This window comes from Pseudomonas sp. KBS0707 (assembly GCF_005937945.2).
GTDB lineage: Bacteria > Pseudomonadota > Gammaproteobacteria > Pseudomonadales > Pseudomonadaceae > Aquipseudomonas > Aquipseudomonas amygdali.
The window spans coordinates 575,518-633,188 of record NZ_CP041754.1 but is presented as its reverse complement, the minus strand read 5'-3'; the positions used below and the strand labels follow the sequence as shown (position 1 = coordinate 633,188).

The window sequence follows — 57,671 nt, the reverse complement described above, 5'->3', positions numbered from 1 at the left end:
ATCTTCAGCTGACAGCAGCAAAAAAACCGCAATGCCGGAAATCGCGCTTGCCAGTAGTGTCAAGTACCGGCCAATAAGAGCTCGATTTACCCCGCCCAATAGGCTGTATTCATGATCGTGAATCATTAGGCGCAACCTTCATCAGACGCAACTTTGAATAGACTTAATGTCCCGGAAGCCCATTAACCTGCAGAAGATGGGCAGCAGCAAAGCCGCCCAGAGCTTCCGATGAAACTTCAAAACTACTGGGTATGGCATACCGAGGAACACGTCCGGCAACCGTTCGACTGCTGGTAGGTGTTGCGAGCCTGGCGAACAGCGGTCACACAGGTGGTGTGATAGCCAAGATCAAGGCGGTTATGGAGTGCCGGCAAATAGATGCACGTACTGGTATGCACCTCGTGGTCACCATTGGTCTGTGCATTACGGTTCACGAAATACTGAGCCATTTTTACTCACCCCGCTCTTTGTTCGATTGGGCGAGTACCGAGGCCGCTAGGGTCTTGGTGGTGGCGTTGTACTTGTTGCTGTCGAGGACATGACTGGCTTTAGTCTCCATATCGGCACCGGTTTGCTTGCCGGTCGAAGCTTGAGCCATGGCCGACCCTGCCAATTCCTTCTGGATGGCCGAGGAGCTATCACTACGCAGGATTTTGGAGGCCAAGCTGGCCACGTGAGACGAAGTTTGTTTAGGATTTTTCGGCACGATTAGGTGCTCCTGTATCTAGAAAAAATCGAGTAGGCAGGAGCAACCCTTGAGCGGAAAGCCGAGCTGAATGGTTGACATCCAAAGTCGGTTTTTCTCTAATGCGCGTCCCACCAATGTCCGCATTGGCTCAGGGATTGGCGGGTATGTGTGCTCGGCGTCCAAACTTTGCACGCATACCCGCTGTGTTCACTGAGACCTCAGCCTCTCGCCAAAAACACAACATGTAGTGCTGTTGTAAAGATGACCTACAAGATAATGGGGTCAAAATGACATTGCAAGGCAACAAGCCTGTGGATAACTTGTGTGCAAATCAGTGGTTGGATCCATTTCGCCCCTGTATGTATGGCCAGCCCTTCTAAATCGCGGCGTACGACGTTTCGCCCTTGAAATATTTTGAAATACACTCCTTTCGCATGTCCTTGTTCCCTATGGAGCAGCCACCAGTGTGAAAGCTGCCGGTGCCGGCGACTACAACTCCTGCAAGCACCTCTCCTTCCGTCTCTCTAGGAGGGTGTAGACAAAATCATGTAGTGAGTCGGCGCGCGAGTATTCGAGCCTCGGCCAACCAAACCCATGCCTCGCTTACCGCAAAAAGGCGATCATGATGCATGATCAGTCGCCGAGCTCTCTCATTCCAGGCATGAGTTCGCTCCACTACCCATCGCTTGGGCATGACCACAAATCCAGTCTGAACAGGCTCCACGGAAAATAGATCGCCTTGTTCAGAGTGCCATTGCCCTGTTCTTCTGTTATTCGGGCCACGGATCACTTGAACATCGATAGCGTGCAGTTGATGGGTGCGCTGTGCCCATTTTCCTGCGTACGCACTATCAACAAAAAGCGTGCTCAGTGACGGATATTTTTCCTTCGAGTACGCCACCGCATCATCCGCCGCGTCACGATCCTGCACGCTTGCAGCACTGATACTGACAGCCAGCAGCAGGCCCAATGTATCGACAATCAGACTTCGTTTACGCCCCTTCACTTTTTTGCCTGCGTCGTAGCCGCTGTCACCGCCTTGAGGAGAACTGCGGGTCGACTGTGAATCCAGGATCGCTGCTGACGGGCTGTCAGCGCGTTCTTCCCGCTCACGCCATTGAGCTCGCAAGCGATCATGCATTTGCTCGAACTTGCCTTGAGCGCTCCACCGGCGGAACGTTTTGTAGACATTGTCCCAATGAGGAAAATCGCGGGGTAGCATTCGCCATGAGCACCCCGTGCGTACGACATAGCAACAGGCTTCCAGCAACGTGCGCCGAGAGTGAAGCGGTGGCACTCCTCGTCCGCCCTGGCTTTCAAACAGGTCGGCGACCAGTGCCCACTCGGTATCTGTCAAGCAACTCGGATATAGCTGCTCCGGCAGTTGGCGGCGGTGGGTTTCATTGTAGCCATAGGCTTTATTAGGTTCAGGTGACTGAAAACTTCCCTTGGCCCGCTGCTTTACACGCGTAATCCCTGCCATTTTCAACGCTTTTGCAAAGGTGTCGGGATGCGCAGTGATACCGGTTTCGGCGAAGAATACGAGCGCCAATTCGGCCTGGCTGGAATAGGGCTGTGCATGAGCGAGTTTCACCAGCACGGGATAGTGCTCGGCGGCAATCGAGCGAGGACGTCCGGTTTTAGGCATGGCTTGAGGGCTATTCAGACAAGGGAGTGAAAGTTTAATTTATTTTGTCTACACCCTCCTAAGCGCCAGACCGAACCCCATAATCAGCGCCATGAACGCAATCAGTACAATGGGATAAAAAAACAGAGCGCGTGAAAACACGCCACCCAGCATGGGAAATAACGATGCATACACGATCATGCAGCCCGCCCAGAACACAGCAATCGACAATGCTCCGGAGAGGGGTAGCAATATACGCGGGAACCGTAACTTTCGAATGAGATTGCCGTTATTGATGAGCCATTCCCCGCTCTGTGAAACTATTTGCGCCAAAAGCATCCAGTGGACAACACCCGTTACCAGATGAAGTGCAAAACGGTCCTGACTGGTGGGCAGGATATAGGTAAAAACCGTGTAATATGTAAGTGTAACAACCAGCGGATTTCCCAATGACCAAACGAAGCCTAGCGTCGCACCCATGTAACGGATTTTAATTTCCTTGGACACGAGATTGATGATCAGGTCACGCCATTTTATAAAGCTTGTGCTGCGAGATGACGACATACGGTATCCAGCTATTGACAGGTAGATCAGAGAACGATTTTGACAATCAAGATCATAAATGGATAACCTTATGGCCTCCTGCTGCGGGCACATGTTCTCTTCTTTCATAGAGTTACAGCTATAGGACGACGCCTTAGTTACTGTAGGAATATTCCACAAACTACCGGCGGCAGCTAAATGGCCTTTTCGAGGCCTCGCCACGCTCGATCAGAATCGCAAGGCACTTCCATCCGCGCACGTTGATCTATAACGTCAATGGTCATTCGCAATACGACCGGTCCAGCGATCACCCTTGAACAAGCGAGGCTACTCATGACCCAAACCCCTTACACCCCGCCGAAGGTATGGCAGCAGGAAACAAAAGCAGGCGGTACGTTCGCCAGCATCAACCGGCCCGTAGCCGGTCCCACGCATGACAAGGTACTGCCCGTCGGTAAGCACCCACTGCAGCTTTATTCTCTGGCCACACCCAACGGGGTGAAGGTCACGATCATGCTCGAAGAGCTGCTGGCGCTGGGGCATAGCGGCGCGGAATACGATGCCTGGCTGATCCGCATTTCCGAGGGCGATCAGTTCTCCAGCGGCTTTGTCGAGATCAATCCCAACTCCAAGATCCCTGCATTGCTGGACCGAAGCCATGAAACACCTGTTCGGGTATTCGAGTCCGGTTCGATTCTGCTGTACCTGGCTGAGAAGTTTTCCAGTTTCCTGCCCGCCGACCCGGCAGGCCGTACCGAAACGCTGAACTGGCTGTTCTGGCAGATGGGCGCGGCGCCCTACCTGGGTGGCGGGTTCGGGCACTTCTACGCCTACGCGCCGGAGAAACTCGAATACCCCATCAATCGCTTCGCGATGGAGGCCAAGCGCCAACTCGATGTGCTGAACCGTCGACTGGGCGAGCACCGCTACCTGGCTGGCGATACCTACACGATTGCCGATATCGCGGTCTGGCCATGGTATGGCGCGCTGGTAAGGAACAAGGTTTATTCGGCCGCCGAGTTCCTGTCGGTGCACGAATACCCGAACCTGATTCGCTGGACGGAAGAAATCGCCACGCGCCCTGCTGTCATCAAAGGCCAGAAGGTCAACCGCACCTGGGGCGAAGAGGCGGATCAGGTGCCGGAGCGGCATCAGGCATCCGACCTGGATAAATAAGACGCAAGTCAAGGCCTGCGCAAACAGAAACCTGGTGCTACACACTCAAAAGAGATTCTGGGTCGGACAGTCGTGATCTGAACGTAAAGTAGCGTCCTTAGCCACTGCCCAAGGACGCGCCCTATGAACCGGACAACTGCCCATCCAGATCTTCACTTGCAACTCGGCACCGGTTTTCCATGCAGTGGAGTACTTGCAGCATGAGTACTCCCAATGCACCGCATACGCCTGTAAATGATCGCTTTGATGAAGTGCTCGCAATGATTCAGGGCGCTCGACAGCAAGCTGCACAGGCGGTCAACACTCGCCTGATCGAGCTTTACTGGCAGGTAGGCGCTTACATCAGCCGCAAGATTGAAAACGCCGAATGGGGTGACGCGGTGGTCAGCCAGCTTGCCGAGCATCTGGCTGTAACCCAGCCAGGGCTGCGCGGGTTTACGCGTCGAAACCTGTTTCGTATGCGCCAGTTCTTCGAGGTTTACCGCGACGATGAGAAAGTGTCAGCAGTGCTGACACAATTGCCATGGACTCATCACCTGATCATCTTCAGCCAAAGCAAGCGCCCCGAAGAGCGTGAGTTTTATCTGCGCATGGCAATCAGGGAAAACTGGTCCAGCCGAGAGCTGGAGCGCCAGTTCAAGACCGCCTTGTTCGAGCGCAGTATCACCCAGCCAGCCAAGGCCTCGACGATGCTCCAGGAAACCCGACCGGCAGCACTGGATGTGTTCCGTGATGCCTACATGGTGGAGTTTCTCGAGCTGCCATCGGGACACGCCGAAGCTGACCTGCACCGCGGTTTGCTGCAACGCCTGAGGGATTTTCTGATCGAGCTGGGCCGCGACTTCTGTTTTGTCGGCTCCGAGTACGCGTTGCAGGTCGGCGGCCAGGATTTTGCGCTGGATCTGCTGTTTTTCCATCGCGGCCTCAACTGCCTTGTTGCCATCGAACTCAAGGTCGGCCGCTTTGAACCCGAATACCTGGGCAAGCTGGACTTTTATCTTGAAGCGCTGGACCGGAATGTACGCAAACCCCATGAAAACCCGGCCATCGGCGTTTTACTCTGCGCCAGCAAAAACGATGAAGTGGTCGAGTACGCCCTGAACCGCTCGCTTTCACCCGCGCTGATTGCCGAGTACCAGACCCGCTTGCCGGACAGGCAGCTATTGCAGGCGAAGCTGCATGAGTTCTATGCGAGTGCTGTGCTGAGCGATCAGTGATACCTGCCAGACGCACGATGCATTACGCTTGTGCATGCCTGAGCGGCAGTCTGCCTGCTTGCCCTTTCCCTGACTGGAGCCTCCAATGCCGCACGATAAGGACCCTCGCGCCCACACCGCCCTGTCGCAACGCGGCCGTAGCGCCAGCAGCGGGCCAGGACTGGCGGTCAACCCGCCGGTCGTGCGTCTGAGTACGGTGCTGTTCGACAGTCTGGAGAGTTTGCGCGAGGCGGAAATTCGCACCACGGGACCTGAGCGCTCGCTGACTTACGGTGCCAACGGCAACCCGACGGCGTTTGCCTTGCAGGATCTGATTTCCGGGCTTGAGGGCGCACACGGTACTTGCCTGTACCCGACCGGGCTGGCGGCAGTGGCGCAGATGTTTCAATCGTTTCTGCGCCCAGGCGACCATGTGCTGATTACTGAATCGGTGTATGGCCCCGTTCGGCGCCTGGCGAAAACGATGCTGACCGCCTTCGACATCCAGTTCGATTTCTACGCGGCCGACGGTAGTAATGTGGAATCGCTGATCAAGACCAACACACGGATGATCTACGCTGAAGTGCCCGGCTCGCTGACGTTCGACATGTGCGACCTGCCTGCACTGTCACAGGTGTGCAAGGCCAGGGATCTACTGCTGGCTGTGGATAACTCGTGGGGCTCGGGAATTCTGTACAAGCCGCTGGAGCTGGGCGCGGACATTTCCCTGATGGCCCTGACCAAGTACGTGGCCGGGCATTCCGACGTCATGATGGGCAGCGTCAGCACCACCGAAGCGCACTGGAAAACCCTCAAGACCATGAACACCGCCGTGGGCAATACCGTCAGCCCCGACGATGCGTATCTGGTGCTGCGCGGTGCCCGCAGTCTGGCGGCACGCATGGCCATGCATGAACGCCACGCGATGCAAATTGCACAATGGCTGCAGGACCAGCCTCAGGTTGCCCGCGTGTTGTATCCCGCATTGCCGGACGATCCGGGCCATGCCATCTGGAAGCGTGATTTCCATGGCTGCAACGGCTTGCTCAGTTTCGAATTCCATGCCGTTGACCGGCAGGTGCTGGACCGATTTACCGGCGCGTTGAAACTGTTCGGAATTGGTTACTCCTGGGGCGGTTTTGAAAGTCTGATCACTGAAGTCGAGCAATATGGTCCTGACCGCGGCACCGGCCCGATGCTACGGCTGCAGGTTGGCCTGGAAAGCCCGGAAGACCTGATTGCAGACCTACAGAACGGGTTCGCTGCAGGTTAATCCTGATAGTTGCTGCCCTTGCATTGCTCCGTCGCCGTTATTTGCCCAGAAGCCCTCGCTCTGCTAGTGTCGCGCGGTTTAACCTCTACCGGAAATGCCCCCATGGCCCGCAAGAAAGCTGCACTGGATTTCGAACAGTCACTCGCTGACCTGCAAGCGCTGGTAGAGCGGCTGGAGAATGGCGAGTTGTCTCTGGAAGACTCCCTGACCGCCTTCGAGCAAGGTGTACGCCTGACCCGCGACTGCCAAAGCGCCCTTACCCAGGCCGAACAGAAGGTCCAGGTGCTGCTGGAGCGCGATGGCGAACTGAGCGAAGAGCCGTTCGACGATGCGGAACTTCCCGAATGATCGCGAGCTATCAAGCGCAAAGCCAGACTCGCGTCAACGCAGCACTCGAAAAACTGTTTCAGGCACCGAGCCCTGAGCTGAACCGGCTTTACGAAGCCATGCGCTACAGCGTGATGAACGGCGGCAAGCGCGTGCGCCCGCTGCTGGCCTACGCGGCCTGCGAAGCGCTGGGCGGCGTAGCCGAGGATGCCAACGGTGCCTCCTGTGCGGTTGAACTGATTCACGCTTACTCGCTGGTGCACGACGATTTACCGGCGATGGACGATGACGACCTGCGTCGCGGCCAGCCGACCACGCACAAGGCTTTCGATGAGGCCTGCGCGATCCTCGCAGGTGACGGCCTGCAAAGCCTGGCGTTCACTGCACTGCTCGCGCCGCACCTGACCTCACGCGATGCCGAAACGCGTCTGCAGATGGTCAATACCCTCGCAGCCGCTGCCGGCCCGGCAGGTATGGTGGGCGGGCAGGCGATCGATCTGGGCTCTGTGGGGCTGAAGCTTGATCAGGCGGCGCTGGAATACATGCATCGGCACAAGACCGGTGCGTTGATCGAAGCCAGCGTCCGGCTTGGCGCACTGGCCAGTGGTCAAGCCGATCAGCCCCGTCTTGACGCCTTGCAGATTTATGCGCGCGCGGTCGGTCTGGCCTTTCAGGTTCAGGACGACATTCTCGATGTCGAAAGCGATACTGCGACCCTCGGCAAGCGTCAGGGTGCCGATATCGCCCGCGACAAGCCGACCTACCCTGCGTTGCTGGGCCTGGAAGCGGCCAAGCGCTATGCACTGGAACTGCGTGATCAGGCGCTAACAGCGCTGAGCACGTTCGATGCCGCCGCAGAACCGTTGCGCGAGCTGGCACGCTATATCGTCGAACGTCGCCACTGATCACCGTCACCGAAGCCGGAAATCTGCTGAATCAACCACGGTTCGTCAGGTCTCAGTCACTAAGCGTGTCAGTCGGCGGACTATCCGCCGACGCACTTCATGGGCAGCTTGCGATGCATAAGGTAAACTGCCGCCTCTTTTACTTATAACGATTCGCCTGATGCCCACGACGTTCAAAGAGATCCCCCGCGAGCGCCCGGTCACGCCGCTGCTCGACCGAGCCGATACCCCGCACGGCCTGCGCCGTCTGGGCGAAGCCGAGCTGGAAACCCTGGCCGATGAGCTGCGCCTGGAATTGCTGTATTCCGTTGGCCAGACCGGAGGGCATTTTGGTGCCGGTCTTGGGGTCATCGAGCTGACCATCGCGCTGCATTACGTTTTCGACACCCCGGACGATCGCCTTGTGTGGGACGTGGGTCATCAAGCCTATCCGCACAAGATCCTCACCGGCCGTCGCGCGCGCATGTCCACACTGCGCCAGAAGGATGGGGTGGCGGCCTTTCCGCGTCGTAGCGAGAGCGAGTACGACACCTTCGGCGTCGGGCATTCCAGCACCTCGATCAGCGCCGCACTCGGCATGGCGATTGCCTCGCGCCTGCAAGGCAGCGAGCGTAAATCCATTGCCGTGATCGGCGACGGTGCGCTGACTGCCGGCATGGCCTTCGAAGCGTTGAACCACGCGCCGGAAGTGGCAGCCAACATGCTGGTAATTCTCAACGACAACGACATGTCGATCTCGCGCAATGTCGGCGGTCTGTCGAATTACCTGGCCAAGATTCTTTCCAGCCGCACGTATAGCAGCATGCGCGAAGGCAGCAAAAAGGTGCTTTCGCGCCTGCCCGGCGCCTGGGAAATCGCACGTCGCACCGAAGAATATGCCAAAGGCATGCTGGTCCCGGGCACGCTTTTCGAAGAGCTGGGCTGGAACTACATCGGCCCTATCGATGGCCACGACCTGCCGACTCTGATCGCCACTCTGCGCAACATGCGTGATCTGAAAGGCCCGCAGTTTCTGCATGTGGTCACCAAGAAGGGCAAAGGTTTTGCGCCAGCCGAAGTCGACCCGATCGGTTATCACGCCATTACCAAGCTTGAGCCGCTGAATGCGCCTGCCGCCCCGAAAAAAATCAGTGCACCGAAGTATTCCGCAGTGTTCGGCCAGTGGATCTGTGACATGGCCGAGGCTGACTCACGGCTGGTGGGCATCACGCCAGCCATGAAGGAAGGCTCGGACCTGGTGGCATTCAGCGAGCGCTTTCCAGAACGCTACTTCGATGTTGCCATCGCCGAACAACACGCTGTAACACTGGCGGCCGGTATGGCCTGCGAAGGCAGCAAGCCGGTCGTGGCTATCTACTCGACCTTCCTGCAACGCGGCTACGATCAACTGGTGCATGACGTCGCGGTGCAGAACCTCGACGTACTGTTTGCCATCGACCGCGCCGGGCTTGTGGGCGAAGACGGCCCGACCCACGCAGGCAGCTTCGACCTGTCCTACCTGCGCTGCATCCCTGGCATGGTGGTCATGACGCCGAGTGACGAAAACGAACTGCGCAAGCTGCTCAACACCGGTTACCTGCACACCGGCCCCGCGGCAGTGCGTTACCCACGCGGTACCGGTCCGGACGCGTTGATCGAGACAGGCCTTGACCCGGTCGAAATCGGCAAGGGCGTTGTGCGTCGTCAGGGCCAGGGCGTTGCGATTCTCGTGTTTGGCGTGCAACTGGCCGATGCGCTGGTGGTGGCCGAGAAGCTCGACGCGACGGTGATCGATATGCGCTTCGTCAAGCCACTGGACGAAGCCTTGGTGAGCGAAGCGGCCGCCAACCACGAGTTACTGGTCACACTGGAAGAGAACGCAGTGATGGGCGGCGCTGGTGCTGCGGTCAGTGAGTTTCTGGCACGCGCCAATATCCTCAAGTCGGTACTCCACCTGGGCCTGCCGGACACCTACGTCGAGCATGCCAAGCCTGCGCAGATGCTGGCTGAGTGCGGGCTGGACGCCCAAGGGATCGAAGCGGCGATCAATGAGCGGTTGGCGTTGATTGGCTGAGTGGCAGAGGTTCCTCACGCGCCGAGCGTGAGGAATGATCACCACGACCCCGCATGCAGCAATCCTGATAACATGCTGCGCACTTCGACACTGCCGCGATGCCAGCCGATGCCTCATGTGACCCGTTCCGCCCCCACGCCTGAATTGACCTCGGTGTTCGCTGCCTTGCAGCAGCATTTTCTGCAGGTCGTCGTTCCGCTCTGGCAGGGCCCTGGCTGGAACGCACAATTGGCATTGCCTTACGAAGCGCTCGACTCCAACGATCAGCCTCTACCGCCGCAACGCTATCGAGCCATGGCCTGCGCACGTCAGCTGTTTCTGTTTTCCAGCCTTATCGATAACGTCGAAGTGCCGAACGCTCGGGCGCGGGCCGGTGAGCTGTTTCGCTCCCTGCAACAGCACTTCCACGATGCCGAGCATGGCGGCTGGTTCTATAGCATCGATCCACAGGGCAAACCTCTGGATCGCCGCAAGGACCTCTACACTCACGCCTTCATTATTTTCGCCTGCGCACATTACTGGGCGAAGGTGCAGGACCCGCTGGCAGAGTCAGTGCTCAATGCGGCGCTCAGCGTTGTAGCGGAGCGCTTTGCCGACGATGACGGGCTGTACGAAGCGCAACTCGATGAGGACTGGTCGACGCTGGGCAGCGGCCCGCTCCAGAACCCCTTGATGCATCTGGCAGAGGCCTTTCTGGCAACGCTGTCAGTGCGCGCCGACCCTGCAACCCAGTCAGCGCTGGACGCTCTGGTTATCCACATGCAGCGTCGCTTTGTCGACACCGCCACCGGCGTGATGCTGGAGAAACCCTTGGGCGCTGTGGATAACTGGTACGAGCCAGGTCATCAGTTCGAATGGTTCTTCCTGCTGCAATCGTCGCCAGAGCTGCATGGACGTGAGCTGCACGAATCCATGACCCGCGCGTTTGCCTACGCTCAGGCACAGGGTGTCGAGCCACAGAGCGGCGCGGTGACTGCAATGCTGACACTTGATGGCACGGTACGCGACGCCACCCAGCGTATCTGGGCTCAGGCGGAATACCTGCGAGCCATGGCCATGCGGCCAGAGTGCGAGGCGAACCTGGCTGCGCAAATGTCAGCCTTTGCGCAGCGCTTCCTGCATGCCAAAGGCTGGAACGAGTGCGTAGAGCCCGATGGCGCGGTCAGCCGCAGTGACATGCCGTCGACCACGCCTTACCACTTGGCAACCTGTTACATCGGGCTGGCTGACTTTGTCGAGAACCGCTTCGTGAACGCTTTCCCGCCTCCGACGCCTGTAGAAGACTGATCGATCGAACCGCACCACCTGTGCGGCCCGATCAGCAAGCAATCAACCGCGGTTACGATCAATAGCAAAACCGGCCCAGGTCTGGCTGACAGGCATCAGTTCCAGGCTGTTGATATTGACGTGCGCTGGCGTGTTCATGATCCAGAAGATAGTGTCGGCGATGTCCTGCGGCTGAATTGGCTCGGCGCCCGCGTAAGTGGCGTCGTACTTGGCCTGATCACCGCCGAAACGTACCAGCGAAAACTCACTCTCGCACAGCCCGGGTTCCAGGTTGGTGACGCGTACGCCAGTGCCGATCAGATCGTTGCGCAGATTCAGCGAGAACTGCCCGACAAACGCCTTGGTGCCACCGTAGACGTTACCACCCGGATAAGGATAGTTGCCGGCTACCGAGCCCAGGTTGACGATACTTGCCCCGCGACCATGCGCAATCAGACGTGGAAGCAACAGGCGTGTGGTGTAGACCAGACCTTTGACGTTGGTGTCGATCATGGTGTCCCAGTCATCCAGATCGCACTTGGGCGCAGGGTCGATCCCCAGCGCCAGACCGGCGTTGTTGATCAGCCCACGAATGCTGCCGAACTCTTCAGGCAAATCTGCGATGGCGCTCTCCATTGCCTTGCGGTCACGCACATCCAGTACCAGCGTATGCACCTTGGTCTGCTTCGACAGCTCGGCGCTCAACGCGGCAAGACGGTCCTCGCGACGGCCAGTCAATACCAGCGACCAGCCTGCTTCGGCAAAACGGCGGGCACAGGCCTCACCGAAACCGGAAGTAGCGCCCGTGATGAATACAGTGGAAGTCATTTCGTTCTCCTGACCTGGCGCGAAAAACAGCGCACCTGTTAATAAGTTCTGACGAGGGCAGCAGAATGCCCGTCAGCGGCACGTCGATGCAACAACCCAGTGCATTTGTACAAAAAACAACCAACTCAAGCCGAGCCATACGCCACGGGCCTTGCAGGCAGTTTTGCCCACCTTATCCACAGTCAGACACACAATCTCTGGGGGCAAGTCGGTAACGCTGAAAGTCCCGTCGTTCGGGGCTTCCAGCAGATCCGCAGAAGTTTTCACCTTGACTTTGCCCGATACTGCCAGGACGCCACCAGGCGTCAGAAAACCGTGATGGCCTGTAGCCCAGAAGCAGTAACGGCTGGATCACTATTTCCAAGGTTTGTTAACAGACTTACCCACAGGCTGTGTAACTGAAAAAACTGTATGAACGACCAGCTTCAATGCTGTTGACAAACACCCCTGAAAGCCAGTCCAAAACCCTTGATCAAAATTTAATCAATCGCCTGCAAGCCTTATGCATAAAGGGCTTCAGGCACATACTCCCAAGTTATTAACAGCCGGTTCCACAGTAAACCTGAACAAGTCAAAACGGTGACAAAACAACCATTTGCAGCGGTTTTATGTCGCGCTTGGCAGACCCGTCAAAATTGTTTTCCACAGCCCGCCCTTCAGAGAAACGAACTGATACCCTACGTGCGAAGCGCCGTAGAATAAAGGCTCTAGGGAAGGTCTGAAAAAGCCTTTTCTTCAAAAGTCGAAGCCAGTAAATATAGGCGCTCCAGCCCGGTTCCTCTCCAAAAAAATGGGCTTTTTCAGAGGATACCTAGGCTTTCATCAATACACGTTTGAGCAAGGTGGATTGGGTGGCCGCTGATCCGGATGTCGAGACAGCTGAGGTCACAATGTATTTCATTGTAAAACACAATTTTTGTGTAGAATGCTGCACAATATTTTTATCACTTTTCGGCTATTCTCTTGATAGCAAACCTACCGGCCATAGGATTTGATTATGAAAATTCAAAGTCAGCTTGAAGAAATGCAATGGAAGCAGTTGAGGCACGACGAAAATTATCATAAAGAAATTTGGCTTCTTACTGTACAGCAGCGTATAACCCATATGACTCTGCATTTGTCTAAATACAGTGCAAAAATAACAATTTCCGCATTTGAAGACGACACAGATACATTAAGAAAGACAACGATCGATGCACTTATAATTTCTTTTTCATCTGCAAACATCTTTAGCGTACCCCTCTCGAAATTTGCACTTTCAGACGAGAACCGTAATCTGTCAAACATAAATGAATTAAGCGAAAATTTATTTAAGCCTTACAAATCCGCAAATAAAAATATATCTACTCAGCTATCTTTAGAAATACTAAGAAACACAGGTATGCTGTGTAAGTTTGTTGAATCACTGGACCATTTGGAAACCCTCGACTATCGAGGAAAAATCCTAGAGAGTCTTGCGGCTGTTTTCAGGCTATTATTAGCTCTTTGCTACTGCATGGATATAAAAGACATTGAAAATAAGATAAGCGATAGACTTTACACACTAGAAAGCAAAAACATCTTTTTTAACATGCTTGGAAATTACCAAAAGGGATATTAGCACATGTTTTGGAGCGGAAATAAGCTCACATCAGAACTAAAAAACCTGATCGAAACACCAAATGGAATTGTAAATTCTGAAAGCGTGGACTGTGCGGCAATAACACTGACTGTTGGCAACGAAGTTTACATAACACCTAACAGTGATAAAGACTCAAATGTCAAACAAATTCTCACTGACGAGAAGCCGCAATTTATCATCCCGACGGGGCAGTTTGCATTACTCTTAACTGCTGAAACCGTAAAGGTCCCTGATACAGCACTTGCATTTATTTCATTCAAAGCAAAATACAAGTTTAAAGGATTAATTAATGTTTCCGGGTTTCATGTAGACCCAGGCTGGAAAGGAAAACTTACTTTTTCAGTCTATAACGCAGGCCCGACTAGTATTGTGCTAGAGCGAGGAGCACCTTTTGCTCTTATTTGGTATGCCGACTTAGATAACACAGCAACTAGCAGGTATGCAAAAACAAAGTCTAACTCGACCAACCATTTAGATCATGAGAAAGTTTCTGACATGACAGGTGAGCTTTACTCGCCTTTTAAATTAAAAAAAGACATCGACGATCTTAAAAAAGAGCTATCTACCTTAGAAAGCAAAATTGTCACTCGATACTCCGCCATCATATTTGCAGTTTTTAGTACGGTGATAGCTTTTGCGCTCCGAGAAAAGATAATAGCTGCCGGAACAGAAATCGGCAATTTTTTCGGAATATAGAAATGCGCACAACCCCAATCAAAAAACTATCAAAATCAGTAGCTTATGATGATTACTGGAGATTTTCATCCCTACGCCAACAATCCTTCTATGACATGCTTAACGGGTCTAAGACTCAATGCAACCCTATAATAGAAAAATACAAATTCACTAATTGTTACCGTGTATTAGACCGAACAACGCAATATCTTGTTAAAAACATCAGTTCAAGCCAAACAGATAGTCCTGGCGATGTCTTTCTTCGAACTATTCTTTTTAAAAATTTCAATAAAATTGAAACATGGCAAGCAATCGAGGATAGGTTTGGTAAGATCGGCCTCAATAATTTCAACTCGATAGAAATAGCTAAATTTCTATCAGAGCTTCGTGCTGAAAAATCTAAGATTTATTCTGCCGCTTACATAATGCCTTCCGGAAAAAGCCAATGGGGGAGCTCGATAAAACATGAAAATAACCTAAAAATGATCTCTCATATGTTGAAATTGGAACTGCATCACTCCATTTGGGATCACAACCATTTAGGCGATATCTACAATGCATTTTTAAAAATGCCTTCTATTGGAAAATTCTTGGCATTTCAATACTCTGTAGACATTGCATATAGCACCTACTCACAGGCAACAGAGAGCCAGTTCGTAATAGCGGGCCCCGGCGCAGTGAGAGGTATAAAAAAATGCTTCCCAGATGCCGTCGAAAAAGAGTTTACTTATATAATAGAGAAAATGGCGGACCAACAGGAAAGTGAATTTGAAAGATTGGGATTACAATTCCAGCCACTTCAAAATCGTGCGCTCCAGCTTATTGACTGCCAAAATATATTTTGCGAAGTGGACAAATATTTAAGGGTGAAGCGCCCCGAACTCAACATTTCAACGTCACGAATCAAGCAAAACTACACACCTCACAAAGAACGCATACACTATCAACTTCCCGAAAAGTGGAAAGCAGCTATTCCAAGGACGACAATATGAAATTACATTTAGAAAACAAGCTAAGCCTATTTCAAAGAAAATCAATCGCCATTACCTTCATATACTTCCTAATTGCGAACATATTGATTTTTCTTAGACTCCCCAAAAAAGAGCCAATCTGTTTAGACCAATTAACAAAAGGCTTGACTGGCGCAGAGATCATTCAAACCACATGCATACAGAAACTTATTAATTCAATAATACTGGTTGAACAAATAAATTTTTACATCCATGCACTATTCATAACATGCTTTGGATTCTTACTAGCTGCAGGGGGAACTTTTCTGTTTCGATGGATTTATAAAGCTTAGGGACGTATAAAACGCGCTGGCATTATACCGGCGCGTTTACCTTACTCAGTGTCCGCCCAGATAAGCGTTCCTGACCTCTTCATTTACAAGCAATTCCTTGCCTGTGCCAGACAGCCGGATCTCGCCATTAACCATCACGTAGGCGCGATCAGACAGCTTCAGCGCATGGTTGGCGTTCTGCTCGACCAGAAAGATTGTCATGCCAGTCGCTGCCAGTTCCCGCAGGGTCGAGAAGATCTGTTTGACGATGATCGGCGCCAGCCCAAGGCTCGGCTCATCAAGCAACAACAGCCTGGGACGACTCATCAGCGCACGGGCGATGGCGAGCATTTGCTGCTCGCCTCCGGACATGGTCATGGCGCGCTGGTTGCGGCGTTCCTTGAGCCTGGGGAACAGTTCGAACATGCGCTGCATGTCTTCGGCCGAATGCTTGTCGCCAATCGGTATGGTGCCCATCATCAGGTTCTCCTCGACCGACATGTCGGGAAACACCCGCCGCCCTTCCGGCGACTGCGCAATGCCGTTGGAGGCGATGTAATGCGAAGACTTCTGGGTGATGTCGGTGCCCTGATAGATGATCTGCCCGCTGGCGGCGCGCGGCTGACCGAAGATCGACATCAACAGAGTCGACTTGCCTGCACCGTTGGAGCCGATCAGGCTGACTGTTTCGCCCTCGTTTATGTGCAGCGAGACCTTCTTCAAAGCCTGAATCGGCCCGTAAAACACATCGATCTCTTTCAGTTCGAGGATCGGCTTGCTCATACCAGCTCCTCTTCATCAGCGCCCAGGTACGCAGCAATCACTTTCGGATCGTTGCGGATCTGTTCCGGCCCGCCCGCGGCAATCACGTTGCCATGGTCGAGCACCACAATATCGTCGGAAATCCCCATCACCATGCCCATGTCGTGCTCGATCAGCACAATGGTCATGTCGTGTTCATCGCGCAGCAGGCGGATCATGCCGCTGAGCGCCTCGGTTTCCTGCGGGTTGAGACCGGCAGCCGGTTCATCCAGGCAGATCACCTGCGGACGCGTGCACATGGCCCGGGCGATTTCCAGACGACGTTGCTGCCCGTAGGACAGCTCTCCGGCCAGACGATTGGCGCAGTCCACCAGGTCCACGACTTCCAGCCAGTAGAACGCCGTATTGAGCGCATCCTCTTCGGCCTTGCGATAGCCTTTGGTGTTGAGGATCCCGCTGATCAGGCTGCGGTTGACCCACATGTGCTGGGCAACCAGCAGGTTTTCAACGACCGACATTTCCTTGAGCAGGCGAATGTTCTGGAACGTGCGCGCCAGCCCTGCCCTGTTGACCAGATGGGTACCACCAAACATTTTGTAGTACACCCGGCTGAAGAAGCTTTTCGGCGAAACAAAGTCGGTCGCCTTGAACGGCTCGCCCAGCAACCTGATCACGTTGGTGGTCTTGTCGCGGGTGTGCAGCTCGATGCGTCCGCCTGTGGCCTTGTAGAAGCCGGTCAGGCAGTTGAACACGGTGGTCTTGCCTGCGCCGTTGGGGCCGATCAGAGCGAAGATAGAGTTGCGGCGAACTTTGAGGCTGACATCGCTGAGAGCCTTGATGCCGCCGAAGTGCATCATCAGGTGCTCGACGGAAAGAATCACTTCATTACTCATCGCGCACCTCCTTCTGTCACCAGCGCACCCTTGCGCGGTTTCACGCCGGTACGGCTGATGCGGATCAGCCCGCGTGGGCGCCAGATCATCATCAACACCATCAGGATGCCGAACAGCAGCACGCGGTACTCGGAGAAGCTGCGCAACAGTTCAGGCGCAACGGTCAGCACGAACGCAGCGATAACCACCCCTACGGTCGACCCCATACCGCCCAGCACCACAATCGCCAGAATCAGTGCAGACTCGAAGAAGGTGAACGACGTCGGGTTGACGAAGCCCTGATAGCTGGCGAAAAACACCCCGGCCAGTCCCGCCGTCGAAGCACCAATGGTGAACGCCGAGAGCTTGACCAGAACATGATTGAGGCCCATCGAACGGCAGGCGATCTCGTCCTCGCGCAGGGCTTCCCAGGCGCGGCCTATCGGCATGCGAGTCAGACGATGCTTGATGAACAACACGGCCAGCACGACGAGAAACAGCACGGTGTAGATGAACAGGAATTTCAGGTCCGGGTTGTAATCGAAGCCGAAATATTCATGAATCGGAATGCCACCATCCTTGGCACGACGGCCGAACTCCAAGCCAAAAAAGGTCGGTGACGGCACCGGCACACCGTTCGGGCCGCCCGTGAACGACAGCCAGTTATTCAGCACCAGACGGATGATTTCCCCGAACCCCAGCGTCACGATGGCCAGATAATCGCCATGCATGCGTAATACAGGAAAGCCCAGGATACATCCGGCCAGCGCTGCCGCAATTGCCGCCAGCGGCAGCGCCGACCAGAAGCCCAGGCCCAGGTACTGATAGCCAAGCGCCAGACCATAGGCTCCGATGGCATAGAACGCCACGTAGCCCAGGTCGAGCAGGCCGGCCAGGCCGACCACGATATTCAGGCCAAGCCCCAGCAATACGTAGATCAGCCCGAGGATAACCACGGTCAGAATGTACTTGTTGGCGAAGATCGGAAACACGATGGCAATCACGATCAGTAGCGGAATGATCCAGTACAGGCGGGACTTGTGATCAGGCTTGAGCACATGCACCCCGGAGTCGGAGCTTTCGAAGCTCTGGGAAACACGTATGCCTTTGGGCGTTTGCAGAAACAGGCTGATCAGAAAGCGCCCGACCATGACCACGGCCACCAGCCAGGCCACGCGGGTGGGTTGCAGGTTGAAGCTGTAGCCATCGAGCACTATCCCGACGATGGGACCGAACACGATCAGCGCCAGCAGCCCCGCAACCACGGCATCTATCAGGCTTTTCTTGATTTCAACAGGTTTGACGACAGGAGCAGCAACAGGAGCGGACATACTTATACCTTCGCCACGAGTGGGCGACCCAGCAGGCCTTGAGGACGGAAAATCAGGATCAGCACCAACAGGCCGAAACTGAACACGTCTTTGTAATCGGAGTTGATCAGGCCGGAGAACTGCGACTCGGCAACCCCCAGGATCAAGCCGCCCAACATGGCACCCGGCAGCGAGCCGATCCCGCCCAGCACTGCGGCAGTGAACGCCTTGATGCCGATGATGAAGCCGGCATAGAAGTCGAACGTGCCGTAATTCATGGTGATCAGCACACCGGCCAGCGCCGCCATGGCAGCACCGATGATGAACACGTAGGAGATGACCCGATCAGTGTTGATGCCCAGAATCGACGCCATCTTGCGGTCCTGCTGCGTGGCGCGGCACATGCGGCCCAGCTTGGTGTATTTGATGATGTAGGTCAGCACGCCCATGCCGACAAAAGCGGCGATGAGAATGAAGATCTTGGTGTAGGTAATCTGCACAAAGCCGCTGCCAATCTCGAAGCGCCACGCACCTTCAAGCAACGTGGGCACGCCCTGCTGGCGAGCGCCCTGACTGATCTGCGCGTAGTTTTGCAGGATCAGGGAAATACCGATGGCGCTGATCAGCGGTGCCAGCCGGGTCGAGTTGCGCAGCGGCTTGTAGGCCACGCGCTCGATGACAAACCCGTATACCCCCGTCACCACGATGGTGAAGACCAGTGTGCCGAGAATCAGGAATGGAAAGGAGTCCAGTCCGAAGAAAGACAGAACCGCCAGACCGATAGCGGCCAGGTAGGCGGAAATCATATAAACGTCGCCGTGGGCGAAGTTGATCATGCCGATGATGCCATAGACCATCGTATAGCCGATGGCGATGAGGCCATAGACAGACCCGAGGGTGAGTCCGTTGACCATTTGTTGCAGGAAGATCCCATCCATCACGCACGCTCACACTGAAAGGCAGCTCAGCACCCTGCCGATCACACCCTCGTGAGGTGCGACCGACAGGTCCGAAAACAATAAAAGAGATGCAGGCTCGCTCATGGGCGAGCCCATCACCGGGTCAGCGTCTGCCGGGCAGAACTGACACGAGGTCTATCTCACTTCTGTTTTTCGAGTTGCTTGTATTTGCCGGCGGCGTCCCACTGGTAAACAACATAGTCGGAAACTTTCAGGTCGCCTTTGGCATCCCAGGCTTTTTCACCCATGACGGTCTTGACCGGGTGCGCTTTAAGCCACTCTGCGGCTTTGTCGCCCTTGTTGGATTTGGCACCATTGAAACCGGCAGCCAGGGCCTGTATCGAAGCGTACGCGTAGAGGGTATAGCCTTCAGGCTCGTAACCAGACTTGCGGAATTGGTCCACGACTGCTTTGCTGTCCGGCAGTACGCGCGGGTCGGCACCGAAGGTCATGTACACGCCGTCTACGTATTGCGCACCACCGGCAGTGGTGACCAGTTCGTCAGTCACGATGCCGTCATCAGACATGAACTTCACGTCCTTGAGGCCCTGCTCGCGCATCTGGCGAACCAGGGGACCGGCTTCCGGATGCAGGCCACCGAAGTACACAACGTCGGCACCGGTCGAACGGATTTTCGTTACCAGCGCACTGAAATCCTTTTCGCCACGGGTCAGACCTTCCTCAAGTACCGGCTTCACGCCACGCGCTACCAGTTGTTTGGCAGTGGCATCAGCAAGCCCTTTACCGTATGTGTCCTTGTCATTGATGACCGCGACTTTCTTGCCCTTGAGCACATCAACGATGTAATCACCGGCGACCACACCTTGCTGATCGTCACGGCCACACATGCGGAACATTTCCTTCAGGCCACGCTCGGTCACCGTCGGATTGGTCGAACCCGGCGTGATGGCAATTACCCCCGCATCGCTGTAAACCTCTGAAGCAGGAATGGTCGATGACGAGCAGAAGTGGCCGACCACCCCGATCACCTTGTCGTTATCGACCAGACGGTTGGCCACCGCCACGGCCTGTTTCGGCTCACAGGCGTCATCGCCTGAGACCAGCACGATTTTTTCCCCGTTCACACCGCCCGCCGCGTTGATCGCGTCGGCCGCAGCCTGCGCACCTTTCATGTACTGCTGCCCAAATGATGCGTTCGCGCCGGTCATCGGACCCGCAACGCCGATTTTCACGTCCGCCTGTGCAAACGAAGACACGCCCAATGCAGTTGCCACTGCGATTGCCAGAAAACCTTTCCTGTAAAACGTATGCGACATGAGTGGTGCTCCTGAGGATATTTTTTTAATTAGCAGTGCGGTTACATGATTGCCCGGATACGCGTTTGCTTAGAGCAAGGCCCGTGCCATCACTTTTTTCTTATTGAAAATGTCATGCGCTTCCAGCCATTCAGTAACACGACTGCTCAAGTCGCAGGCCGTACAACCGCTTGAGACGCCAAAGGTGCAACCATCCCCATAAAAAGGGCAACCCAAGCCAGATCAAATAGCAACCCGACCCAATACCTTTGGACAACCCACCTGTAACAACACGCGTCACCGAATTGCACACGCCCGGTGCGCGAACGCTACGAGACGCACCATTTGAGGCTAGCGGATTCAGCCGCAACTGTCGGAATCAACGCCTTAATCTGAAACACACGTCACGCAACCGCAGTAATAACCTTCCCGCATGCGACCGACAAACGACCTTTAAGCGAGATATCATTCCGATTATTCATAGTGCCCGTGTCTGCACCCTCGCGCCTCGAACAGAGAAACCATCATGCTGAACAAACGTCATCTGCCCTCGATAGCCGCATTGCAATGCTTTGAGGCGGTGACCCGGCACCTGAGCTTCACCCGCGCGGCTGAAGAACTCAACCTGACCCAGAGCGCCGTCAGCAAACAGGTTGCGCAGCTTGAGGAGCTGGTTCAGCACCCGCTGTTTCAGCGCGTCCGCCGCCGTTTGCAGTTGACGCCAGCCGGGGCGCTGTATCTGGCCGAAGTGCGCAAGATCCTGACCCAGATAGAGATGTCCACTCACTTCCTGCGCTCTTACGGCGGAGAAACCGAGGTATTGCGGGTGTCCACGCCCTCGACGTTCGGTGCCCGGTGGCTGGTGCCACGCCTGAAGGGCTGGCGCTTGCGTCATCCGCATATTCACCTGGACCTGATCAACGAACAGGAGTCCGACGACCTGATCAAGGGACGTTGCGACGTGTCGTTCTACTTCGGTCAGGCCGCCATACCGGGCGCGGAAAGCGTGAAGCTGTTTGGCGAAGAACTGGTAGCGGTGTGTTCACCCGAGAGCCTGCCGGTTGAACCCCTCAGCGACCCGACTCAGTTGAGCGAACTGGTCCTGCTACAGAATGCCTTCCGCCCCGAGGCTTGGCACGAATGGTTCGAAAGCCAGGGGTATCACACCGACCATAGCTATCACGGGCCGCGTTTTGAGACGTTCTATATGTGCATCCGCGCAGCCCAGGTTGGCTGCGGCGTTGCGCTGCTGCCACGCTTTCTGGTCGAGGAGGAACTGGCCGAGGGCAAACTGGTGATTACCTGGGATTACGCATTGCCCAGCACTAACAGTGCGTACTACCTGTCCTATCCGGAACACACTGCCGACGTGCCCAAAATCCGGGTTTTTCTGCAGTGGATGCTGGAACAGTTGGATCAACCGGCCCGTTAAGGGCGACAATGCCCACCCATCCGGCCGTGAGCTTTCCGTGGTGACAGACAGGAAGTCGCGGGTCCGACATTATCCGGCTGCTCTGGAGAGCCCGATTCAATGAGCGAGAGCGCCTTTTCAAATCGTATCGTGCAAAGCCTGCTCGACACCGATTTCTACAAGCTGACCATGATGCAGGCAGTGCTGCACAACTACCCTAACGTGGATGTTGAATGGGAGTTTCGTTGCCGCAACGGGGAGGATCTTCGCCCCTACCTGGACGAGATCAGACACCAGATCGAGTTGCTGTGCGAGCTGTCCCTGAGCCCGGAACACCTGGCTTTTCTGGAGCGCATCACGTTCATAAAACCGGACTTTCTGAGGTTTCTGGGACTGTTCCGCTTTAACACCCGCTATGTGAAAACCAGCATCGAAAACGATGAGCTGTGCATTCGCCTGCACGGCCCCTGGCTGCACGTCATTCTGTTCGAAGTGCCACTGCTGGCGATCGTCAGTGAGGTGCGTAACCGGCACCGCTATCCTGACACCCTGCTCAGTCAGGCGCGGGATCGTCTGTATGACAAGTTCGAATGGCTGACCACTCATGCCACAGCCGATGAACTGGCCGAGCTGAAAGTGGCGGACTTTGGCACGCGCAGGCGTTTTTCCTATCGCGTGCAGGAAGAAATGCTTGGCGTCCTGAAAAACGATTTCCCAGGCCAGTTTGTCGGCACCAGCAACGTTCATCTGGCGCGTCAGCTTGACCTGAAACCACTGGGCACAATGGCTCATGAATGGATCATGGCCCACCAGCAACTGGGACCGCGCCTGATCGACAGCCAGATCGCCGCGCTTGATTGCTGGGTTCGCGAGTACCGTGGTCTGCTGGGTATCGCGCTGACAGACTGCATCACCACTGACGCATTCCTGAATGACTTCGATCTGTACTTCGCCAAACTGTTCGACGGTTTGCGCCATGATTCGGGCGACCCGGTGAAGTGGGCCGAAAAATGCATCTCGCATTACCAGAAGCTCGGTATCGACCCGATGAGCAAGACGCTGGTGTTTTCCGACGGGCTGAACCTGCCCAAGGCACTCGACATCTTCCGGGCGTTGCGCGGACGCATCAATGTCAGCTTCGGGATCGGCACCAACCTGACCGCCGACATACCCGGCATCGCGCCCATGAACATGGTGCTGAAAATGACCGCATGCGCCGGTCAGGCTGTGGCAAAGATTTCCGACGAGCCCGGCAAGACGCAGTGCAAGGACCCGAACTTTGTCGCCTACCTGCGACATGTGTTCAAGGTGCCGGATTTGCCGAGCCCTGAAAAACCAGCTTGAATTGTCCTATTTACGAGGAGTGAATCATGCACGCCGTACAGCGCCAGATTGCTGAACAGCTCAAGGTCCAGCCACCTTTCGCGGACCAGAACGCGCTACAGGCCGAAGTCGCCCGCCGCGTCAGTTTCATCAAGGAATGCCTGCAGAACGCACGGCTCAAGACCCTGGTGCTCGGCATCAGCGGCGGGGTCGACTCACTGACGGCCGGCTTGCTCGCTCAGCGTGCGGTGAAGGAATTGCGCGCGAGCACAGGCGATAACAGCTACCGTTTTATCGCCGTGCGCCTGCCCTATGTCGTACAGGCCGATGAGCACGAGGCCCAGGCTTCGGTCGACTTCATCGAGCCGGACGAGCGCCATACCATCAACATCGGTAGCAGCGTCAAGGCGCTGGCTGCCGAGGTGAAGGCGTTCGATGGGCTGCCGGCCAGCTCGGTGGATTTCGTTCTCGGCAACACCAAGGCGCGCATGCGCATGGTCGCGCAGTACACCGTCGCCGGCGCTTATCAGGGGCTGGTGATCGGTACTGACCACGCGGCCGAAGCGGTGATGGGCTTCTTCACCAAGTTCGGCGACGGCGCATGCGATCTGGCACCGTTGAGCGGTCTGGTGAAAAACCAGGTACGCGCCATCGCCCGGCATTTCGGCGCACCGGAATCACTGGTCGAGAAAGTACCGACGGCGGACCTGGAAGACCTGTCCCCCGGCAAACCGGACGAAGCCTCGCACGGCGTGACCTACGCCGAGATCGACGCTTTCCTGCACGGTGAACCGGTGCGTGAGGAAGCCTTCAAGATCATCTGCGAAACCTACGCCAAGACCCAGCACAAACGCGAGCTGCCGTACGCGCCGTGAGTGGGTGCGTGCGGAACGAGAGAGCAGCAACACCATCGTGCCCATGCTCCGCGTGGGTACGCCTTTCTGGACGCTCTGCGTCCGTTCCTGAATGTGCGGCGCGGCACAGTTCTGTGACGCAGAGCGTCACCCACGGCATTCCCACGCTGGAGCGTGCGGAACGATAATCTCAACTATCGTGCGACGCTCTGCGTCTGGTCTTGCGTTTGCGGCGCGGCGCGGCGCATATCTGCGACGCGGAGCGTCAACCAAGGCATCCCCAAGCTGGAGCGTGCGGAACGATAATCTCAACTATCGTGCGACGCTCTGCGTCGGCATGCCGTTCTGGACGCTCTGCGTCCTCGTTCGGGGGCGTGTCGTTACTTCAGGGTCACAGCGCCTTTCATCATGCTGATGTGCCCGGGGAATGTGCAGAAGAACTGGTATTCCTGTGCCGGGTCCAGCTTCGATACATCAAAGGTCACCGAGTCTTTTTCACCAGCGCCGATGACTTTGGTGTGGGCGATGATACGGCTGTCGTCGGGCTTCAGATAATCCTTGTCGATGCCTACAGCCATGCCGTCGGTAACGATTGCCTGGGTATCGGACTTCTTGCTCAGCACCCAGTTATGGCCCATGACATTCTTCGGCAGGCTGCCGGAGTGCGTCAGGTTGACGGTGAATTCCTTGCAGCTCTTGTCGATCTCAATGGCTTTGGTGTCGTACATCATTTGATCGGTCGAATCGACTGTGGCCGAACACTCGGCAGCCAGCAACTGGCTACTGGCCAACGACAACAGCGAAATCGCTACAAGCTTGCGAATCATTTGAATCTCCAGGGCAGGACTTGATTAACGTGATAACTGACGTAAGAAGAGAGTGCCCGATCAGGGCCGGGGTTCCAAGGACGTGCGTCAAATGGTCCCTCGGGCGCTCGCGACGGAGCGCCCCACTGAATAACGATTCACGGGAGCAGGTAATTAGGCGCTGACCGGCATTACCGTCACCCGGACATCGGGATCATGCGTGCCACCGCCCAGAATCACGCCGCGCAAAGGCGATACGTCGGAGAAATCACGCCCCCAGGCCAGGCTGATGTGCTCCAGCGCAGGTTGCACATTGTTGGTGGGATCGAAGTCAACCCAGCCAGAGGCCGGACAGAACACCGATACCCAGGCATGCGAGGCATCGGCACCGATCAAGCGGGGCTGGCCCGGTGGTGGCTGGGTCAGCAGATAGCCACTTACGTAGCGCGCTGCCAGACCTCGAGAGCGCAGGCACGCCAGCATCAAGTGGGCGAAGTCCTGACACACCCCCCGTCGCCGCTCCAGCACTTCCACCAGGGGCGTGGCGACCTGAGTCGCCTCTTCATCGAAGGTGAATTCCTCGAAAATCTTTTCCATCAGGGCCTGTACGCACAGCAACAACGGGCGGCCCGGCGGGAAACAGACCTGCGAGAATTCGACGAACGAACGCTTCAGGTGAACATAGGGGGATTCGAAGCGATAGCGGCAGGCCTCCAGAATATCAGCAGTCATCGGCTTGGCGCTGTAAGTCAGCGCACTGCGGGTCACTTCCCATTCCGGCGACAGATTGAAGTCCAGAAACGGCTTCTCCATGACCTCGATACGCAACCGCGCATTGACTTGCAACTCGTCGTGCGGACGCTCGAACGCCAGTCGGGTCAGCGGGTTGCCGAACACATCCAGCTCGTCACGGCGCGTGGTAGGCTCCGGGAAAATCTCGAGAGCCTGCTCGGTGCAACGCTGCCACGGGCTGCTGCGCGGCCAGAGATGCGCCAGTTGCTGAGCCAGCGAAACCGGGCTGTCGTACTTGTAATGCGTGTCATGAAAAATCTGGTAGAAGGCGCTCATCAGACAGATACCGTGCGTTGGCTGACGTCATCGACGTGGGCAAAATGGCGCAGCGCTAGGCGGTCGGAGGCCTGCCCACTGCTGTCACCAATGCTCTGCAGCAGATCGGCCAGCCCGTCGAGAACAGCGTCGATGCTGCTCTGACCGAACAGCGGGTTCTCCAGACTGCCAAGGTCAAATGCGGCGAGACGCTGAACCAGCACCGCCAGGCTGCTGTCACGCGGCGCATCAAACTCGTCGTTCAGGCGGCGCAGCGAGCGTTGCACCAGCTTGAGCTGAAACAGCACCGCATGCGGGTTCTGCTCATCAAGCAGCAACAGGTCCAGCACCGGAATCAGGTGCGGCACGGCCATGTACCGCGAACGATAAGTGATGCTGCTGTTGCCCAGTTCCAGCAACCATTCCAGCCCGGCTTTCTCCGAGACTGCCGAGCCGCGCAAAAACGCCGCCAGACTGGTGCTGAGAAACTTCAGGCGCTCGATACGTCGCCCGATCATCAAAAAGCTCCAGCCTTCGTCGCGGGTCATGTCGTCCAGCGCAAAACCGGAAAGCGCTGCCAGAGACATCACCAGACGGTTGAGAAAATCCAGCAGCTCGCCAAAATCCGGCTCTTCGGTTTCCAGGCTTGAGGCTTCGCGCTGCAATTCCACCAGCGCCTGCCAGTTTTCCCGTGAGAGCTTGCCGCGCACTTGTGAAGCGGCCCACTGCAAACGCTGCAAATTGGCGCGCAGGCTGAACGGCCACTCGTCGCCCAGCAGAGCAACCAGCAGGCGATCCTTCAACTCTTCGCCCTCCTCGGCTTCGGGCAGCATGCCCAGGCTCTCGGCCAGAGCGACGGCCACCTGCAACGCGAGGGGATCGTCGTCATCGACATAGCGCGTCAACATGATGCGCAGCAGACGAGCACTGTCGTCGCAACGTTCACAATAACGCCCGAACCAGAACAGGTTCTCCACCACCCGCGACGGCAGGTAAGGGTCACGGCGAATCAGGTCATAGACACCCAGCGTGCGCTGCCCCTTCCAGGGCTCGCCAAGGTGCGAGCGTTCGCCCAGCACCCAGGTGTCCTTGCTCGCACCGCCGCGCTGCATCGACACCACGTCGGCATCGGCTTCGGCGGCCACTCGGGTCAGGCCGCCCGGTAGCACACGATAGCCGTCGAGGCTGGCCACTGCGTAGACACGCATGCCGATGGCGCGCGGCTGCAAACCGGTGCCATCAGCCTGCAGCAACGGCGCATGAGACAACTGCGCCAGCTCCTGAGCAACGTAGGCATAGGGGCGCGACTGCATGCGCAGGGCAAGCGCGTTGCGCTGCTCCTCATTCAAATCGCGACCGAACACCGGGGCGAAGTGCTGCGAAGGAAATGCAGGTTTGATCAACAGATCAGGCAGTTTCTCCAGCGCTTGCGCCAGCACGGGCGGCTCTCCGCACCACCAGGTTGCAACCGATGGCAGGATCAGATCTTCGCCAAACAGGTACTGACTGATTTTCGGCAAAAAGCCGAGCAGGCCCGGAGACTCCAGCACACCACTGCCCAATGCGTTGGCGACCAGCACATTGCCCTGACGCACAGCCTCCAGCAGCCCCGGCACACCGAGCGCGGAATCGGTACGTAATTCCAGAGGATCGCAGAAGTCGTCGTCCAGACGGCGCATGATCGCGTGAACCCGACGCAAGCCGCTGAGGGTTTTCAGGTAAACAGTGGCATCGCGTACGGTCAGATCGCCGCCCTCGACCAGCGGATAACCCAACTGCCGCGCTAAATACAAATGCTCGAAGTAACTTTCGTTGAAACGCCCCGGCGTCAGCAGCACCACCAGAGGCGCCTCGCTGCTGGTCGGTGCCTGCCGGGCAAGCGTCTGTTGCAATGCGTCGAAGAAACCCGAGAGGTGCCGGACTTGCAGGTCACGATAGGTTTCCGGCAAGGCACGCGCGACGCTCTGGCGATTTTCCAGCGCATAACCGGCACCCGAAGGCGCCTGGGTGCGGTCGGCAGTCACCCACCAGCGCCCGTCCGGGGTGCGTGCCAGATCGACCGCGTACATATGCAGGAACGTGCCTTCGGGAGGTTTTACGCCCTGACACGGCCACAGAAAGTTGTTATGGCCAAATACCAGTTCAGCGGGCAGCAAGCCATTGGCAATCAGCGTCTGCGGGCCGTAAAGGTCCGCAAGCACTGCGTTGAGCAGCCGTGCACGCTGGGCAATCCCTGCCGCCACGTGCTGCCACTCATCGGCCGCAATGATGTGCGGCAACAGGTCCAGCTCCCATGGGCGGTCCGCGCCTTTGGGGTCGGCGTAAACGTTATAGGTGACACCGTTTTCCTGGATCTGCCGGGTCAGCAAGGCTTGGCGCTGGATCAGCTGCGCCGAGGTGCTGCGCTGCATGTGTTCGTACAGACGACGCCAGTGCGGGCGGACGGCACCGTCGGCATCGAGCATTTCGTGGTAAGTACCCTCGGACAGCGGGTAATGGTCAAGCAGGTCGGGCATGGAAGGCTCGGCAGGCAACGTAAGGACTTCAGATTAGTGCAGTCAGATGTCACGTCCGTGTGCATCTGACGCACAGAGCCACTGTTTTTCTAATGCAGACGCATATCCAGCGTCATCGGCAGCTCGTCGTTAATGTTGAGCGACGGAACGTCCAGTTTGCCCGGGGTGTGACCGATGCGGAAGAAACGTGACAGGCGACGGCTTTCCGCTTCGTTGGCGTTGACCGGCAAGGTTTCATAGTTGCGGCCGCCCGGGTGGGCGACATGATACGCGCAGCCGCCCAGCGAGCGGTGCATCCAGGTGTCGACCAGATCAAAAACCAGTGGCGCATGGACGCCGATGGTCGGTTGCAGGCAGTTGGCCGGCTGCCAGGCGCGATAACGCACACCCGCGACGAACTCGCCAGCCCGTCCGGTGGACTGCAAAGGCACCGCGACACCGTTGCAGGTCAATACGTAGCGCTGCGGTGGCAGCCCGCTGAGATGCACCTGCAAGCGCTCCAGCGACGAATCGACGTAGCGCACCGCGCCACCGGCCGAGCCCTCTTCACCCAGAACGTGCCAAGGCTCCAGCGCCTGCCGCAGCTCCAGCTCGATGCCGTTGACGGCGTAATCACCCACTTTCGGAAAGCGGAATTCCAAATGCGCAGAGAACCAGTCGGCCTGCACCGGGTAGCCTGCCGCGTTGAGGTCGGCGACCACATCGGCGAAATCCTGCTCGATGAAGTGCGGCAACATGAAGCGATCATGCAGTTGCGTGCCCCAGCGTGCCAGCTTGGCCGGCGCATAGGGTTCACGCCAGAAACGCGCCACCAGCGCCCGTAGCAGCAACTGCTGCGCCAGGCTCATGCGCGCATGCGGCGGCATCTCGAAGGCACGCAGCTCCAGCAGGCCAAGACGCCCGGTTGCACCATCGGGCGAGTACAGCTTGTCGATGCAGAATTCGGCGCGATGGGTGTTGCCGGTGACGTCGATCAACAGGTTGCGCAGCAGACGATCGACGATCCACGGCGCGACTTCTTCACCCGGCTCCGGCATCTGTGCGAAGGCGATTCCCATTTCATAAAGCGAGTCGTTGCGCGCCTCATCGATACGTGGTGCCTGGGACGTCGGGCCGATGAACAGACCGGAAAATAGGTACGACAGCGAAGGATGGTTGTGCCAATAGCTGATCAGGCTGCGCAGCAGGTCTGGGCGACGCAGAAACGGCGAGTCCGCCGGTGTCGCGCCACCCAGCACGAAGTGGTTGCCGCCGCCAGTGCCGGTGTGACGCCCGTTGATCATGAATTTCTCTGTGGTCAGGCGTGTGAGACGCGCCTGCTCGTAAAGAAACTCGGTGCGCTCGACCAACTCGTCCCAACTGGCGGACGGCTGCACGTTGACCTCGATCACACCAGGGTCCGGGGTAATGCGGAAGTTGCACAGCCGCGGATCGCTCGGCGGCTCGTAGCCTTCCAGCAGAATCGGGCATTGCAGTTCTTCAGCAATCGCTTCGATCACGGCCACCAGCTCAAGGTATTCCTCAAGCTTTTGCAGTGGCGGCATAAACAGATACAGACGCCCGTCGCGCGCTTCGGCGCACAGCGCCGTACGGGTCAGCCAGTCGGCCGACTCATCGATTTTCGGCGAGCGTTCGGCGTCGATATCTGTGGACTTGAGCGCCGAGGTCAGCGAGTCGCTGTCGGCAAGCTCCGGGAAGTCCTGGTTATGATCGGTCGGATGAATGAACGGGTACTCCGCCGCCTTGACCCAGGGTTGCGAGGCCAATGGCAGGCGATAGCCCAGCGCGGAATCACCCGGCACCAGACGGCAGTGTTCGTCACGCAAGTACCAGCGGCCACTCTGCCAGCTATCGCCGCCTGCATTACGGGCCAACGGCAGGACCTGACCAATCATCTTGTCCAGCCCCTGAGCGAAGACCTTGCGCAGACGCGCGCGCTCCAGCTCATCACCCAGCCGCGAGTCTTCGGCAGTCACGTTGACTGGCAATGCGCCTTCGCGCCACAGGTAGTAGAAATTGTCTTCGTAAGCCGGAAAAACGAAACGGGCCGGTAGTTTCAGACGCTCGGCAACGCTGGCCAGAAAGCGCCCGGCCAGCTCGCCGGTAGCGCCGTAATCCTGGGTTTCATCGGCTATCAGCGCATTGTTGCGCCAGACCGGTTTGCCATCCTTGCGCCAGAAACAGTTCAGTGACCAGCGTGGCAACTGTTCGCCCGGATACCATTTGCCCTGGCCAAAATGCACGATCCCCAGTGGCGCGTAATGCGCGCGCATGCGCTGAAACAGCTCGGCAGACAGCTCGCGCTTGCGAGGCCCCAGCGCAGCCGTGTTCCATTCGGCACCGTCGCGATCATCGAGGGACACGAACGTCGGTTCGCCGCCCATGGTCAGGCGCACGTCGTCACGCGTCAGGTCCGCGTCGATCTGTCGGCCGAGGGACTGAATGTCCTGCCATTGCTCTTCGGTGTACGGCTTGGTGACCCGCGGGGCCTCCCAGATGCGCTCGACCGACATTTCGTGGCTGAAATCGGTTTCGCACGGCTCGACCAGACCGCTGATCGGCGCTGCGGAAGACGGTTCCGGGCTGCACGCCAGCGGAATATGCCCTTCGCCTGCAAAGAGGCCGGAAGTAGCATCCAGACCGACCCAGCCAGCACCCGGCAGATAGACCTCGCACCAGGCATGCAGGTCGGTGAAGTCGACATCAGTGCCCGACGGCCCGTCCAGCGCCTCGACATCGGCCTTGAGCTGAATGAGATAGCCCGATACAAATCGCGCCGCCATACCCAGATGGCGCAACAGCTGCACCAGCAGCCACGCGGAGTCACGGCAAGAACCTGAAGCGTTTTCCAGAGTGAATTCCGGGGTCTGCACACCCGGCTCCATACGGATCAGGTAAGCGACATCCTGACTCAGGCGCTGGTTGAGACCCACCAGAAAGTCGATGGCGGGTATCGGCTCGCGACTGATGCTGTCCAGATACGCCTGAAATCTTGGGGTCAGCGGCAGTTTTTCCAGGTACGGCGCCAGCTCGCGCTGTTCTTCGCTGGCATAGTTGAAAGGGATGTTTTCGGCGTAAGGTTCCAGAAAGAAGTCGAACGGATTGAACACCGCCATCTCGGCGACCAGATCGACCTCGACGCGAAATTCCCTCGTCTTTTCCGGGAAGACCAGACGCGCCAGGTAATTACCTTGAGGATCCTGCTGCCAGTTGATGAAGTGGTTTTCGGGCAGGACTTTCAGCGAATACGACAGTACGCGCGTGCGGCTGTGAGCGGCCGGGCGCAGGCGAACGATCTGAGGACCCAGTTCGACCGCGCGTTCGTAGCGATAGTGCGTGACATGGTGCAAGGCAATATGAATCGACACGGCGTGCCTCCTGCGAGCCTGAACGGTAATTGGGCCGCGCAAGACTTATGCCATCCGGTCAAAGTCGTGCGCCAACGAGAGTGACATTCCCCGCCCGATCAGGCACAGCACCAAAATTGTGCTCGCCTGAACTGAAGGTGCAAGGGTCGCACGGAAACGGGGCGCACAGGGCAATAAGGTTGGACCCGCACGCAATATTTACTTAGTGCCACAGACAGATTGATGCCTGATTACATCGTTCTCCAATGATTAACCATTATCGGAGCACTTGTAATGACACAGCTAAATCCCGCGCAACAACCGCTTTCAGAACCGACCCCGGCTGTCGACGCTCACATCGACCTCATGGATCCGGCCGAAAGTGCTGACTACGAGACGACACGAAAAGCATTGCTTGCGGTAATGCAGAGCAGCAATGCCCCTATCAGCCTTGAAGACATTCGAATCAAGCCAGATCCAGCGTCCGGATTCGGCGAATACTGCGCTGAGAAAGCGGCTCTGCCTGCACCGCTCCAAGCCGAAAAGCAGGAGTTGCCGTTTCAGATAGACAGCGATGGCAGCGTCAGCCTGGCATTGATGCTGAGCTACAACTACGGGTTGTCGCTTCCACCATCGCCTGACAAAACGGCAATCAAAACCCTGCTCAATACGCTGGCAGAACTTCGCGCCAGTCAGGAATTGGGGCTTATTGATCAGTTCGACATCAAGGCAATACTGACACCGAAAAATCTGCAGGACCTGAAACGAGCCCGCACCGAGTACTTGGGCAACGAAGGTGGCACGCTGCTAAGCAAGCTGGGTGCTGAAATCATTGCCTCCTGTCCACTGGCAGATGTGCAGGACTCCCCAGTGGCGGTTATGGCCCAGGTTCTCAGATCCGGACCGGCAAGGGCATTGGGACAAACGCTGCTGGCACAACTTGATCGACCTGAGGGAGAAACGTCCGCGTCCCTGATGACACTCATGGACCGGATTTTATGGCATGCCATCAGCAGCGATCTTCAGCAACCTGAGGATCGAAAGCCTGGAGAAATTGCCGGCTACACATTCTCCAGAACAGAAAACCTGGGGCGTAGCCACGCTGACATCCTGAACGATATGCACAGCCACCTGATCAACACGGGCAAGGCGGCGTCGATCAACGAAGCAATACTCGCACGCTTCGTACTGGCACTGGAGAACTGCCCTGAATGGCTGGTCAACGGTGTTCCCGACGATCTGCCATATGGTTGTACTGAAGTGTGGGTCAATTTTCAGCATGGGGTCACCCTTGCGGAAGCCATCGAGTTTGGTTCTTCACGCTGGATGAGCTTTGACGACCTGATCGAACTGCCAGTGATCTTCAACAAAAAGATGGACACCGAAGAACAGCAGGCAGCCTATCTTACAACCCGCCTGCCCATCCTTCTGGCATGGGCGCAGGCCAACGGTTATATCCGTATTCAGGGCAACCTGCCTTATTCCGAACAAGAGATAGCACAGGCAGTCAGCGCGTTCGAAGAATCCGAAACCGAATCACTTGAAGCTGTGAATGCACTGGTTCGCACAGCGCCAGAACGCAAGGCGATGGCCATCGTCACCATGACAGAAGCGCGAAGGACGCCTGCAATTCAACAGATACTTGAGCAGGAAGATTATCCATTCCCGCCCATTGATCTACGCCCCAGGCTGGCGGTGCTACGGAAAAGCCATACGCCTGTCTATCGCGATCATAAAGGCACCCTCTCAGCATCCAATCTGCCCTATAACGCTTACGGCATAAAACACGATTCGTCGTCGTTGCTGGAGGTCTACATGGCCGGTGAAAACATTGATGACTGGAGACTGCCGGGGCGCGACAGCACGGAAGGCCTACTTCCCATAAACCGTGAAATGCAGTTGCTGTACAAGGCGCTGCCAGACATCAATCAACAATTCGAGCATGAGTTTCAGGCTTATCTGGCTGATGCCCGCAAGGCTTACGCGACAATCATTAAAAAATTGCTGACTCAACTGCCTTTCAAGCATCGCCTGGCCATCGAAAATGGTGCCGTATCACTCTACTCGCTCAGACTACCGACCCAAGACCTGATGGCTGTTGCAGAAAGCGAGAAGCATCGAGAACCACTGCGAGGCCTCGCCGGTTTTATCATTGAGGCTGTCTACGAAGGCAAAACAAGGTTCTACGAAGTTTTCCCGCTGTTGATGAGGGTGCGTTATCGCCCTGATCTGAAGGCGCTTATCGAGAATGGTGTACCCGGGATCGAGTTCTGGACGATTACATCCACAATCCCGACGCCGGTGATTGTCAATAAGGGAAGAACATTGCCGTTTGATCAAAACGCCTACCTGCGCGGCGATGAACCGCGTGATGGCGCGACCGCCACCATGATTGCAGAAATTGTTGGCGAGCCATTCGGCCCGTCGAACACTGAGACAGCCCTGCATATGCCCATAACCACGTTTTCAAAACGCTGTACCGGCATTGCCAGTATTGTCTGCAGCCAGTTGTTCTACGTTAATGAGGATGACCTTTATGCACAATGCAAAGGCATTACCAAAATAGAAAAGGACAAAAGCGCGCCCGGGGCTATCGAAGAAATAACCAATATCCTGATATCTCTGACGCCCTGGCCCGAATTCAAAAGTCTCCTGTCCGGAGAGAAAAACCGCATGAGGGCAGGAGCACTAGGGCTGTCGGTCTACATGATTCCGTACGGTGGCTTTGCCGGAAAGCTGCTTGCAGGTACTGCAAAGGTCGCCACGCGTTTAGGCAAAAAGCTGATAGCCCGAGTTGGCAAAGTTCATGTTTCGAAATTGCTCATGAAAACGCGCATTACACTCAGAGGTACCACCTCGATCAATATCAGGCCAGCCCCTGACGTGACGGGGAAAGTATTGACTGGCGTCTCGCAATTCGTCGTGAAGCACGTCACCTGGAAGTTTTTGGCGATAAACGTAGGCAAGGGTTACAGTCGCAGACTGATCGCCAGTATGGGCACGCAGGAGCCTCAAGCTGAAGAGCAAAAGGCTACTTGACCTGAAGAACAGCCGAGCCGCAGGTACAAGCGTACCTGCGGCCCATAGCTATCAGCGAGGCACTACAGGCTTGCGGGCTGGCTTACCGCCTTTGCCCTTGCCACCCTTGGCTGCATCCATGCGCTCCTTGGCGGCCTGCTTGTTGCGCGCCATTGCGGCGGCCTTGGCCTCTTCGCGTTTGTCCCACGGCTTGCTGCCATCGCTGCCACGCGGTGGCAGGCCAGTATGCTGGGTCTGGATCAGCGTAGTCTTCGCGTTCTTGGCAACCTTGTGGCTGCCGGCTGGCGTCGAGTTCTTGCGGCGCGCACTTTGATAGCTGTCGGTCGCCGGCTGATGCAACGGGATCAGTTGATCCTTGCCAGGCCCGATCAGATCGGCACGGCCCATGCGTTCAAGGGCCTCGCGCAACATCGGCCAGCCTTTAGGGTCGTGATAGCGCAGGAAGGCCTTGTGCAGACGACGCTGCGCTTCACTCTTCACAATCGTGACTGCGTCGCTCTTGTAGGTGACCTTGCGCAAAGGGTTCTTTCCGGAGTGGTACATGGCCGTGGCAGTGGCCATTGGCGACGGGTAGAACGCCTGCACCTGATCCGCGCGGAAGCCATTGCCCTTGAGCCACAGCGCCAGGTTCATCATGTCTTCATCGGTGGTGCCGGGGTGTGCGGCGATGAAGTAAGGAATCAGGTACTGCTCCTTGCCGGCTTCCTTGGTGTACTTCTCGAACATGCGCTTGAACTTGTCGTAGCTGCCAATGCCCGGCTTCATCATCTGGTTGAGCGGACCTTCCTCGGTGTGTTCCGGGGCGATCTTCAGGTAACCACCCACGTGGTGCGTTACCAGCTCTTTGACATACTCCGGCGACTCGACCGCCAGGTCGTAGCGCAGGCCGGAGGCGATCAGGATTTTCTTCACGCCCGGCAGGGCGCGGGCGCTGCGATACAGCTGAATCAGCGATGAGTGATCGGTGTTAAGGTTCGGGCAGATACCAGGGAACACGCAGGACGGCTTGCGGCAGGCCGATTCGATCTCCGGGCTTTTGCAGGCGATGCGGTACATGTTCGCGGTTGGCCCGCCCAGGTCGGAAATCACGCCCGTGAAGCCCGGCACCTTGTCGCGGATCTCTTCGATTTCGCGAATGATCGACTCTTCGGAGCGGTTCTGAATGATCCGCCCTTCGTGCTCGGTGATAGAGCAGAAGGTGCAGCCGCCGAAGCAGCCGCGCATGATATTCACCGAGAAACGGATCATGTCGTACGCAGGGATCTTTTCCTTGCCGTACGCAGGATGCGGGACGCGCGCGTAAGGCATGCCAAACACGTAGTCCATTTCTTCAGTGGTCATCGGAATGGGCGGCGGGTTGAACCAGACGTCGACCTCTCCATGCTTCTGCACCAACGCACGGGCGTTGCCCGGGTTGGTTTCAAGGTGCAGGACGCGGTTGGCGTGGGCATACAGCACGGCGTCGTTGCGGACCTTTTCCACCGATGGCAAGCGGATGACCGTCTTGTCCCGGGTCATACGTGGGCTGGCAAGAATCTGCACCACCTTGGCTTCGTTGGGGTCCTCGACGTTGCCTTTTTCCTGCTCGATGGCGCAGGCCTGCGTGTCCTGGGTGTTGACGTACGGGTTGATGATCTTGTCGACCTTGCCCGGACGGTCAATACGCGTCGAATCGACTTCGTACCAGCCCTGCGGCGTGTCGCGACGAATGAACGCGGTGCCGCGCACATCGGTGATGTCTTCGATCTTGTGGCCGTAGGACAGGCGCTGAGCGACTTCGACAATCGCACGCTCGGCGTTGCCGTACAGCAGGATGTCGGCGCAGGCATCTATCAGGATCGAGTTGCGAACCTTGTCCTGCCAATAGTCATAGTGGGCAATACGACGCAGGGAAGCTTCGATGCCGCCCAGCACGATAGGCACATGCTTGTAAGCTTCCTTGCAGCGCTGGCTGTAGACCAGACTTGCGCGATCCGGACGCTTGCCGGCCATGCCTCCAGGGGTATAAGCGTCATCGGAGCGAATTTTCTTGTCCGCGGTATAGCGGTTGATCATCGAGTCCATGTTGCCTGCAGCGACACCGAAGAACAGGTTCGGCTCGCCGAGCTTCATGAAATCGTCTTTGGACTGCCAGTTTGGCTGCGCAATGATCCCGACCCGAAAGCCCTGGGACTCAAGCAGACGGCCGATGATCGCCATGCCGAAAGACGGGTGATCGACGTACGCATCACCGGTAACGATGATGATGTCGCAGGAATCCCAGCCAAGCAGATCCATCTCTTCCCGGCTCATGGGCAGGAAAGGTGCTGGTCCGAAACATTCGGCCCAGTACTTGGGATAGTCAAATAACGGCTTGGCTGCTTGCATGTTCAGGACCTACGTTTGCACGTTGGAAAAATCGCGGGCGCGGAATATAGCACATTTTTTGATCAAACCCGACGACAGTGGTCGGATTTGATGGGCCTTACCCCGGGTCAATCGTCGTCGAAGTTGTAACTGCCCGGTGCCAGGTTCTCGAAACGCGTGTATTTGCCGATGAATGCGAGGCGCGTGGTGCCGATCGGCCCGTTACGCTGCTTGCCGATGATGATCTCGGCAATGCCTTTATGCTCGGTTTCCGGGTGATACACCTCGTCCCGGTAGACGAACATGATCACGTCGGCATCCTGCTCAATCGCTCCGGATTCCCGAAGGTCGGAGTTGATCGGACGCTTGTTCGGCCGCTGCTCCAGGGAGCGGTTGAGCTGCGACAGGGCAATGACCGGGCAGTTGAATTCCTTGGCCAGCGCTTTCAGCGAGCGCGAAATCTCGGAAATTTCGTTGGTCCGGTTGTCACCGCTCGAGCCGGGAATCTGCATCAACTGCAGGTAGTCGATCATGATCATGGCGATATCGCCGTGCTCACGTACGATCCGCCGGGTACGCGCACGCATTTCGGACGGGCTGATACCGGCAGTGTCATCGATGAACAGCTTGCGATCATTGAGCAGGTTGACCGCAGACGTCAGCCGCGGCCAGTCATCGTCGTCGAGCTGACCCGCGCGCACCTTGGTCTGGTCGATGCGCCCAAGCGACGACAACATACGCATGATCAGCGACTCACCTGGCATCTCCAGCGAGTAGACCAGAACCACCTTGTCACTGCGCAGCACCGCGTTCTCGACAAGGTTCATGGCAAACGTGGTTTTACCCATCGACGGACGTCCGGCAACGATAATCAGGTCGGCGGGCTGCATTCCGCTGGTCTTTTCGTCGAGGTCGGTATACCCGGTGGACAGGCCGGTGATGGCGTTATCACTGTTGAACAGGGTATCGATACGGTCGATGGCCTTGGTCAGCAGGTCGTTGACGCTGACCGGACCGCCCGTCTTGGGGCGCGCTTCGGCGATCTGGAAGATCTGCCGTTCAGCCTCGTCAAGAATTTCTTCGGCGGTACGGCCTTCCGGGTTGAACGCACTGTCGGCAATTTCGGTGCTGATGCCGATCAATTGCCGCAATGTGGCACGGGCCCGTACAATCTGTGCGTAGGCCTTGATGTTGGCGACAGAAGGCGTGTTTTTCGCCAGCTCACTGAGGTAGCCCAGGCCGCCTACTTGCGAGGTCTGTCCTTCCTTGTCCAGCTGTTCAGCCAGGGTGACTACGTCAATCGGGCTGTTCTGGTCGGCCAAACGGGCGATGGCGCGGAATATCAGGCGGTGGTCATGTCGATAGAAATCACCATCGGAAACTTGATCGAGCACCCGCTCCCAGGCGTTGTTATCCAGCATCAAACCACCGAGCACGGCCTGTTCGGCCTCGATGGAATGTGGCGGCACCTTCAGGGCAGCGGTTTGCAGATCGTATTGTTCGGGGGTGGAAATATCGTTCATGGCCACTTCAATTCGAGGTTTGCAGAATGGGGATGGCACAAAGACAAAGGGCACGACCTGTGAACAGGATCGTGCCCGATGTTAATCCTCTGGCAGCAATGCCGCCAGACGATTACGTATTGCTTAAGCAGCCACTACGACAACGCGTACGGTCGCTTCTACGTCGCTGTGCAGGTGCACGGCTACGTCGTATTCGCCAACGTTGCGGATAGTGCCGTTCGGCAGACGAACTTCGCTTTTTGCAACTTCAACGCCGGAGGCGGTCAGTGCATCAGCGATGTCGTGCGTACCGATCGAACCGAACAGCTTGCCTTCGTCACCAGCGGTGGCAGTGATAGTCACTTCCAGCTCAGCCAGTTGGGCAGCGCGAGTTTCGGCAGATGCTTTCTTGTCTGCAGCCAGTTTTTCCAGCTCTGCACGACGCTCTTCAAACGCAGCCACGTTGGCAGCGGTTGCAGCGGTTGCTTTGCCGTAAGGCAGCAGGTAGTTACGACCGTAGCCGGCCTTAACGTTTACTTTGTCGCCCAGGTTGCCCAGGTTGGCGACTTTTTCCAGAAGGATCAGTTGCATGTGGAAATCCTCTTAACTTTTAACCTTCACCGTTCGCAGGACCATTGCCGGAATCTTTCGAACTCCGGCGACCGCGAAAATCAATCAGGCTGTCGACAATGGCAATTACCACGAGCAACGGATAGATCAGTTGCATGAACACCAGCAGCGTTATGTACATCCCTACCAGCCAGAACCGGGAAAGCTGCTTTTCAGCAGCCAGACCGTGGATCAGAGCCAGCCCCGCAAACACCAGCGGTACGCTGCAAAGCGGTGTAAGCATTGCTATCTGCGGACCGAAATTCGGCCCCACCAGCATGCACACCAACAGCGCCAACGCAGACACCAGCGGGAGTTTCACAGCGCGAAATTCACGCCCGAAACCACCAGGGTTGTACAACATCGCTTGCCAGTACCGCCCAAGAATCAGGCACAACACACTGACGATTTGCAGCACAGCCGCTATCAGGCCATTCAGGACGGGTGCAATCAGTGCCCCCAGACGCGCTCGCTCTTCTACGTTCAACTGCTCGTAGAGCCCGGCCAGCATTGTCGGCAGATGCTTTTGCAGCTCCTGCGACATTGCTTCCAGAGGTTCGCGAAAAACCGTGCCCAGAATTACTGCATACACCACACCCAACGCCACGCTGACCAGCAGCACGCGGACCCAGGACTCGCTGGCACGCAAAACCATTGCCAAACTCAGCGAACCGGCCAGCACCATGGCTGTACGAGGTTCGCCGAAATACCACCAGACCAAAGCCGGCAGCAGAGCCCAGGACAGGACACCAACGGCATCACTGAACCCGCGTCGCAGGAGCACAAGGCACCCTGCGGCAGCACTCAACCAGAACAACAGCGGCAATGCCGCACATCCAGCCACTACAAGAGTGGCCTGCATACGGCCGCGCATGATGAATTCAGCCAGGGCACGCATGCTTTCTATCCTTTGTTACGTTTTGTCGACTACCTGGTCTCAGCGGCCGTGGCTGTCGGTGTAGGCCAGCAGGGCCAGGAAGCGGGCACGCTTGATAGCGGTGGCCAGCTGACGCTGATAACGTGCTTTGGTACCAGTGATACGGCTTGGAACGATTTTGCCGGTCTCGGATACGTAGGCTTTCAGAGTGTTGAGATCTTTGTAATCGATCTCTTTGACGTCTTCAGCGGTGAAGCGGCAGAATTTACGACGACGGAAGAAACGTGCCATGTAATTGGCTCCTCAAAAGGTCCGTGGATTACTCGTCAGCGTTATCGCTAACGTCGCTGTTGTCGCCGTCATCGCCATCGGCGCTGTCGGAGTGCTCAGGACGGTCACGACGCTCACGGCGCTCACTGCGGTTCTCTTCAGCCTTGAGCATCTCGGACTGGCCAGTTACGGCTTCGTCGCGACGGATGACCAGGTTACGGATCACAGCATCGTTGTAACGGAAGTTGTCTTCCAGCTCGGCCAGAGCCTTGCCAGTGCACTCAACGTTCAGCATCACGTAGTGAGCCTTGTGAACATTGTTGATTGCGTAAGCCAGTTGACGACGGCCCCAATCTTCCAGACGGTGGATTTTGCCGCCGTCTTCTTCGATCAGCTTGGTGTAACGCTCTACCATGCCGCCGACTTGCTCGCTTTGATCCGGGTGGACCAAAAAGATAATTTCGTAATGACGCATGAATGCTCCTTACGGGTTGTAGCCTGCCGCTCAAAAGCGGTCAGACAAGGAGTGAATGACACTGTTGGTCTTGCTCAGGGACAGGCACATGCGCGCCTGCCGTGACAGCAAGGGGCGCAATTGTAGAGAAGGGTCGAGGGAGGCGCAAGGCAATTGGTGAATTAATGAGCAGATCGCATGGCGCGACCTGCTCACTCTGGCCAGGCGCCGAAATCAGGCCTTTTTGCCGGCAGCCTTGACGCTGCGCTGACGCAGCGCTTCAAACAGACACACGCCGGTCGCGACCGACACGTTCAGACTGCTGACACTGCCCGCCATCGGCAGACGCACCAGATAATCGCAGTGCTCGCGGGTCAGGCGACGCATGCCCTTGCCTTCCGCGCCCATGATGATGATGGTCGGGCCGGTCAGATCCTGTTGATACAACTCGACCTCGGCCTCGCCTGCCGTACCGACAACCCACAAGCCGCGCTGCTGAAGCTTTTCCAGCGTGCGCGCCAGATTGGTCACAGCCACCAGCGGAATGACTTCGGCCGCACCGCAGGCGACTTTTCGCACAGCTGGCGTCAAGGTCGCAGACTTGTCCTTGGGCACGATCACGGCCAGCGCACCTGCCGCATCGGCGGTACGCAGGCAGGCGCCGAGATTGTGCGGATCGGTCACGCCATCAAGCACCAGCAGCAACGGCGAACCTTCGCTGCGGTCGAGTAGCTCGTCGAGCATTGCCTCGCCCCAGACCTGACTCGGGCTCACATCGGCAACCACACCCTGATGCACGCCTTCGACCCAGGCATCCATTTCGCGACGCTCCGCCTGACCAATGGTCACGCGATTCTCACCCGCCAGCGCCACCAGCGTCTGTACGCGAGGGTCGTTACGACCCTCGGCCAGCCAGATGTGCTTGACGCGTTTCGGGTGATGACGAAGTAACGCTTCTACGGCGTGAACGCCGTAGATTTTTTCCAGCTGACTCATGACTTGGCCTTGGGTTTACGAGCGCCACCGCTTTTCGCGGTTGGCGCGGAGCCCGATTTTGACGGACCTTTACGGTGTTTACTGGCCGGCTTGCTCGACGAAGGAGCAGAGCCCGACCTGTCAGACTTTCCCGACGACGCCTTGCTACCACCCTTCGCGTCTGCCAGAAGGGCTTTTTTCAGCTCGCGGCTTTTACGCACTTCTGCGTTTTTCGCCGCCGCATCGCTCGGGCGATACGCTTCGGTACTGCTCTCCTTGGCAGAAGCGCTACGGCGACCGGACTTGGCAGGCGCCTTTTCCTTTTCCGTCGTTGTAGTGGCGGCAGGCGGCGCAGTGTCATGACCACGACGCTTGCGACCAGCCGGCGTTGCAGCCGCTGCGGTTTCGGAAATCTCGAAGTCGATCTTGCGCTCATCCAGATCAACACGCATGACACGCACTTCGACGCTGTCGCCCAGACGGAAATTACGTCCGGTACGCTCGCCGGCAAGGCGGTGATGCAGGGGGTCGAAATGGTAGTAATCACCCGGCAGAGCCGTAACGTGAACCAGCCCTTCGACGTAGATGTCAGTCAGCTCGACGAACAGGCCAAAGCCGGTTACCGCCGTAATCACGCCCGGGAATGACTCGCCCACGCGATCTTTCATGTACTCGCACTTGAGCCAGTTGACCACGTCGCGCGTAGCCTCGTCGGCACGGCGCTCGCTCATCGAGCATTGTTCGCCCAACTGATCGAGCAGCGCGTCGTCGTACGGGTAGATACGCGCCTTCGGAATCGTTGCAGCACCGGCACGACGTACGTGTGGAGTATCCTGCTTGGAGCGGATAACGCTGCGAATCGCACGGTGCGTCAGCAGATCCGGATAACGACGGATCGGCGAGGTGAAGTGCGTATACGCTTCATAATTGAGACCGAAGTGGCCGTTGTTGTCCGAGCTGTAAACGGCCTGGCTCAACGAACGCAGCATGACGGTCTGAATCAGGTGGTAATCCGGGCGGTCACGAACGGTTTCAAGCAGCGCCTGATAATCCTTCGGTGTCGGACCTTCCTTGCCTTTGTGCAGCGTCAGACCCAGCTCACCCAGGAATGCACGCAGTTTTTCCAGACGCTCTGGCGGCGGACCATCATGGACGCGGTACAACGCGGGAATTTCGTGCTTCTTCAAGAACTGCGCGGTGGCCACGTTGGCGGCCAGCATGCACTCTTCGATCAGCTTGTGAGCATCGTTGCGAGTGGTCGGACGGATTTCGGCAATCTTGCGCTCGGAACCGAAGATGATCCGGGTTTCCTGAGTTTCGAAATCGATCGCACCGCGCACATGACGCGCACCCAGCAACACCTTGTACATGGCGTAAAGCTGCTTGAGGTGCGGAACCACGTCGCCGTATTCGCCACGAAGGCTTTTGGCTTCAGCCGTTTTCGGCTGTTCCAGGATCGTGCTGACCTTGTTGTAGGTCAGGCGAGCGTGGGAGTGGATGATGCCTTCGTAGAATACGTAGTCAGTCATCTCGCCGGTCTTGGAGATGGTCATCTCGCAAACCATGGCCAGACGATCAACGTGCGGGTTCAGCGAGCACAGGCCGTTGGACAATTGCTCAGGCAGCATGGGCACGACTCGCTCGGGGAAGTACACCGAGTTGCCGCGAACCTGGGATTCAGCATCCAGCGCCGAGCCGATTTTCACGTAGCTCGATACGTCGGCAATGGCCACGTAGAGCTTCCAGCCACCGGAGAACAAGCGCAGTTTGCCCGGCTTGGCTTCGCAATAAACCGCGTCGTCGAAATCGCGAGCGTCTTCGCCGTCGATGGTCACAAAAGGCAGGTGGCGCAGGTCTACGCGATTTTCCTTGTCCTTCTCTTCGACTTCCGGCTTGAGCTTCGCAGCTTCCTTGAGTACAGCCTCAGGCCACACGTGCGGAATATCGTAAGTGCGTAGCGCAACATCGATTTCCATGCCCGGCGCCATGTAGTTGCCGACCACTTCGACCACATCACCCTGCGGCTGGAAGCGCGGCGTTGGCCAGTGGGTGATTTTCACCTCGACGAACTGGCCGATCTTCGCATTATTGTTGCGGCCCGGTGTTACCAGCACTTCCTGCTGGATTTTCGGGTTATCGGGTACAACAAAACCAATGCCACTCTCTTCGAAGTAGCGACCAACGATGGTTTCGTGAGCACGCGAGATCACTTCGACAATAACGCCTTCGCGACGACCGCGACGGTCAAGGCCGGAAACACGCGCCAGCGCCCGGTCACCGTCGAACACCAGACGCATCTGCGCCGGGCTCATGAACAGGTCATCGGAACCGTCATCTGGAACCAGAAAACCGAAACCGTCACGGTGCCCGGAGATGCGACCCAGAATAAGGTCAAGCTTGTCTACCGGTGCATACGTGCCACGACGGGTATAGATCAACTGGGCGTCACGCTCCATTGCCCGAAGGCGGCGGCGCAGAGCCTCGAATTGATCTTCGGTGGTCAGGCCGAATTCTTCGACCAGTTGCTCACGACTGGCCGGCGAACCGCGCTCGGCAAGGTGCTGCAAGATCAGCTCACGGCTGGGAATAGGGTTTTCGTATTTTTCCGCTTCACGAGCGGCCTCGGGATCGAGGGACTGCCAATCGGCCATTAGATAGTTTTCACCTTGTATATATAGGGGTTAGTTTGGCATAGACCTCATGAAACGGGAAATTTCACGCTCAAACCACTCGACAAAAAGCCTCCCTGACCACGCTGCAATACCCGAAACACACCGCTCGCGATTTTTTTCGACTTTTTTTCATCGCCGGGGTTTACAGCCTAAAAAGCGCTCCGTATAGTGCGCGCCATCGGCAGGTTGAAGCCTTCCGATACTGCCCAGATGGTGAAATTGGTAGACACGCCAGCTTCAGGTGCTGGTGACCGCAAGGTCGTGGAAGTTCGAGTCTTCTTCTGGGCACCAATTCAGGCAACAGACTACAACAGTCTCAAGCCTCACAAAAACCCGCGAAAGCGGGTTTTTGCATTTTCAGGTTTTGATTATTAAATCAAAACAGGGGTTTACAGAGCAAAATGATCGCCGTATAGTGCGCCCCATCAACGGCGGAGACGCTGCTGATGCTGCCCAGATGGTGAAATTGGTAGACACGCCAGCTTCAGGTGCTGGTGACCGCAAGGTCGTGGAAGTTCGAGTCTTCTTCTGGGCACCAATTCAAAAAACCGAGCCAATGGCTCGGTTTTTTGCTTTCCGACTTCAGAAAAGCCCCCCCTTCCGCAGGCATGGCAGCGCCACATTTGCAGCGCTGCATGATGCTCAAGCCCGAAACTGCCCCAGGCTCGCCTTCAACTGCGCAGCCAGCCCGCTGAGTACCTTGCCGCTAGCAGCCGTCTCGACCACCGCCTCGGCAGCACGCTCGGCCTGAGCATGAATCACCTCGACCCGACCGCGAACGGCCTGCGCGCCTTCAGCCTGATGTACAGCCGCCTTGGTTGCCAGACCGATGGCAGCATGCACTTGCTCGACGGACGCCTGCACGGTCTGCTGGCGTTTGGCGCTGTCACGTAATACTTCCAGCCCTTCCTTGGCCTGTCGGCCAGCGATGCCGATGGCAGCGACCGCCTCTTTCGCGCCGCGCTGCAAGGCGATGATGTGTTCCTGAATATCGCCCGTCGAGCTTTGTGTCTTGCTGGCCAGCGCACGCACCTCGTCAGCCACCACGGCAAAGCCCCTGCCCGTTTCACCCGCGCGTGCGGCTTCAATGGCTGCGTTGAGTGCGAGCAAGTTGGTTTGCTCGGCAATACCGTGGATAACTTCCAGCACGACCTCGATCTGCTGGCTTTGCTGCGCCAGACGCTCTATGACCTGCGCACCGGTTTCAACCTGCCCGGCCAGCGCCTCGATCAAACCGCCGACCTGATTGGACGTGCGGGTGTTTTCATCGGTCGCCTGCTTGATATCGACCACTTGACGTAGGGCTGCCTGCATCGCCTGGCTTTCCGACTGCGCCTCATCGGCCATCTGCTCCAGCGCCTTGAGGCTGGCCGCCACTTCGTCTCGCTGCAGTTCGGCTGCAGCATCGGCGCCGGCGTTGCGCTGGCTCATCACGCCGATTTCCTGCCCGGTGCGCTGCGCCACCTCGCCCGCCTCACGAACGATAGGCTGCAACTTGTCGATGAAGCGATTGACCGCCGCCGACATGTCGCCGATTTCGTCATTACTGTCCAGCTTGACGCGCTTGGTCAGGTCGCCCTCACCCGCCGCCAGATCATTGAGCGCAGCGATCAGCAGATGCAGCTTGCTGACGACTCGACGACCGAGCACCACCGCCAGTAACAGCAGTACGCCCAGGCCGACCAGCGCCAACCCCATGCCGATCCGCCAGCGCAACGTTTCGGCGGCTCCCTGAACCGCCACACGTGTATTGGTGGTCATTGCAGCACCCGCCGTCTGAGCGGATTGCAAGCGCGTGCGCAAGGCGGTCGAACTGTCTTTGGAGGCACTGGCAAGGCTGTCGGAAACCAGTTGCTCGCCACTGGTTATCAGGGTGGCGAAACGCTTGTCCAGCGCAGCAAGATTTTCCTCGACCGTTGCCGTCGACACTCCCATGCGCACCTTGCCGATCTCGACACCGTTAGGGCTGATAGAGGCCTCGACGTAATACACCGACGGGTCGTTTTTCGCGGCATTGAGGATCTTGTCCATCGCCCGCTCGCCTTCACCCTTGGCCAGCAGCGCCTTGACCAGCGGGTTATCGCGGTTCATGTACCGCGTAAGGTGCTCACCTGCGGCGTCGTCATAGACCACAAACAACACGTTGGGATTGCGCTGGGCGCGTCGGGCAAATTCGGAAAGGGTTGGCGTGTCGTTGTCCCACATGGCGCGCGGGGCAACCGCAGCCAGTAGCCCGGCCATGTCAGTGGCAGACTCTCTCAGGTCTTTTTCCAGCGTGGCACGCAGTTGGGCCTGCTCTTCCTTCAGGCGGGTAGAAAGCCCGACGCTCAAGCGCTGACGCGTACTGGCTGAAAGCGAGTCGAGGCTCGACGTCACTTCGCTACTCGCCAGCTCCAGCTCGGAGGAAAGATGTTGCGAATCTACCCCAAGGCGATTGGCAAGGTCAGCCTCAAGCGCCGTGACCGTGCTCCGGGTAAGAGCAACCGCCACGATGACCTGCACCAAAAGGGCAATGCCCAGGGCAATGAAGACCGGGCGCAGCAGACGGCTTTGCAATAGAGATAAGACAGCAGACACAGGAGAATCCCTCCACCCTCAGCGCCATTAAAATGATGGCACTTTTCTGTCATCTTTGTAGCAAGCGTCGTGCCGTGACACAAGTCTCACTTTTGCCGCGATTGAATCCTGCGGACGCTGAAAACAAAAAGGGCCGCAAACGCGGCCCTCTTGATACAGCGCGGCGAAGTATTAGCCGAACGGGTGACGCAGCACGATGGTTTCGTTACGGTCAGGACCGGTCGAAATGATATCGATAGGCGCGCCAACCAGCTCTTCGACGCGCTTGATGTAGGCGCGAGCGGCTGCAGGCAACTCTTCCAGGGTCTTGGCACCCAGCGTGGATTCGCTCCAGCCAGGCATTTGCTCGTAGACCGGACGCAGACCCAGGTAGCTGTCGGCGTCAGTAGGTGCGTCGATGACCGCGCCTTCTTCGTTCTCGTAGCCGACGCAGATGTTGATGGTCTCAAGACCGTCAAGCACGTCCAGCTTGGTCAGGCACAGGCCCGAGATGCTGTTGATTTCGATGGCGCGACGCAGGATGACGGCATCGAACCAGCCGCAACGACGAGCGCGACCGGTGGTAGCGCCGAACTCATGACCACGCTTGGCCAGGAAAGCACCGACATCGTCGAACAGCTCGGTCGGGAACGGACCCGAACCCACACGCGTGGTGTAAGCCTTGGTAATGCCCAGAATGTAATCCAGGTACATCGGACCAAAACCCGAACCGGTAGCGATACCGCCAGCAGTGGTGTTGGAGCTGGTGACGTACGGATAAGTACCGTGGTCGATGTCCAGCAACGAACCCTGGGCACCTTCGAACATGATGTCCTTGCCGTCGCGACGCATCTCATGCAGCGCAGCGGTGACGTCGAGCATCAGCGGCTTGAGCAGATCGGCATATTCCATGCACTCGTCGAGTGTCTTCTGGAAGTCGATGGCAGGCTCTTTGTAGTAATTGACCAGCACGAAGTTGTGGTAGTCGAGCAGCTCGCCCAGCTTGGCCGCGAAGCGTTCGCGATGGAACAGGTCGCCAATGCGCAGACCGCGACGCGCAACCTTGTCTTCGTAAGCCGGGCCGATACCACGACCGGTGGTGCCGATCTTGAATTCGCCGCGGGCTTTTTCACGCGCCTGGTCCAGTGCAACATGGTACGACAGGATCAGCGGGCAGGACGGGCTGATGCGCAGACGCTCACGCACTGGAATGCCTTTCTCTTCCAGCTTGATGATTTCGCGCAGGAGCGCGTCGGGAGCAACCACTACACCGTTACCGATCAGGCACTGCACGCCTTCGCGCAGTACACCGGACGGAATCAGGTGCAATACGGTTTTCTCACCGTCGATCACCAGTGTGTGACCAGCGTTGTGGCCACCCTGATAGCGAACTACGGCGGTAGCATGTTCGGTCAGCAGATCAACGATCTTGCCTTTGCCCTCATCACCCCATTGAGTGCCCAGGACTACGACATTCTTACCCATAACACTTGTCCTCATTCACGCAAACTTGGTGCCGGCGGCGGCCGGCAGGAATACTCAAGAAGCCAGCGGCATTACCTGCCAGTGCTCGCCATGCTGAATCAATTGCCGGTCACAGTCGGCTTCACGCGCGGCGCTCGCCTGCTGCCCAGGCAATGCCTGAACCACACGCTGACCTTCACTGCGCAACTGGCAAACCTGCTGCCAGAGTGCCGCATCCGTACTGTCCGGCACCCAGATGCCACCAGACGGTAAGACGATTTCTGCCTGCCCCAGGGTAACCAGGGTTTTCAGGTCGGTAGAAAAGCCGGTCGCCGGACGGGCGCGGCCGAAGTCGGCGCCGATGTCATCGTAACGACCGCCCTGCGCGATCGACTGGCCCACGCCAGGCACGAACACCGCAAACACCACACCGGTGTGGTAGTGATAGCCACGCAGCTCGCCGAGATCGAAGTACAGCGGCAACTGCGGGAAACGCGCAGCCAGACGCTCGGCGATCGCCAGCAGATCATTCAGCGCAGCCAATACAGGCGCAGGTGCGCCAGCCAGACGGTCGCGCGCCGCATCCAGCACCTCACGACCACCACACAGATCAACCAGCGCGCGCAGCATTGAAGCCAGCTCTTGCGGCAGATCGGCGGTCAGGGCAACCACTTCATCAATAGCCTTGCGCTGCAGTGCATCGAACAACTGCTGCTCGACTTCTCCCGACAGGCCAGCGGCACGCGCCAGACCACGGTAGATGCCGACATGCCCAAGGTCCATGTGCACGTCCGGCACATCGGCCAGTTGCAACATGGCCAGCATCAGGCTGATGACTTCAACGTCACTGCTCGGGCTGGCATCGCCGTACAGCTCGGCGCCCAGTTGAATGGGGCTGCGCGAGGAGGACAGTGCGCGCGGCTGGGCGTGCAGAACGCTGCCCGCATAGCACAGACGGCTCGGGCCTTCACGCTTGAGGGTGTGAGCATCGATGCGTGCAACCTGCGGCGTGATGTCGGCACGAAAGCCCATCTGCCGGCCCGATTGCGGGTCGATAACCTTGAAGGTGCGCAGATCCAGATCCGAACCCGCGCCAGTCAGCAGAGATTCGAGATATTCGATATGCGGAGTGACGACAAACTCATAGCCCCAGCTCTGAAACAGATCCAACACCTGACGGCGCGCTACTTCAATGCACGCCGCTTCCGGTGGCAGTACTTCTTCGATGCCATCTGGTAGCAGCCAGCGGTCGACCGTTGCCATTACGCCATTCCCCTGTGATCCAGGCGGCCAGCCTACAGGCCAGCCTTGAGTGAAGCAGAAAGTGGTGCGCTGTATGACGGGCACGACAAATGCCCGAGACAGGTCTTGCAGACCACTTTCCTCGAAAAATCTTGCCGCGTTCTGATTCAGATACGGCCAATCAATCGTGCAGACGCAAAAAAGCCGGGAATTTCCCGGCTGCCGCATGATACACACGTTTCACCGTACGTTCACCCCACCGGGCGGTTTTGCCGCCCGGCGGGTGATTAATTACGGCTTGGCTTTTTCCAGATAGCGAAAGAATTCGCTGTTCGGATCAAGCACCATCACGTCGCTCTTGTTCGCAAAGCTTTCACGGTAGGCACGCAGGCTACGATAAAACGCGTAGAACTCCTGATCCTGACCATACGCCTTGGAGTAGATCGCGGCAGCCTGGGCATCACCATCACCACGCGCTTCTTCCGACTCGCGATAGGCTTCTGCCAGCAACACACGACGCTGACGATCGGCGTCGGCACGAATGCCTTCAGCCAGCTCGTTACCCTTGGCACGATGCTCGCGGGCTTCACGCTCACGCTCGGTGCTCATACGCTCGAAAACGCTGCGATTCACTTCCTTCGGCAGATCGATGGCCTTGACCCGGACATCGACAACTTCGATACCCAGCTCTTTCTCGGCCATGCGGTTCAGCGAACCGGTGATATCAGCCATCAGCGCATCACGCTCACCCGACACGACTTCGTGCAGGGTGCGCTTGCCGAACTGGTCACGCAGGCCGGATTCCAGACGACGCGAAAGACGCTCGTCGGCGATCTGCTTGAGGCCGGAAGTCGCGGTGTAGAAACGCTCCGCGTCCTTCACACGCCACTTGGCGTAGGCATCGACCATGACCGCTTTCTTTTCCAGCGTCAGGAAACGCTGGGTCGGTGCATCGAGGGTCAGCAAACGACCGTCGAACTTGCGCACCTGGTTCACGTAAGGAACCTTCACATGCAGACCTGGCTGAACGTCCGCCTGGACCACACGACCGAATTGCAGCAGAACCGCGCGCTCGGTCTGGGACACTATGTAGAAGCTGTTCCAGGCGATGACTGCCAGTACCACGCCGACAATAAGGGTGATCAGTGATTTGTTACTCATCAGCGAGTCTCCCTGGTACGTACTTCACCACGCTGCTGAGCCTCATTCGCCCGGGCAGCGGCGGCAGCAGCGGCAGCATCATTAGCCGACTGCGATGGCGTACCTGAATTGGAGCCATTGCCGTTACTGCTGCGGCTGCTCTCGATCATCTTGTCGAGCGGCAGATAAAGCAGATTGTTCTGCCCCTTGTCGCCGGTCACGAGCACCTTGCTGGTGTTGCTGAAGACTTCCTGCATGGTGTCCAGATACAGACGCTGGCGGGTAACTTCAGGAGCCTTGCGGTACTCGGCAACCAGTTTGGTAAAGCGATCCGCCTCACCCTTGGCGCGCGAAACCACTTCATCGCGGTAGCCGTTGGCATCTTCAAGGATGCGCTGAGCCTGACCACGGGCTTCCGGAATCACGCCATTGGCATAGCTTTCAGCCTGGTTACGCGCACGCTGCTCGTCTTCACGGGCGCGGATCACGTCATCGAAGGCTTCCTGAACTTCACGCGGTGCCGCGGCGCTCTGTACGTTGACCTGAGTGACGGTGATGCCGGTACGGTAGGTATCGAGGAAGCGTTGCAGACGCTCCTTGATTTCGCTGGCCATCAGTTCACGACCTTCAGTCAGCACCTGATCCATTGCCGTGGAACCCACGACATGGCGCAGCGCACTTTCAGTGGCGTGCTGCAGGCTGATTTCAGGCTGGTCGACGTTCAGGACGAAGTCTTGCAGGTTGCTGATCTTGTATTGCACGGTCAGTGGCACTTCGACGATGTTCTCGTCTTCGGTGAGCATCTGGCCCTGCTTGCTGTAGGCTCGCTCGCGAGTCACGTTTTCCATGTACTTGCGATCGAACGGCGGGAAGTAGATGTTGAGACCCGGCCCTACGGTTTCGTGGTATTGACCGAAACGCAGCACGACAGCCTGCTCCTGCTCGTCAACAACATAGATAGCGCTGTAGAGCCAGAAAGCGACGAGCACGACCAGGCCGATACCGAGCAAGCCAAAGCCACCGCCCTTGCCTGAACCGCCACCACTGCCGCCGCCATCGCTGCCGCGTTTGTTACCGCCGCCGAACAACCCCTTCAGGCTTTCCTGCAGCTTACGGAAGGCCTCGTCGAGATCAGGTGGTCCCTTGCGGTCGCCGCCACGGCGTTTGCCACCCCAGGGATCTTGATTATTCGAGTTGCCACCCGGCTCATTCCAAGCCATAGCGCTCTCCATCTGATAAAGCAAAGACGCGCCCGCGGCGCGCCGACCAATGCTACAGAATGCTCGCGAAAGCCGTACAACGGCTTTCTCGTGCTTTTATTGCAAAGTGTGTTGCTCGATGAACTCCAGCGGCTGCAATCCTTCGCGACTCACCAGTCGATTGAGTTCAACGCGCGGCAGTCGTACGGCCAACACGCTGGCACCTTCCTCGTCATGCGTTTCGCTCTGCACCGCACCCAATTCGAAAAACTGGGCGCGCAGCCGGGCAAGACTCTGAGGCAAAAGCAGCGTGCCGACAAACAGGTCGTCGCCGAGCAGTTCGGCGATAGCCTGCTTGAGCAGATCAAGCCCTCGACCATCACGGGCAGACACCCAGACACGCTGCGGCTTGCCATCGGCATCCCGCTGTATCTGAGGCTCCACGCCTTCAAGCAGATCGAGTTTGTTATAGACCTCAAGGATCGGCAAGCCCTCGGCACCGATCTCACCGAGCACAGCCATGACCTGCTCGATCTGCGACATGCGGTCAGGCTCGTGGGAGTCGATCACATGCAGCAGTAAATCGGAGTTGCTCGACTCTTCAAGCGTCGCTCGAAACGCTTCTACCAGTTTGTGCGGCAGATGGCGAATGAAGCCTACGGTATCGGCCAGCACGATAGGCCCCAGGTCATCGAGCTGCAGACGACGCAAGGTCGGATCGAGCGTGGCGAACAGCTGGTCCGCCGCAAACACATCCGAATCGGTCACCGAGTTGAAAAGGGTCGATTTACCGGCGTTGGTATAGCCTACCAGTGAAACCGAAGGGATGTCGGCGCGGCGGCGTCCACGACGTGCCTGATCGCGCTGGCTGCGAACCTTCTCCAGCCGCCCTTTGATCTGCCGCAGGCGAACCCGCAGAAGACGTCGGTCGGTTTCGAGCTGGGTTTCCCCAGGACCGCGCAGGCCGATACCACCTTTCTGACGCTCAAGGTGAGTCCAGCCACGGACCAGACGCGTACTCATATGCTCAAGCTGGGCCAGTTCGACCTGAAGCTTGCCTTCGTGGGTACGTGCGCGCTGCGCAAAAATATCGAGGATCAACCCCGTACGATCAAGCACGCGACACTCGAAAACGCGTTCGAGGTTACGTTCCTGACTGGGCGTGAGGGTGTGATTGAAGATAACGAGATCAGCCTGTTCGGCCTTGACCTGGTCGCGAAGCTCCTCGACCTTGCCAGAGCCAATCAGGTATTTGGCCGATGGCCGATGACGCGGCACGTTGATAAACGCAACGGTATCGGCACCGGCCGATATGGCCAGCTCCTGAAACTCCTGCGGATCTTCGCGCGCCTCAGGGTCCTGACCATCCAGATGAACGAGAATTGCACGTTCACCACCACTGTGGCGCTCAAAGAACAAGGCAGACTCCTATCAGGCGTTACCTGGCTCGGCGTCTGCGCCGTCAGCGTCGGTAGCGCTGGGAAGGCGAATCGGGCGAACCGGTACGACGGTGGAAATGGCGTGTTTGTAGACCATCTGGCTGACAGTATTCTTCAGCAAAATGACGAACTGGTCGAAAGACTCGATCGTGCCCTGCAGCTTGATACCGTTGACCAGGTAGATCGATACCCCGACCTTCTCTTTTCGCAAGGTATTCAAGTAAGGGTCTTGTAGCGAATGCCCTTTTGACATGTGCCGCACTCCTTTAAGGATCAATAAATAATAAATCGAATTCGATTGGCTTACCGGCCACCCCCCAAGGATAGATGGCTATTGCAGGGACTCAGCTCAATATGGAGACCGATCCCAGGTATTTCAAGGCGCGCGACAGATTGTCGCTGGCCAGACTGTCCAGCCAGTGCAAATCCTCCCAACTGCGTAGCCAGGTGAACTGCCTTTTGGCCAACTGGCGCGTTGCAATAATGCCGCGCTCCTGCATTTCATCCCGCGTCAGCTTCCCATCCAGGTGATCCCAGACCTGGCGATAACCGACGGCTCTTATCGAGGGCAACCCGGAATGCAGGTCGCCTCTTGAGCGCAATGCCAGTACTTCGTCCAGAAACCCCTGATCCAGCATTTGCTCAAAACGTAGCGCGATGCGTTGGTGCAGCACCTTGCGATCAGCCGGAGCGATGGCAAGGTTCGCGACAGTATAGGGCAATTGCTGACGCCCTGATGCCGCCGCTTCGGTACTTTGCGCAGTTTGTTGCTCGCGGTGTGCCGTCATGCTCATTCCGCTGACCCGATACACCTCGAGCGCCCTGATCAGTCGTTGCGGATCATTGGGGTGAATGCGCGCCGCCGAAACGGGGTCGACCACCGCCAATTGATCGTGCAATGACTGCCAGCCATAGGCCTGTGCATCAGCTTCAAGCTGTGCCCTTACCTGCGCATCGGCAGCCGGCATATCCGCCAGCCCGTGCAATAGAGCCTTGAAATACAACATAGTGCCGCCGACCAGCAAAGGAATATTTCCGCGCGCGGTAATTTCCGCCATGGCCGCCAGGGCGTCACTGCGAAAATCGGCTGCGGAGTAGCTTTGCGCTGGGTCGAGGATGTCGATCAGACGGTGTGGATATTCAGCCAGCTGTGCTTTTGAAGGCTTGGCGGTGCCGATGTCCATGCCGCGATAGACCAACGCCGAATCGACGCTGATCAGCTCGCAAGGCAGCACTTTGCTCAGTTCTATCGCAAGGTCGGTCTTGCCTGCGGCGGTAGGCCCCATGAGAAAGATGGCCGGAGGTAAAGCATTCATTCATTGACCGCGCAGGAATAATTTATCCAGGTCATTGAGACCCATCTGGGTCCAGGTAGGACGACCGTGGTTACATTGCCCGCTGCGTTCGGTGTTTTCCATGTCACGCAACAGGCCGTTCATTTCCGGGATGGCCAGCCGCCGATTGGCGCGAATCGCGCCATGACAGGCCATGGTCCCGAGCAACTCGTTCATGTGTGCCTGCACCCGGTCGCTGGTGCCGTACTCCATCAGATCCGCCAGCACATCGCTGACCAGCCGATTGGCCTCGGCCTGCTTGAGCAACGCAGGGATCTGGCGGATCGCCAGGGTTTCCGGGCCAAGCCGCTGCAGCTCGAAGCCCAGGCGCTGAAACGTCGCGATATGTTCTTCAGCGCAGTCCGCTTCACGCTGGCTGACCGCGAGAGATTCGGGCACCAGCAACGGCTGGCCACTCAGGCCTTCATTGGCCATCGCTATTTTCAGGCGCTCATACATGATTCGCTCGTGGGCGGCGTGCATGTCCACCAGCACCAGCCCGTGAGCGTTTTCAGCGAGGATGTAGATACCTTTGAGCTGCGCCAGCGCATAACCCAGCGGCGGAATATCGCCGGGCGACTCCGGCAGCGACGAGGACGCTGCACTGGGCAGCGGTGCGAAGAATTCACGGTAGGCGCTTTGCGCTTCGGCCACCGGCACGCCAGAGGTGGGCCGAGGCGTATATTGATACTGATAACCGCTGCCAGCGCCGCCACCGGCAGCAGGCCGGGCAAAAGGCTCGCCCTGCGGCTGTTCCAGCACGTTGTTGGCCAGACGCATTTCACCCTGCGGCCCGAACTCACCGGCCTCAGGTCCGGTAGGCCGAGGCTCGGCGGCGACCGGTACGCTGCCACCCAGCTGGTTTTCCGGACGCACATCACCCAATGCACGGTGCAGGGTGCCGTAAAGAAAGTCGTGCACCATGCGCCCGTCGCGGAAGCGTACTTCATGCTTGGTCGGGTGAACGTTGACGTCCACAGCGGCCGGGTCGACCTCGAAAAACAGCACGAACGTGGGGTGACGGCCGTTGAACAGCACGTCGCGATACGCCTGACGCACCGCATGAGCGACCAGTTTGTCGCGCACCGCACGCCCGTTTACGAAGAAATATTGCAGGTCTGCCTGGCTGCGCGAAAATGTCGGCAGCCCTACCCAGCCCCACAGATGAAGGCCATTGCGCTCGATCTCAATGGGTAACGCCTGCTCCAGGAAGCCCGGCCCGCAAATGGCCGAGACACGCCGCGCTCGGGCGGTATCGTCATGCGCTTCATGCAGGCTCAACATGGTCTTGCCGTTGTGACGCAAATGGAAGGCCACGTCGAAACGCGCCAGCGCCATGCGTTTGATGACTTCCTGCAGGTGATCGAATTCGGTTTTTTCGGCCTTGAGAAACTTGCGTCGGGCAGGCGTGTTGAAGAACAGGTCGCGCACTTCAACGGATGTGCCTACCGGATGCGCTGCCGGCTGAACGCGCGGTGCCATGTCACGGCCTTCGGTTTCCACCTGCCAGGCCTGATCGGCGTCGCGGGTGCGCGAGGTCAGCGTCAGGCGCGCCACGGAGCTGATCGAAGCCAGCGCTTCGCCGCGAAAACCGAGGCTCATGACGCGCTCGAGGTCCTCCAGATCGCGAATCTTGCTGGTGGCATGTCGCGCCAGCGCCAGCGGCAGGTCATCCGAGGAAATACCGCCGCCATCGTCACGCACTTTCAACAGCTTGATACCGGCCTGCTCGACATCGACATCAATGCGCCGCGCGCCGGAGTCAAGGCTGTTTTCCAGCAGCTCCTTGATAACCGACGCTGGACGCTCGACGACTTCGCCGGCCGCAATCTGGTTGGCCAGACGCGGACTGAGCAATTCGATGCGCGCAGCGTTCAGGACAGTCTGAGCGTTATCGGCTTCGGTGCCGTCGAGCAGAAGATCGGTCATTGCTGAGTCGCCACCTCGGAACTTGGAATGCGCAGATCCTGGCCAATCTTCAGTTCATCGCTTTTCAGATTGTTGGCGCTGCGCAGCGTGGCAATGTTCATGTCATAGCGCGCTGCGAGCATGGCCAGGGTTTCGCCGGAGCGGACCACATGGTTGCGTGGCCCTTGGGCCAGCTTGCCGTTGTCACGCAGCCAGGCAATATAAGTGCCCTGTGGCGGGTTCTGCTGGAAGAACTGCTTCACCCCGGAATTGATCGAACGCGCCAACGCCTGCTGGTGCGACGCAGAACTGAGCTTGTTGGCTTCGTTGGCGTTGGAGATAAAGCCGGTTTCTACCAGAATCGACGGGATATCCGGCGACTTGAGCACCATGAAGCCCGCCTGCTCGACGCGCGATTTGTGCAGCGAGGTGACCCGACCAATATTGCTCAGCACCTTCTGGCCGACGTTCAGGCTGGAAGACAGCGAAGCGGTCATGGACAAGTCCAGCAACACCCCGGCGAGCATGCGGTCCTTGTCATCAAGGCTTACTGCACCGGCACCACCGATCAGGTCGGAACGGTTTTCACTGTCCGCCAGCCAGCGTGCGGTTTCGGAGGTCGCACCGCGATCAGACAAGGCGAACACCGAAGCGCCAAACGCCGCCGTGGACGGCGCAGCGTCAGCGTGAATGGACACAAACAGGTCAGCCCCCTTGGCGCG

45 protein-coding genes, 2 tRNA genes and 1 pseudogene (2 of these 48 only partly in view) are annotated in these 57,671 nt (G+C 57.6%); 16 read left to right on the top strand and 32 right to left on the bottom strand.

Annotated elements, in window-relative coordinates; all coding sequences use genetic code 11:
• From FFH21_RS02960 to FFH21_RS02940, 4 genes and pseudogenes are all read right to left on the bottom strand, one after another.
• Positions 1-126: the beginning of a hypothetical protein gene (locus FFH21_RS02960; RefSeq protein WP_081002660.1), read on the bottom strand. The gene continues 519 nt to the left of window position 1, outside the view; the window shows 126 of its 645 coding nt (coding positions 1-126); the start codon lies at positions 124-126; its stop codon lies off the left edge, out of view.
• Between the two features lie 325 nt (positions 127-451).
• Entirely contained in the window at positions 452-706 is a 255-nt protein-coding gene (locus FFH21_RS02950) for a hypothetical protein (protein WP_011167585.1), read from the bottom strand.
• 526 nt (positions 707-1,232) lie between these two features.
• Positions 1,233-2,336, bottom strand: coding sequence for an IS5-like element ISPsy19 family transposase (locus tag FFH21_RS02945; protein ID WP_004663854.1), 1,104 nt, complete (start codon positions 2,334-2,336; stop codon positions 1,233-1,235).
• A gap of 60 nt (positions 2,337-2,396) precedes the next feature.
• A pseudogene (locus FFH21_RS02940) lies at positions 2,397-2,879 on the bottom strand (ABC transporter permease); the annotation flags it as partial.
• A gap of 312 nt (positions 2,880-3,191) precedes the next feature.
• On the opposite strand from FFH21_RS02940, the gene yghU reads away from it, so the two are divergent.
• The 7 genes from yghU to FFH21_RS02905 all read left to right on the top strand — a co-directional run bounded on the left by yghU (position 3,192) and on the right by FFH21_RS02905 (position 11,075).
• The gene (gene yghU / locus FFH21_RS02935; protein ID WP_005752809.1) at positions 3,192-4,034 is read left to right on the top strand and encodes a glutathione-dependent disulfide-bond oxidoreductase; all 843 of its coding nucleotides are present in this window, start codon (positions 3,192-3,194) and stop codon (positions 4,032-4,034) included.
• 200 nt (positions 4,035-4,234) lie between these two features.
• Positions 4,235-5,251: a YhcG family protein gene (locus tag FFH21_RS02930; protein ID WP_011167583.1), complete on the top strand. Its 1,017-nt coding sequence runs from the start codon at positions 4,235-4,237 to the stop codon at positions 5,249-5,251.
• Between the two features lie 85 nt (positions 5,252-5,336).
• The gene (gene metC / locus FFH21_RS02925; protein ID WP_011167582.1) at positions 5,337-6,503 is read left to right on the top strand and encodes a cystathionine beta-lyase; all 1,167 of its coding nucleotides are present in this window, start codon (positions 5,337-5,339) and stop codon (positions 6,501-6,503) included.
• 102 nt (positions 6,504-6,605) lie between these two features.
• Positions 6,606-6,851, top strand: a complete 246-nt coding sequence (locus FFH21_RS02920; RefSeq protein WP_002551852.1) for an exodeoxyribonuclease VII small subunit — start codon at positions 6,606-6,608, stop codon at positions 6,849-6,851.
• Positions 6,848-7,735, top strand: a complete 888-nt coding sequence (locus FFH21_RS02915) for a polyprenyl synthetase family protein (RefSeq protein ID WP_011167581.1) — start codon at positions 6,848-6,850, stop codon at positions 7,733-7,735. The genes FFH21_RS02920 and FFH21_RS02915 overlap by 4 nt, the downstream gene beginning before the upstream one ends.
• A gap of 160 nt (positions 7,736-7,895) precedes the next feature.
• On the top strand, positions 7,896-9,788 hold the full coding sequence (dxs, locus tag FFH21_RS02910) for a 1-deoxy-D-xylulose-5-phosphate synthase (RefSeq protein ID WP_011167580.1): 1,893 nt from the start codon (positions 7,896-7,898) through the stop codon (positions 9,786-9,788).
• Positions 9,789-9,860: 72 nt separating this feature from the next.
• The gene (locus tag FFH21_RS02905) at positions 9,861-11,075 is read left to right on the top strand and encodes an AGE family epimerase/isomerase (protein WP_041924412.1); all 1,215 of its coding nucleotides are present in this window, start codon (positions 9,861-9,863) and stop codon (positions 11,073-11,075) included.
• A gap of 42 nt (positions 11,076-11,117) precedes the next feature.
• Here the strand turns inward: FFH21_RS02905 and FFH21_RS02900 are convergent, their stop codons facing one another.
• Positions 11,118-11,882 carry an SDR family oxidoreductase gene (locus tag FFH21_RS02900; protein WP_005742971.1) on the bottom strand — a complete coding sequence of 255 codons (765 nt, stop codon included), beginning with the start codon at positions 11,880-11,882 and terminating at the stop codon, positions 11,118-11,120.
• A gap of 997 nt (positions 11,883-12,879) precedes the next feature.
• On the opposite strand from FFH21_RS02900, the gene FFH21_RS02890 reads away from it, so the two are divergent.
• From FFH21_RS02890 to FFH21_RS02880, 3 genes are read left to right on the top strand one after another with little or no spacing between them, the layout of a single operon-like run.
• Positions 12,880-13,482, top strand: coding sequence for a hypothetical protein (locus tag FFH21_RS02890; protein WP_041924411.1), 603 nt, complete (start codon positions 12,880-12,882; stop codon positions 13,480-13,482).
• 3 nt (positions 13,483-13,485) lie between these two features.
• The gene (locus FFH21_RS02885; RefSeq protein ID WP_011167578.1) at positions 13,486-14,199 is read left to right on the top strand and encodes a hypothetical protein; all 714 of its coding nucleotides are present in this window, start codon (positions 13,486-13,488) and stop codon (positions 14,197-14,199) included.
• Positions 14,200-14,201: 2 nt separating this feature from the next.
• Positions 14,202-15,170, top strand: coding sequence for a nucleotide kinase domain-containing protein (locus FFH21_RS02880; RefSeq protein ID WP_011167577.1), 969 nt, complete (start codon positions 14,202-14,204; stop codon positions 15,168-15,170).
• A gap of 356 nt (positions 15,171-15,526) precedes the next feature.
• Here FFH21_RS02880 and FFH21_RS02875 read toward each other — a convergent pair whose 3' ends face one another.
• From FFH21_RS02875 to FFH21_RS02855, 5 genes are all read right to left on the bottom strand, one after another.
• Positions 15,527-16,243, bottom strand: coding sequence for an ABC transporter ATP-binding protein (locus FFH21_RS02875; RefSeq protein WP_003376368.1), 717 nt, complete (start codon positions 16,241-16,243; stop codon positions 15,527-15,529).
• Positions 16,240-17,115, bottom strand: coding sequence for an ABC transporter ATP-binding protein (locus FFH21_RS02870; protein WP_011167576.1), 876 nt, complete (start codon positions 17,113-17,115; stop codon positions 16,240-16,242). The genes FFH21_RS02875 and FFH21_RS02870 overlap by 4 nt, the downstream gene beginning before the upstream one ends.
• Positions 17,112-18,425, bottom strand: a complete 1,314-nt coding sequence (gene livM, locus FFH21_RS02865) for a high-affinity branched-chain amino acid ABC transporter permease LivM (RefSeq protein WP_002551845.1) — start codon at positions 18,423-18,425, stop codon at positions 17,112-17,114. The genes FFH21_RS02870 and livM overlap by 4 nt, the downstream gene beginning before the upstream one ends.
• A gap of 2 nt (positions 18,426-18,427) precedes the next feature.
• Entirely contained in the window at positions 18,428-19,342 is a 915-nt protein-coding gene (locus FFH21_RS02860; RefSeq protein WP_011167575.1) for a branched-chain amino acid ABC transporter permease, read from the bottom strand.
• 161 nt (positions 19,343-19,503) lie between these two features.
• The gene (locus FFH21_RS02855; RefSeq protein WP_011167574.1) at positions 19,504-20,640 is read right to left on the bottom strand and encodes a branched-chain amino acid ABC transporter substrate-binding protein; all 1,137 of its coding nucleotides are present in this window, start codon (positions 20,638-20,640) and stop codon (positions 19,504-19,506) included.
• Between the two features lie 505 nt (positions 20,641-21,145).
• Between FFH21_RS02855 and FFH21_RS02850 the strand changes: the two genes are divergently transcribed.
• The 3 genes from FFH21_RS02850 to nadE all read left to right on the top strand — a co-directional run bounded on the left by FFH21_RS02850 (position 21,146) and on the right by nadE (position 24,228).
• A complete protein-coding gene (locus tag FFH21_RS02850; RefSeq protein WP_011167573.1) occupies positions 21,146-22,051 on the top strand; it encodes a LysR substrate-binding domain-containing protein in 906 nt (301 codons plus the stop codon).
• 99 nt (positions 22,052-22,150) lie between these two features.
• Positions 22,151-23,374, top strand: coding sequence for a nicotinate phosphoribosyltransferase (pncB, locus tag FFH21_RS02845; RefSeq protein WP_002551841.1), 1,224 nt, complete (start codon positions 22,151-22,153; stop codon positions 23,372-23,374).
• Positions 23,375-23,400: 26 nt separating this feature from the next.
• Positions 23,401-24,228 (top strand): ammonia-dependent NAD(+) synthetase, encoded by an 828-nt coding sequence (gene nadE / locus FFH21_RS02840; RefSeq protein ID WP_004654655.1) that lies wholly within the window; start codon positions 23,401-23,403, stop codon positions 24,226-24,228.
• A 359-nt stretch (positions 24,229-24,587) separates the two neighbouring features.
• Here the strand turns inward: nadE and azu are convergent, their stop codons facing one another.
• From azu to FFH21_RS02815, 4 genes are all read right to left on the bottom strand, one after another.
• The gene (gene azu, locus FFH21_RS02830) at positions 24,588-25,034 is read right to left on the bottom strand and encodes an azurin (RefSeq protein WP_011167572.1); all 447 of its coding nucleotides are present in this window, start codon (positions 25,032-25,034) and stop codon (positions 24,588-24,590) included.
• 153 nt (positions 25,035-25,187) lie between these two features.
• Positions 25,188-26,081 (bottom strand): transglutaminase family protein, encoded by an 894-nt coding sequence (locus FFH21_RS02825; protein WP_011167571.1) that lies wholly within the window; start codon positions 26,079-26,081, stop codon positions 25,188-25,190.
• A complete protein-coding gene (locus tag FFH21_RS02820) occupies positions 26,081-28,576 on the bottom strand; it encodes a circularly permuted type 2 ATP-grasp protein (protein WP_041924409.1) in 2,496 nt (831 codons plus the stop codon). Before FFH21_RS02820 ends, FFH21_RS02825 begins: the two co-directional genes overlap by 1 nt.
• 89 nt (positions 28,577-28,665) lie before the next feature.
• Positions 28,666-31,944, bottom strand: coding sequence for a DUF2126 domain-containing protein (locus FFH21_RS02815; RefSeq protein ID WP_011167569.1), 3,279 nt, complete (start codon positions 31,942-31,944; stop codon positions 28,666-28,668).
• A 273-nt stretch (positions 31,945-32,217) separates the two neighbouring features.
• Between FFH21_RS02815 and FFH21_RS02810 the strand changes: the two genes are divergently transcribed.
• Positions 32,218-34,962, top strand: a complete 2,745-nt coding sequence (locus tag FFH21_RS02810) for a hypothetical protein (protein ID WP_011167568.1) — start codon at positions 32,218-32,220, stop codon at positions 34,960-34,962.
• 51 nt (positions 34,963-35,013) lie between these two features.
• On the opposite strand, the gene FFH21_RS02805 is transcribed toward FFH21_RS02810, so the two are convergent.
• The 8 genes from FFH21_RS02805 to rnr form a co-directional block, all read right to left on the bottom strand.
• A complete protein-coding gene (locus tag FFH21_RS02805) occupies positions 35,014-37,329 on the bottom strand; it encodes a YgiQ family radical SAM protein (RefSeq protein ID WP_002551833.1) in 2,316 nt (771 codons plus the stop codon).
• A gap of 107 nt (positions 37,330-37,436) precedes the next feature.
• Complete coding sequence (gene dnaB / locus FFH21_RS02800) at positions 37,437-38,831, bottom strand: replicative DNA helicase (protein WP_002551832.1); 1,395 nt, start codon at positions 38,829-38,831, stop codon at positions 37,437-37,439.
• 123 nt (positions 38,832-38,954) lie between these two features.
• Positions 38,955-39,401 carry a 50S ribosomal protein L9 gene (rplI, locus tag FFH21_RS02795; protein WP_002551831.1) on the bottom strand — a complete coding sequence of 149 codons (447 nt, stop codon included), beginning with the start codon at positions 39,399-39,401 and terminating at the stop codon, positions 38,955-38,957.
• A gap of 19 nt (positions 39,402-39,420) precedes the next feature.
• On the bottom strand, positions 39,421-40,317 hold the full coding sequence (locus tag FFH21_RS02790; RefSeq protein ID WP_011167567.1) for a hypothetical protein: 897 nt from the start codon (positions 40,315-40,317) through the stop codon (positions 39,421-39,423).
• A gap of 39 nt (positions 40,318-40,356) precedes the next feature.
• Complete coding sequence (gene rpsR, locus FFH21_RS02785) at positions 40,357-40,587, bottom strand: 30S ribosomal protein S18 (protein WP_002551829.1); 231 nt, start codon at positions 40,585-40,587, stop codon at positions 40,357-40,359.
• A 28-nt stretch (positions 40,588-40,615) separates the two neighbouring features.
• Positions 40,616-41,041 (bottom strand): 30S ribosomal protein S6, encoded by a 426-nt coding sequence (gene rpsF / locus FFH21_RS02780; RefSeq protein ID WP_002551828.1) that lies wholly within the window; start codon positions 41,039-41,041, stop codon positions 40,616-40,618.
• 213 nt (positions 41,042-41,254) lie between these two features.
• On the bottom strand, positions 41,255-42,016 hold the full coding sequence (gene rlmB / locus FFH21_RS02775) for a 23S rRNA (guanosine(2251)-2'-O)-methyltransferase RlmB (RefSeq protein WP_004666402.1): 762 nt from the start codon (positions 42,014-42,016) through the stop codon (positions 41,255-41,257).
• Positions 42,013-44,646, bottom strand: coding sequence for a ribonuclease R (gene rnr, locus FFH21_RS02770; RefSeq protein ID WP_002551826.1), 2,634 nt, complete (start codon positions 44,644-44,646; stop codon positions 42,013-42,015). Before rnr ends, rlmB begins: the two co-directional genes overlap by 4 nt.
• Positions 44,647-44,871: 225 nt before the next feature.
• On the opposite strand from rnr, the gene FFH21_RS02765 reads away from it, so the two are divergent.
• Together FFH21_RS02765 and FFH21_RS02760 are read left to right on the top strand one after the other, a co-directional pair.
• Positions 44,872-44,958, top strand: a tRNA-Leu gene (locus tag FFH21_RS02765).
• Between the two features lie 160 nt (positions 44,959-45,118).
• Positions 45,119-45,205, top strand: a tRNA-Leu gene (locus tag FFH21_RS02760).
• A gap of 104 nt (positions 45,206-45,309) precedes the next feature.
• Here FFH21_RS02760 and FFH21_RS02755 read toward each other — a convergent pair.
• The 10 genes from FFH21_RS02755 to FFH21_RS02710 all read right to left on the bottom strand — a co-directional run.
• Positions 45,310-47,244, bottom strand: a complete 1,935-nt coding sequence (locus tag FFH21_RS02755; protein ID WP_011167566.1) for a methyl-accepting chemotaxis protein — start codon at positions 47,242-47,244, stop codon at positions 45,310-45,312.
• Between the two features lie 171 nt (positions 47,245-47,415).
• Positions 47,416-48,708, bottom strand: coding sequence for an adenylosuccinate synthase (locus FFH21_RS02750; RefSeq protein WP_002551824.1), 1,293 nt, complete (start codon positions 48,706-48,708; stop codon positions 47,416-47,418).
• A 54-nt stretch (positions 48,709-48,762) separates the two neighbouring features.
• A complete protein-coding gene (locus tag FFH21_RS02745; RefSeq protein WP_011167565.1) occupies positions 48,763-49,950 on the bottom strand; it encodes an ATP phosphoribosyltransferase regulatory subunit in 1,188 nt (395 codons plus the stop codon).
• A 270-nt stretch (positions 49,951-50,220) separates the two neighbouring features.
• Positions 50,221-51,090, bottom strand: coding sequence for a protease modulator HflC (gene hflC / locus FFH21_RS02740; protein WP_002551822.1), 870 nt, complete (start codon positions 51,088-51,090; stop codon positions 50,221-50,223).
• Positions 51,090-52,289 carry an FtsH protease activity modulator HflK gene (hflK, locus tag FFH21_RS02735; protein ID WP_002551821.1) on the bottom strand — a complete coding sequence of 400 codons (1,200 nt, stop codon included), beginning with the start codon at positions 52,287-52,289 and terminating at the stop codon, positions 51,090-51,092. The genes hflC and hflK overlap by 1 nt, the downstream gene beginning before the upstream one ends.
• A gap of 96 nt (positions 52,290-52,385) precedes the next feature.
• Positions 52,386-53,687, bottom strand: a complete 1,302-nt coding sequence (hflX, locus tag FFH21_RS02730; RefSeq protein WP_002551820.1) for a ribosome rescue GTPase HflX — start codon at positions 53,685-53,687, stop codon at positions 52,386-52,388.
• 12 nt (positions 53,688-53,699) lie between these two features.
• Positions 53,700-53,960, bottom strand: a complete 261-nt coding sequence (hfq, locus tag FFH21_RS02725; RefSeq protein ID WP_002551819.1) for an RNA chaperone Hfq — start codon at positions 53,958-53,960, stop codon at positions 53,700-53,702.
• Between the two features lie 91 nt (positions 53,961-54,051).
• Entirely contained in the window at positions 54,052-55,023 is a 972-nt protein-coding gene (gene miaA / locus FFH21_RS02720; protein ID WP_011167564.1) for a tRNA (adenosine(37)-N6)-dimethylallyltransferase MiaA, read from the bottom strand.
• A complete protein-coding gene (mutL, locus tag FFH21_RS02715; protein ID WP_002551818.1) occupies positions 55,024-56,970 on the bottom strand; it encodes a DNA mismatch repair endonuclease MutL in 1,947 nt (648 codons plus the stop codon).
• Positions 56,967-57,671 carry the end of an N-acetylmuramoyl-L-alanine amidase gene (locus FFH21_RS02710; protein WP_199523490.1) on the bottom strand. Its footprint extends 726 nt past the window's final position, so the window shows 705 of its 1,431 coding nt (coding positions 727-1,431); its start codon lies beyond the right edge, outside the window; the stop codon is at positions 56,967-56,969. The genes mutL and FFH21_RS02710 overlap by 4 nt, the downstream gene beginning before the upstream one ends.

Bases quoted from the DNA above. Each gene is read 5' to 3' on its own strand.
- FFH21_RS02745 (WP_011167565.1), bottom strand. From the start codon at position 49,950: ATGGCAACGGTCGACCGCTGGCTGCTACCAGATGGCATCGAAGAAGTA.
- hfq (WP_002551819.1), bottom strand. From the start codon at position 53,960: ATGTCAAAAGGGCATTCGCTACAAGACCCTTACTTGAATACCTTGCGA.
- pncB (WP_002551841.1), top strand. From the start codon at position 22,151: ATGAGCGAGAGCGCCTTTTCAAATCGTATCGTGCAAAGCCTGCTCGAC.
- rpsR (WP_002551829.1), bottom strand. From the start codon at position 40,587: ATGGCACGTTTCTTCCGTCGTCGTAAATTCTGCCGCTTCACCGCTGAA.
- FFH21_RS02885 (WP_011167578.1), top strand. From the start codon at position 13,486: ATGTTTTGGAGCGGAAATAAGCTCACATCAGAACTAAAAAACCTGATC.
- FFH21_RS02905 (WP_041924412.1), top strand. From the start codon at position 9,861: ATGCTGCGCACTTCGACACTGCCGCGATGCCAGCCGATGCCTCATGTG.
- hflC (WP_002551822.1), bottom strand. From the start codon at position 51,090: ATGAGTAACAAATCACTGATCACCCTTATTGTCGGCGTGGTACTGGCA.
- FFH21_RS02790 (WP_011167567.1), bottom strand. From the start codon at position 40,317: ATGCGTGCCCTGGCTGAATTCATCATGCGCGGCCGTATGCAGGCCACT.
- FFH21_RS02820 (WP_041924409.1), bottom strand. From the start codon at position 28,576: ATGCCCGACCTGCTTGACCATTACCCGCTGTCCGAGGGTACTTACCAC.
- FFH21_RS02750 (WP_002551824.1), bottom strand. From the start codon at position 48,708: ATGGGTAAGAATGTCGTAGTCCTGGGCACTCAATGGGGTGATGAGGGC.
- hflK (WP_002551821.1), bottom strand. From the start codon at position 52,289: ATGGCTTGGAATGAGCCGGGTGGCAACTCGAATAATCAAGATCCCTGG.
- metC (WP_011167582.1), top strand. From the start codon at position 5,337: ATGCCGCACGATAAGGACCCTCGCGCCCACACCGCCCTGTCGCAACGC.
- yghU (WP_005752809.1), top strand. From the start codon at position 3,192: ATGACCCAAACCCCTTACACCCCGCCGAAGGTATGGCAGCAGGAAACA.
- FFH21_RS02825 (WP_011167571.1), bottom strand. From the start codon at position 26,081: ATGAGCGCCTTCTACCAGATTTTTCATGACACGCATTACAAGTACGAC.
- FFH21_RS02900 (WP_005742971.1), bottom strand. From the start codon at position 11,882: ATGACTTCCACTGTATTCATCACGGGCGCTACTTCCGGTTTCGGTGAG.
- FFH21_RS02810 (WP_011167568.1), top strand. From the start codon at position 32,218: ATGACACAGCTAAATCCCGCGCAACAACCGCTTTCAGAACCGACCCCG.
- FFH21_RS02920 (WP_002551852.1), top strand. From the start codon at position 6,606: ATGGCCCGCAAGAAAGCTGCACTGGATTTCGAACAGTCACTCGCTGAC.
- nadE (WP_004654655.1), top strand. From the start codon at position 23,401: ATGCACGCCGTACAGCGCCAGATTGCTGAACAGCTCAAGGTCCAGCCA.
- FFH21_RS02805 (WP_002551833.1), bottom strand. From the start codon at position 37,329: ATGCAAGCAGCCAAGCCGTTATTTGACTATCCCAAGTACTGGGCCGAA.
- FFH21_RS02875 (WP_003376368.1), bottom strand. From the start codon at position 16,243: ATGAGCAAGCCGATCCTCGAACTGAAAGAGATCGATGTGTTTTACGGG.
- FFH21_RS02930 (WP_011167583.1), top strand. From the start codon at position 4,235: ATGAGTACTCCCAATGCACCGCATACGCCTGTAAATGATCGCTTTGAT.
- FFH21_RS02860 (WP_011167575.1), bottom strand. From the start codon at position 19,342: ATGGATGGGATCTTCCTGCAACAAATGGTCAACGGACTCACCCTCGGG.
- rpsF (WP_002551828.1), bottom strand. From the start codon at position 41,041: ATGCGTCATTACGAAATTATCTTTTTGGTCCACCCGGATCAAAGCGAG.
- dnaB (WP_002551832.1), bottom strand. From the start codon at position 38,831: ATGAACGATATTTCCACCCCCGAACAATACGATCTGCAAACCGCTGCC.
- rlmB (WP_004666402.1), bottom strand. From the start codon at position 42,016: ATGAGTCAGCTGGAAAAAATCTACGGCGTTCACGCCGTAGAAGCGTTA.
- FFH21_RS02855 (WP_011167574.1), bottom strand. From the start codon at position 20,640: ATGTCGCATACGTTTTACAGGAAAGGTTTTCTGGCAATCGCAGTGGCA.
- FFH21_RS02850 (WP_011167573.1), top strand. From the start codon at position 21,146: ATGCTGAACAAACGTCATCTGCCCTCGATAGCCGCATTGCAATGCTTT.
- rnr (WP_002551826.1), bottom strand. From the start codon at position 44,646: ATGGCCGATTGGCAGTCCCTCGATCCCGAGGCCGCTCGTGAAGCGGAA.
- rplI (WP_002551831.1), bottom strand. From the start codon at position 39,401: ATGCAACTGATCCTTCTGGAAAAAGTCGCCAACCTGGGCAACCTGGGC.
- miaA (WP_011167564.1), bottom strand. From the start codon at position 55,023: ATGAATGCTTTACCTCCGGCCATCTTTCTCATGGGGCCTACCGCCGCA.
- FFH21_RS02880 (WP_011167577.1), top strand. From the start codon at position 14,202: ATGCGCACAACCCCAATCAAAAAACTATCAAAATCAGTAGCTTATGAT.
- FFH21_RS02945 (WP_004663854.1), bottom strand. From the start codon at position 2,336: ATGCCTAAAACCGGACGTCCTCGCTCGATTGCCGCCGAGCACTATCCC.
- FFH21_RS02915 (WP_011167581.1), top strand. From the start codon at position 6,848: ATGATCGCGAGCTATCAAGCGCAAAGCCAGACTCGCGTCAACGCAGCA.
- FFH21_RS02890 (WP_041924411.1), top strand. From the start codon at position 12,880: ATGAAAATTCAAAGTCAGCTTGAAGAAATGCAATGGAAGCAGTTGAGG.
- FFH21_RS02870 (WP_011167576.1), bottom strand. From the start codon at position 17,115: ATGAGTAATGAAGTGATTCTTTCCGTCGAGCACCTGATGATGCACTTC.
- mutL (WP_002551818.1), bottom strand. From the start codon at position 56,970: ATGACCGATCTTCTGCTCGACGGCACCGAAGCCGATAACGCTCAGACT.
- azu (WP_011167572.1), bottom strand. From the start codon at position 25,034: ATGATTCGCAAGCTTGTAGCGATTTCGCTGTTGTCGTTGGCCAGTAGC.
- livM (WP_002551845.1), bottom strand. From the start codon at position 18,425: ATGTCCGCTCCTGTTGCTGCTCCTGTCGTCAAACCTGTTGAAATCAAG.
- dxs (WP_011167580.1), top strand. From the start codon at position 7,896: ATGCCCACGACGTTCAAAGAGATCCCCCGCGAGCGCCCGGTCACGCCG.